The sequence below is a fragment of the Rhizobium sp. NZLR11 genome, from assembly GCF_019685115.1.
In the GTDB taxonomy this organism is placed as follows: Bacteria; Pseudomonadota; Alphaproteobacteria; order Rhizobiales; family Rhizobiaceae; genus Rhizobium.
Genome location: NZ_JABDWD010000001.1, coordinates 112519 through 170189, shown reverse-complemented (window position 1 = coordinate 170189; position 57671 = coordinate 112519). Strand labels below are relative to the sequence as shown.

Annotated in this window: 49 protein-coding genes and 4 pseudogenes (2 of these 53 only partly in view); 32 read left to right on the top strand and 21 right to left on the bottom strand. The window is 59.7% G+C overall.

Annotated elements, in window-relative coordinates:
• On the top strand, positions 1–969 hold the 3' portion of the coding sequence (glpK, locus tag HJB83_RS00805; RefSeq protein ID WP_221131141.1) for a glycerol kinase GlpK. The gene continues 534 nt to the left of window position 1, outside the view; only the last 969 of its 1503 coding nucleotides appear in the window; its start codon lies beyond the left edge, outside the window; the stop codon is at positions 967–969.
• A gap of 38 nt (positions 970–1007) precedes the next feature.
• Here the strand turns inward: glpK and HJB83_RS00800 are convergent, their stop codons facing one another.
• The 4 genes from HJB83_RS00800 to HJB83_RS00785 form a co-directional block, all read right to left on the bottom strand.
• Positions 1008–2009, bottom strand: a complete 1002-nt coding sequence (locus HJB83_RS00800; RefSeq protein ID WP_221131138.1) for an ABC transporter permease — start codon at positions 2007–2009, stop codon at positions 1008–1010.
• A gap of 2 nt (positions 2010–2011) precedes the next feature.
• Positions 2012–3031, bottom strand: coding sequence for an ABC transporter permease (locus tag HJB83_RS00795; RefSeq protein WP_164024508.1), 1020 nt, complete (start codon positions 3029–3031; stop codon positions 2012–2014).
• Positions 3021–4571: a sugar ABC transporter ATP-binding protein gene (locus tag HJB83_RS00790; protein ID WP_221131137.1), complete on the bottom strand. Its 1551-nt coding sequence runs from the start codon at positions 4569–4571 to the stop codon at positions 3021–3023. The genes HJB83_RS00795 and HJB83_RS00790 overlap by 11 nt, the downstream gene beginning before the upstream one ends.
• A gap of 65 nt (positions 4572–4636) precedes the next feature.
• The gene (locus HJB83_RS00785; protein ID WP_207585817.1) at positions 4637–5650 is read right to left on the bottom strand and encodes a sugar ABC transporter substrate-binding protein; all 1014 of its coding nucleotides are present in this window, start codon (positions 5648–5650) and stop codon (positions 4637–4639) included.
• 254 nt (positions 5651–5904) lie between these two features.
• Here HJB83_RS00785 and HJB83_RS00780 point away from each other — a divergent pair, with 254 nt between their 5' ends.
• The 5 genes from HJB83_RS00780 (at position 5905) to HJB83_RS00760 (ending at position 10945) form a co-directional block, all read left to right on the top strand.
• Positions 5905–6336 (top strand): antitoxin Xre-like helix-turn-helix domain-containing protein, encoded by a 432-nt coding sequence (locus tag HJB83_RS00780; protein WP_207585816.1) that lies wholly within the window; start codon positions 5905–5907, stop codon positions 6334–6336.
• A complete protein-coding gene (locus HJB83_RS00775) occupies positions 6333–6815 on the top strand; it encodes an RES family NAD+ phosphorylase (protein ID WP_221116240.1) in 483 nt (160 codons plus the stop codon). Before HJB83_RS00780 ends, HJB83_RS00775 begins: the two co-directional genes overlap by 4 nt.
• Before the next feature lie 317 nt (positions 6816–7132).
• Complete coding sequence (locus HJB83_RS00770) at positions 7133–8218, top strand: polysaccharide pyruvyl transferase family protein (RefSeq protein WP_207585919.1); 1086 nt, start codon at positions 7133–7135, stop codon at positions 8216–8218.
• A gap of 20 nt (positions 8219–8238) precedes the next feature.
• Positions 8239–9765, top strand: a complete 1527-nt coding sequence (locus HJB83_RS00765) for a lipopolysaccharide biosynthesis protein (protein WP_207585814.1) — start codon at positions 8239–8241, stop codon at positions 9763–9765.
• A gap of 88 nt (positions 9766–9853) precedes the next feature.
• Positions 9854–10945: an acyltransferase gene (locus tag HJB83_RS00760; protein ID WP_221131136.1), complete on the top strand. Its 1092-nt coding sequence runs from the start codon at positions 9854–9856 to the stop codon at positions 10943–10945.
• Here HJB83_RS00760 and pdxA read toward each other — a convergent pair.
• From pdxA to HJB83_RS00740, 4 genes are all read right to left on the bottom strand, one after another.
• A complete protein-coding gene (pdxA, locus tag HJB83_RS00755; protein WP_207585918.1) occupies positions 10914–11927 on the bottom strand; it encodes a 4-hydroxythreonine-4-phosphate dehydrogenase PdxA in 1014 nt (337 codons plus the stop codon). The two genes, HJB83_RS00760 and pdxA, sit on opposite strands and share 32 nt — an antisense overlap.
• Positions 11928–11941: 14 nt before the next feature.
• Positions 11942–13075 carry an iron-containing alcohol dehydrogenase gene (locus tag HJB83_RS00750; protein WP_207585812.1) on the bottom strand — a complete coding sequence of 378 codons (1134 nt, stop codon included), beginning with the start codon at positions 13073–13075 and terminating at the stop codon, positions 11942–11944.
• 356 nt (positions 13076–13431) lie between these two features.
• Positions 13432–14619, bottom strand: coding sequence for an exo-alpha-sialidase (locus HJB83_RS00745; RefSeq protein ID WP_221116241.1), 1188 nt, complete (start codon positions 14617–14619; stop codon positions 13432–13434).
• A gap of 11 nt (positions 14620–14630) precedes the next feature.
• Positions 14631–15536, bottom strand: a complete 906-nt coding sequence (locus HJB83_RS00740) for a dihydrodipicolinate synthase family protein (protein ID WP_221131135.1) — start codon at positions 15534–15536, stop codon at positions 14631–14633.
• Positions 15537–15862: 326 nt separating this feature from the next.
• Here HJB83_RS00740 and HJB83_RS00735 point away from each other — a divergent pair, with 326 nt between their 5' ends.
• The 7 genes from HJB83_RS00735 (at position 15863) to HJB83_RS00705 (ending at position 23393) form a co-directional block, all read left to right on the top strand.
• On the top strand, positions 15863–17500 hold the full coding sequence (locus HJB83_RS00735) for an ABC transporter substrate-binding protein (protein WP_207585809.1): 1638 nt from the start codon (positions 15863–15865) through the stop codon (positions 17498–17500).
• Positions 17501–17631: 131 nt separating this feature from the next.
• Positions 17632–18588, top strand: a complete 957-nt coding sequence (locus tag HJB83_RS00730) for an ABC transporter permease (RefSeq protein ID WP_207585808.1) — start codon at positions 17632–17634, stop codon at positions 18586–18588.
• Positions 18589–18590: 2 nt separating this feature from the next.
• Complete coding sequence (locus HJB83_RS00725; protein WP_207585807.1) at positions 18591–19550, top strand: ABC transporter permease; 960 nt, start codon at positions 18591–18593, stop codon at positions 19548–19550.
• Entirely contained in the window at positions 19547–20554 is a 1008-nt protein-coding gene (locus HJB83_RS00720) for an ABC transporter ATP-binding protein (protein ID WP_221131134.1), read from the top strand. The genes HJB83_RS00725 and HJB83_RS00720 overlap by 4 nt, the downstream gene beginning before the upstream one ends.
• Positions 20554–21546, top strand: coding sequence for an ABC transporter ATP-binding protein (locus tag HJB83_RS00715; RefSeq protein WP_221131133.1), 993 nt, complete (start codon positions 20554–20556; stop codon positions 21544–21546). The genes HJB83_RS00720 and HJB83_RS00715 overlap by 1 nt, the downstream gene beginning before the upstream one ends.
• A complete protein-coding gene (locus tag HJB83_RS00710; protein ID WP_221131132.1) occupies positions 21543–22607 on the top strand; it encodes a four-carbon acid sugar kinase family protein in 1065 nt (354 codons plus the stop codon). Before HJB83_RS00715 ends, HJB83_RS00710 begins: the two co-directional genes overlap by 4 nt.
• Positions 22608–22628: 21 nt before the next feature.
• Positions 22629–23393 carry a FadR/GntR family transcriptional regulator gene (locus HJB83_RS00705; protein ID WP_221116244.1) on the top strand — a complete coding sequence of 255 codons (765 nt, stop codon included), beginning with the start codon at positions 22629–22631 and terminating at the stop codon, positions 23391–23393.
• A gap of 189 nt (positions 23394–23582) precedes the next feature.
• Here the strand turns inward: HJB83_RS00705 and HJB83_RS34545 are convergent.
• A pseudogene (locus tag HJB83_RS34545) lies at positions 23583–23657 on the bottom strand (DUF305 domain-containing protein); the annotation flags it as partial.
• 3 nt (positions 23658–23660) lie between these two features.
• A pseudogene (locus HJB83_RS00700) lies at positions 23661–24547 on the bottom strand (protein-L-isoaspartate(D-aspartate) O-methyltransferase); the annotation flags it as partial.
• Between the two features lie 182 nt (positions 24548–24729).
• Here HJB83_RS00700 and HJB83_RS00695 point away from each other — a divergent pair.
• Positions 24730–24975, top strand: a complete 246-nt coding sequence (locus HJB83_RS00695) for a hypothetical protein (RefSeq protein ID WP_221116245.1) — start codon at positions 24730–24732, stop codon at positions 24973–24975.
• Positions 24976–25023: 48 nt separating this feature from the next.
• A complete protein-coding gene (locus HJB83_RS00690) occupies positions 25024–25287 on the top strand; it encodes a hypothetical protein (RefSeq protein ID WP_207585801.1) in 264 nt (87 codons plus the stop codon).
• A 115-nt stretch (positions 25288–25402) separates the two neighbouring features.
• Here HJB83_RS00690 and HJB83_RS00685 read toward each other — a convergent pair.
• A pseudogene (locus HJB83_RS00685) lies at positions 25403–25681 on the bottom strand (SDR family NAD(P)-dependent oxidoreductase); the annotation flags it as partial.
• A gap of 229 nt (positions 25682–25910) precedes the next feature.
• On the opposite strand from HJB83_RS00685, the gene HJB83_RS00680 reads away from it, so the two are divergent.
• From HJB83_RS00680 to HJB83_RS00660, 5 genes are all read left to right on the top strand, one after another.
• Positions 25911–27062 (top strand): helix-turn-helix domain-containing protein, encoded by a 1152-nt coding sequence (locus HJB83_RS00680; RefSeq protein WP_207585800.1) that lies wholly within the window; start codon positions 25911–25913, stop codon positions 27060–27062.
• Positions 27063–27253: 191 nt separating this feature from the next.
• Complete coding sequence (locus tag HJB83_RS00675) at positions 27254–27649, top strand: response regulator (protein ID WP_207585799.1); 396 nt, start codon at positions 27254–27256, stop codon at positions 27647–27649.
• A gap of 191 nt (positions 27650–27840) precedes the next feature.
• The gene (locus HJB83_RS00670) at positions 27841–28863 is read left to right on the top strand and encodes a chemotaxis protein CheB (protein WP_221131131.1); all 1023 of its coding nucleotides are present in this window, start codon (positions 27841–27843) and stop codon (positions 28861–28863) included.
• Between the two features lie 64 nt (positions 28864–28927).
• Complete coding sequence (locus HJB83_RS00665; RefSeq protein ID WP_221131130.1) at positions 28928–32902, top strand: CheR family methyltransferase; 3975 nt, start codon at positions 28928–28930, stop codon at positions 32900–32902.
• Positions 32895–33278: a response regulator gene (locus HJB83_RS00660; protein WP_207585796.1), complete on the top strand. Its 384-nt coding sequence runs from the start codon at positions 32895–32897 to the stop codon at positions 33276–33278. The genes HJB83_RS00665 and HJB83_RS00660 overlap by 8 nt, the downstream gene beginning before the upstream one ends.
• Before the next feature lie 91 nt (positions 33279–33369).
• Here HJB83_RS00660 and HJB83_RS00655 read toward each other — a convergent pair whose 3' ends face one another.
• The 4 genes and pseudogenes from HJB83_RS00655 to HJB83_RS00645 all read right to left on the bottom strand — a co-directional run bounded on the left by HJB83_RS00655 (position 33370) and on the right by HJB83_RS00645 (position 34764).
• Complete coding sequence (locus HJB83_RS00655; protein WP_221116248.1) at positions 33370–33591, bottom strand: hypothetical protein; 222 nt, start codon at positions 33589–33591, stop codon at positions 33370–33372.
• A 73-nt stretch (positions 33592–33664) separates the two neighbouring features.
• Positions 33665–33790: pseudogene (locus HJB83_RS34665) on the bottom strand (cytochrome C); the annotation flags it as partial.
• A 16-nt stretch (positions 33791–33806) separates the two neighbouring features.
• Positions 33807–34334, bottom strand: a complete 528-nt coding sequence (locus HJB83_RS00650) for a sigma-70 family RNA polymerase sigma factor (protein ID WP_207585794.1) — start codon at positions 34332–34334, stop codon at positions 33807–33809.
• Between the two features lie 190 nt (positions 34335–34524).
• Positions 34525–34764 (bottom strand): hypothetical protein, encoded by a 240-nt coding sequence (locus HJB83_RS00645; RefSeq protein WP_246762910.1) that lies wholly within the window; start codon positions 34762–34764, stop codon positions 34525–34527.
• A gap of 330 nt (positions 34765–35094) precedes the next feature.
• On the opposite strand from HJB83_RS00645, the gene HJB83_RS00640 reads away from it, so the two are divergent.
• Both HJB83_RS00640 and HJB83_RS00635 read left to right on the top strand, forming a co-directional pair.
• Positions 35095–36306, top strand: a complete 1212-nt coding sequence (locus HJB83_RS00640) for an alpha/beta hydrolase (RefSeq protein WP_207585793.1) — start codon at positions 35095–35097, stop codon at positions 36304–36306.
• Between the two features lie 11 nt (positions 36307–36317).
• Positions 36318–38243, top strand: coding sequence for a mechanosensitive ion channel family protein (locus HJB83_RS00635; RefSeq protein WP_221131128.1), 1926 nt, complete (start codon positions 36318–36320; stop codon positions 38241–38243).
• Between the two features lie 134 nt (positions 38244–38377).
• Here the strand turns inward: HJB83_RS00635 and HJB83_RS00630 are convergent, their stop codons facing one another.
• Together HJB83_RS00630 and HJB83_RS00625 are read right to left on the bottom strand one after the other, a co-directional pair.
• A complete protein-coding gene (locus tag HJB83_RS00630) occupies positions 38378–38728 on the bottom strand; it encodes a hypothetical protein (RefSeq protein ID WP_207585791.1) in 351 nt (116 codons plus the stop codon).
• A gap of 147 nt (positions 38729–38875) precedes the next feature.
• Positions 38876–39520 carry a helix-turn-helix domain-containing protein gene (locus HJB83_RS00625; RefSeq protein ID WP_207585790.1) on the bottom strand — a complete coding sequence of 215 codons (645 nt, stop codon included), beginning with the start codon at positions 39518–39520 and terminating at the stop codon, positions 38876–38878.
• Between the two features lie 150 nt (positions 39521–39670).
• On the opposite strand from HJB83_RS00625, the gene HJB83_RS00620 reads away from it, so the two are divergent.
• On the top strand, positions 39671–40636 hold the full coding sequence (locus HJB83_RS00620; protein WP_221131127.1) for a hypothetical protein: 966 nt from the start codon (positions 39671–39673) through the stop codon (positions 40634–40636).
• A gap of 66 nt (positions 40637–40702) precedes the next feature.
• On the opposite strand, the gene HJB83_RS00615 is transcribed toward HJB83_RS00620, so the two are convergent.
• From HJB83_RS00615 to HJB83_RS00605, 3 genes are all read right to left on the bottom strand, one after another.
• Positions 40703–42508, bottom strand: a complete 1806-nt coding sequence (locus tag HJB83_RS00615) for a hypothetical protein (protein ID WP_221131126.1) — start codon at positions 42506–42508, stop codon at positions 40703–40705.
• A gap of 62 nt (positions 42509–42570) precedes the next feature.
• Complete coding sequence (locus tag HJB83_RS00610; protein WP_207585787.1) at positions 42571–43233, bottom strand: response regulator transcription factor; 663 nt, start codon at positions 43231–43233, stop codon at positions 42571–42573.
• Positions 43199–44446 (bottom strand): sensor histidine kinase, encoded by a 1248-nt coding sequence (locus tag HJB83_RS00605; protein WP_207585786.1) that lies wholly within the window; start codon positions 44444–44446, stop codon positions 43199–43201. Before HJB83_RS00605 ends, HJB83_RS00610 begins: the two co-directional genes overlap by 35 nt.
• A gap of 498 nt (positions 44447–44944) precedes the next feature.
• Here HJB83_RS00605 and HJB83_RS00600 point away from each other — a divergent pair, with 498 nt between their 5' ends.
• The 4 genes from HJB83_RS00600 (at position 44945) to arcC (ending at position 48506) form a co-directional block, all read left to right on the top strand.
• Positions 44945–45151: a hypothetical protein gene (locus HJB83_RS00600; RefSeq protein WP_207585785.1), complete on the top strand. Its 207-nt coding sequence runs from the start codon at positions 44945–44947 to the stop codon at positions 45149–45151.
• 146 nt (positions 45152–45297) lie between these two features.
• Positions 45298–46527, top strand: coding sequence for an arginine deiminase (gene arcA, locus HJB83_RS00595; protein WP_207585784.1), 1230 nt, complete (start codon positions 45298–45300; stop codon positions 46525–46527).
• Positions 46528–46564: 37 nt separating this feature from the next.
• Positions 46565–47569 (top strand): ornithine carbamoyltransferase, encoded by a 1005-nt coding sequence (locus HJB83_RS00590; RefSeq protein ID WP_207585783.1) that lies wholly within the window; start codon positions 46565–46567, stop codon positions 47567–47569.
• Between the two features lies 1 nt (position 47570).
• A complete protein-coding gene (gene arcC / locus HJB83_RS00585; RefSeq protein WP_207585782.1) occupies positions 47571–48506 on the top strand; it encodes a carbamate kinase in 936 nt (311 codons plus the stop codon).
• 116 nt (positions 48507–48622) lie between these two features.
• Here the strand turns inward: arcC and HJB83_RS00580 are convergent, their stop codons facing one another.
• Complete coding sequence (locus HJB83_RS00580) at positions 48623–49978, bottom strand: amino acid permease (protein ID WP_207585781.1); 1356 nt, start codon at positions 49976–49978, stop codon at positions 48623–48625.
• 280 nt (positions 49979–50258) lie between these two features.
• On the opposite strand from HJB83_RS00580, the gene HJB83_RS00575 reads away from it, so the two are divergent.
• The 5 genes from HJB83_RS00575 to potE all read left to right on the top strand — a co-directional run.
• Complete coding sequence (locus HJB83_RS00575; RefSeq protein ID WP_207585780.1) at positions 50259–50618, top strand: hypothetical protein; 360 nt, start codon at positions 50259–50261, stop codon at positions 50616–50618.
• Between the two features lie 487 nt (positions 50619–51105).
• Positions 51106–52032, top strand: a complete 927-nt coding sequence (locus HJB83_RS00570) for a cation diffusion facilitator family transporter (RefSeq protein ID WP_221116262.1) — start codon at positions 51106–51108, stop codon at positions 52030–52032.
• A 163-nt stretch (positions 52033–52195) separates the two neighbouring features.
• Entirely contained in the window at positions 52196–54457 is a 2262-nt protein-coding gene (locus HJB83_RS00565; RefSeq protein ID WP_221131125.1) for an arginine/lysine/ornithine decarboxylase, read from the top strand.
• Complete coding sequence (speC, locus tag HJB83_RS00560; protein WP_207585778.1) at positions 54454–56841, top strand: ornithine decarboxylase; 2388 nt, start codon at positions 54454–54456, stop codon at positions 56839–56841. Before HJB83_RS00565 ends, speC begins: the two co-directional genes overlap by 4 nt.
• Positions 56838–57671, top strand: the 5' portion of a protein-coding gene (gene potE / locus HJB83_RS00555; protein WP_207585777.1) for a putrescine-ornithine antiporter. Its footprint extends 522 nt past the window's final position; the window shows 834 of its 1356 coding nt (coding positions 1–834); it begins with the start codon at positions 56838–56840; its stop codon lies off the right edge, out of view. The genes speC and potE overlap by 4 nt, the downstream gene beginning before the upstream one ends.

Below are 57671 nucleotides of genomic sequence, written 5' to 3'. Positions count from 1 at the left end.
GCCACCGACGCGACCAATGCGTCGAGAACGCTGCTCTATAATATCGATGACGGTGCCTGGGACGAGGAGCTTCTCGGCATTCTCCGCATTCCGGCCGCCATGCTTCCTGACGTGCGGGAATGTGCCGATGATTTCGGCCGCGTCGACAAGGCGCTGTTCGGCGCGGAACTTCCGATCCTCGGGGTCGCCGGCGACCAGCAGGCGGCGGGGATGGGCAATGCCTGCTTCGAGCCCGGCATGATGAAATCCACCTACGGTACCGGCTGCTTTGCCCTGTTGAACACCGGCCGGGATCGTGTTTCCTCCTCCAACCGGATGCTGACGACGATCGCCTATCGGCTCGATGGCGAGACGACCTATGCGCTCGAAGGCTCGATCTTCATCGCCGGTGCCGCCGTGCAATGGCTGCGCGACGGCCTCGGCATCATCGGCCAGGCATCCGAGGCGGGAGTGCTTGCCGCCAAGGCCGATCCCGGACAGCAGGTCTACATCGTTCCGGCCTTCACCGGCCTCGGCGCCCCCTACTGGGATCCGGCCGCGCGCGGCGCGATCTTCGGTCTGACGCGAAACAGCGGGCCGGCGGAATTCGCCCGCGCCGTGCTTGAATCCGTCGCCTACCAGACGCTCGATCTGCTGGTGGCGATGAAGAAGGACTGGGGCGTCAACCAGCTGGAAACGGTGTTGCGCGTCGATGGCGGCATGGCGGCTTCGGATTGGACGATGCAGTGCCTGGCCGACATGACCGGAAACCCTGTCGACCGCTCGGCGATCCGCGAGACGACGGCGCTGGGCGCAGCCTGGCTCGCCGGCTCGAAAGCCGGTATCTGGCCAGGCAAACGGGATTTTGCGCAGGCCTGGGCCTGCGACCGCCGTTTCAGCCCTTCGATGGATGAGACCGAGCGGCAGGGCAAGATCATCGGCTGGAAGAATGCCGTATCGCGAATGATTTCCGACACCTCAGTGGGGTAGAACAGCTTCCCCAAATACGACCGCAGTGGCGGCCTCTGTTAAGCGCCGCCGGCGGCCTTTCTGTTGATGAAGCTCAGGGCGAGCACGGCGAAGATCAGCGTTCCCGTGCCGACCTGTTGCCAATAGAAGTTCAGATCGGTCAGCAGCAGCCCATTAACGACGATACTGAGCAGCAGCGCGCCGAGAACGGTCCCGCCGACATTCGGCCGTCCGAGTGGGCTGAGCGTCGTGCCGATGAAGGTCGCGCCGATCGCATTCAGCAGGAAGGCATTGCCCGAGGAGGGGATGTAGGTGGTGACGGTTGCGGTCAGGATCAGCCCGGCGATTGCCGCGATCAACCCGACCAGGATGAAAGTCACCGCGACATGGGCCGGCGCGGCGATGCCGGAATAGCGCACGACGCCCGGCTGGATGCCGATCGACAGGATGACGCGACCGAAACGCGTGCGGGCAAAAACAACGGCAGCAGCGGCGATGACGACGATGGCAGCGGCAAGCGGCACCGGAAAGCCGGCAATCGTGCCGTGGCCGAGGAAACGGAAGGCTTCCGGCACGCCATTCGGCGGCAGATAGACCGGATTGCCGCCATTGGTCAGCAGCTGCTGCACGCTGCGGCCGATGAACAGCGTGCCGAGCGTGGCGAGGAACGGCGACACGCCGATCCCTGAAATCAGCAGCGCGTTGAACGCACCGACAAACGCTCCGGCGGCCAGTCCCGCGACTGCGGCGACTGCCACCGGCTGCCCGGCAAGGACGAGCGAGACGAAGGCAAAGCTGGCGAAATCCATCGCCGTTCCCACCGAAAGATCGATGCCGCCCGACGCGACGGCGAAGGTCATGGCGACGGAGACGATGGCAAGCAGCGTGAAATTATTGACCAGGATGCTCTGCAGATTGGCAGGCGTCAGGAATGTCGGCGTTGCCACGGAAAAGGCGGCGAACACCGCAACAAGGGCGAGGATCAGCCCATAGCGCACCAGGCCGCCGGCGATGAGACGCGGTAAGTCGATGGTGGCGAGGGGAGGGGTCTGGAGCGACATGGTCAGGCCTCCTGCCGGCGCAGCAACGTGGTCGCGGAAACGACGATGAGAATGAGCACGCCCTGGACGCCGCTGACCAGCGTGCTCGAAATGTTCAGCAGCTGGAAGCCGTTGACCAGGAAGCCGACCAAAAGGGCCGAAAGCAGCGTCCCGGTGATCGTCGGAACCAGCCGGCGCGAAAAGACCGAGCCGAGCAGGGCCGTCACGACGACGGGCAACAGCATCTCGCCGGCGCCGGTCGTGCTGCCGCTCAGATAGGAAGCCGACAGAATGCCAGCGATGCCGCCGGAGACGCCGCTGGCGACGAAGGCGCCGGCCAGCAGCCGGCGAAGCGGCAGACCGGCGGCACGCGCCGCATCCGGAAACTCACCGACGGCATAGAGACGCAGGCCGAGCGGCGTATATTGTACAATCGCCGTGGTGATGGCCGCAAAGCCGAGGAGCACATAGGCAAGAACCGGGATGCCGAAAGCATCCGAGGCCGAGAGCGCCGACAGGAAAGGCGTCGAGGCCGGCAGGACGGTATTGCCGGTCAGCACCAATTCCAGGCCGGCGACGACGTTCATGACGGCCAGCGTGGCCAGCAGCGGCACGATGCCGGCATAGACGACGGCAATGGCATTAACCGTGCCGATCAGCGCGCCGGTGAGGATTGCCGCGGCGATCGCTGTCGCATCGCCGTAGCCGAGCTGTGTCAGGCTCGCATAGACGGCAGCGCTGAGACCCATATTGGCAGCCAGCGAAAGGTCGATGCCGCCGGTGACGACATTGGAGCCGCCGGCAATCAGCACGATCGTCAACCCAATGGCAAGCACGCCGGAGATGGCCGATTGACCAAGCACATTGCCGATATTGCCGATGCTGAGGAAATAGGGTGCAGTCAGCGAGAAGATGATCAGGATGGCGGCGAAAGCGATCAGCGATCCGAAGCGCAACGCGGTCGCCGCAATATTGCCGGCCGGCCGGGGAGGCGGTTCAGCAGCGGAAAAACCGGAAGGCGCGAATTCCACTTCAGCCGACATGGCGATGTCCCTCGGATGATCCTGTCGATTGAGCGAGCACCGCATCCGCGCTGGTCTCCGACGAGATGAATTCCCGTGCCACGCGGCCGCGGAAGAGCACCAGGATGCGATCGGTGATGCCGATCAGTTCCGGCAGGTCCGAAGACAGCACGATGACGCCGGCGCCGCGCGACGCGAGTTCGCCGATCAGCGTATAGATCTCGACCTTGGAGCCGATATCGACTCCAACAGTCGGTTCGTCGAGGAGATAGACCTCGGAGCGGCGGCTCAGCCACTTGGCGATGGCGATCTTCTGCTGGTTGCCGCCCGAAAGCGTACGCAGCAGGGCATCGCGCCCATTGGTCTTCACCTGCAGACGCGCAATCAGAGCGTCCACTTCTTGCTGTTCGCGTCTGCGATCGAGAAAGCCGAAACGGGTGAAGCGGCCAAGGCTCGAAAGGCTGATATTTTCCGCGACGCTGAGGTCGAGCGCGACGCCGTGGCGACGCCGGTCTTCCGGCACCAGGGCGATCTCGCGACCGGCCGCCTGCGTCGGATTGGTGAAACGGGCAGCCTTGCCGCTGATCTCGATATGGCCGGAAGCCGGGGTCTCCAGACCGAAGAGAGCGCGGACCAGCTCCTTTGCGCCGGAGCCGAGCAGGCCGGTAAGGCCGAGCACCTCGCCGCGGCGAAGCGTGAAACTGATGTCGCTATATTTCCCCGGCGCCGACAGCTGCTCGACCTTGAGGATGTCTTCGCCGGGCGTCACCTGCGGCTTCGGAAACATCTCCTTGATGTCGCGTTCGACCATCAGCCGCGCGATCGCGCCAGCCGAAGTGTCCCCAATCGGCAGGGAGGCGACGTCCAGCCCGTTGCGCAACACGGTGACGTGGTCGCAGAGCTCTTCGATTTCGTTCAGGTAATGCGAGATATAGATGATGGTGACGCCTTCGTCGCGCAGACGGCGGATCAACCGGAAGAGGATATCGGCCTCCCGGCGCACCAAGGCTGCCGTCGGCTCGTCGAAGACGAGCACCTTCGGCTGATTGAGGAGCGCGCGGGTGATTTGCACGATCTGCTTTTCGGCCGTCGACAATTCGCCGATCAAGGCTGCGTTCGGCAACCGGATACCGAAATAGTCATTGAGAATGTCAGACGCACGGCGCTGCATCAGTCGCCGGTCGAGGAACGGTGTGCCCGCGATGCGTGGTTCCCGGCCGAGGAACAGTGCTTCGCCGACGGTGAAGGTCGGCACCAGCAGTCGATCCTGGTGAATGAAGTGGATGCCGAGCTCTTCGGCAAGATGCGGTGTCAGCCTGTCGAATGTTTGCCCTTCGATCTCGATCCGGCCGCCATCGGGCTGGTGAAGACCGGCCAGCAGCTTAATCAGCGTCGACTTGCCGGCGCCGTTCTGGCCGACGAGACCGTGGATGGTGCCGCGCCTGACGATCAGCGACGCACCGGCAAGCGCCTGCGCACCGCCGAAATGCTTGACGATGCCTTCAAAGCGGATGATGTCGTCGCGTGCCGTCACCGGCTGTTTCAACGAAATGGCCGTCATGTCGATCTCTCCGGGCGGGAAGATTGCGAGCGATCCGGCGATGACCGGACCGCTCGTGTTCAGTGTCAGCCGATGCCGAGCTTCTTGGTGATTTCGCCGACATTGGTCTTGTTGGCGAGTAGTGCCGGAACATAGGTCTCGCGCGGCAGGGTCTGGCCGGCGAGCAGCTTGGCGACGTTGTGGATGGCGGTGCGGCCAATTTCCGCCGGCTGCTGGGCGACATCGGCGCCGGCCGGCGAATTCGGATCGGCGATGAGCTGGAGCACTTCCGGGCTGCCATCGACGCCGTAGGTGCGGATCTCGGTCCGCCCGGCGGCCGCTAGGGCCTGGGTCGCGCCAAGCTGCGGAATGTCCCAGGCCGACCAGATCGCCTTGATCGAACCCTTTTCCGGATATTTGTTGAGGATCGCCGTGATCTGCGTGAAGGCGTCCTGCACGGTATTCGGGATGACGTCGCGCAGTTCCGGCTGGAGGATTTTGACCTTCGGGAAATATTTGACGACATTGACCAGCTGGTCGTAGCGGATCGCGCAGGGGGTTACGCCGTAGAAGCCGTTGAAAACGACGATATTGCCTTCGCCGCCGATATCGGAGACGAGCTGCAGCGCCAGGTCCTTGCCGATGCCCCAGTTGTCGGAGGTAGTGTTGTTGATCGAATTGGTCGAGCCGACGTCGACGGTCAGAACAGGAATCCCGGCGTCGCGCGCCTTCTTCAGCCACGGGTCGATGACGCTGAGCGTGCCGAGGATTTGAACGATCGCATCCGGCTTCTGGGCAATCAGCGTCTGCAATTGCGACACCAGTTTGCCGTCGTTGCGCCCGGCATCGACGGCGATCGGCTCGCCGCCGAGGCGTTTTACCTCTTCGATCTGGGCATTATAGGCCTGCAGGTCGAAGAAATGATCGGTGCCGGTCGCGCTGATGGCGATGCGCTTGCCTTTCAGCGACGGTTCTTCGTCGGCTGCCAAAACCGTCTTCTGCCCGACCAGCGAAGCGCCGGCGACGGCGACCCCGGCCGCTGCGGACAGTTTCAACAGGTCTCGTCTTCCGAAGCGGCTTCCGGACTTTTCGATGCTCATTACCACTCTCTCCAATTAATTATGTCTATAGATTAACTAGATTAATGCGAATGAGGAGGAACGAATTTCCAAAAGAACGATCTTCGGGGAAAAGAGTGGAGGGAGCGAGAGCGCATCCCTGGCTGCGGTTTCCCGCGACCGGTCCGTCGACGGAATGCGGCAATCCGCTGTTCTCGAAGATAAGCGGAATGGCGCTATTGAACATCGTCTCACATGAGACTAAATATAACCTCATGTGAAAAGGATCCACGATCATGATGGGATTTGCTGCCGTTGCCGATGTTCTCGGGCTACCCTCCAGGGAGCCGGCGTCGCGCTCGGCCTTCGGCTTGCTTTCCAGCATTGAGGCGGGACTGCCGGTCAAGGCGCTTGACCGCATGGCGCTGCTTCTGGCGCCTGATGATCTCCAGTTCAAATACCGGCTCGTTCCCAAAGCCACCTATGAGCGGCGCAAGTCCAAGCATCGGCTCTCCTCCGACGAGGGCATAAGGCTCGCCCGCCTCGCGCGGGTCTGGGGGCTGGCGCTCGATGTCTGGCAGACCGAGGCCGAGGCGCGTGATTTCCTGTTTCGCCCGCATGCGATGTTGGAGGACAGGCGGCCGATCGACGTCGTCATCCAGAGCGAGATCGGCGGCGAACTCGTGCTCGATATCCTTGGAAGCCTGAAATACGGCAGCGCTGCGTGAGCGCACAGCTTCTTGACCGCACGCTGACATCCGTCCGCATCGGCGATCCCAATGGAACCTACCCGATCTTCGATGCCACAGGCTCGACCATCGCGCCGGGGCGGTGGAACGCGTCGGGCAGCCCGATCATCTATACGAGCGAGCACTATTCGACCGCGCTGCTCGAAAAGCTCGTCCATGGCAGCGGCAGGCTGCCGCCCAACCAGCACTATGTCACGATCACCATGCCGCGCGGGCTCAGCTACGAGGTCTTCTCCGAACCGGCGCTGCCGGGCTGGGACAGCATGCCGGCTGTTGTCAGCAAGGCGTTCGGCGAAAACTGGTGCCAGGAAAAGCGCAGCGCCATCCTGCTGGTGCCGAGCGTCGTCGCCCGCGTCGACCGCAACGTGCTGATCAATCCGGCCCACCCGGAATTCTCATCGCTCACGGTCAGCCTCCACCAACCCGTCTTCTGGGATCGCCGTCTGTTCGGGATGTGATGGGGCGGTCGGTCGCAATCGCGTCCTTCCGCGCCGTTACCCTTTCCAATGTCGGGGTGACGCCGTCTGCCGCCGTCGAACGCGCCAATCGAAGGCGCCGTTATAGGCGTGAGCAAAAGCGGCGACCTGCTGCCTTCGCTGCCAAGCACAACGACCTTGTCATGCTTCCGGAGCGCGCAAGGTCCGAACCTCGTCATCATTATTTACGTTAAAAGTAAGGCAAGTTTGGTGCGTAGCTATGACGCACGATAGTCCAATTGACTTCTAAACTTGGGCATGTAATTGCTGGTCGAATTTTGAAAATGCAAGTAGAATATATGTATCATCTCGGCGAAGTTGCAATACGGCGACTGCAAGAAAAGTTGATTAAATCGGTAAGGAAATTTGTTAGTAGAGGACAACCTTACATTATAATGGATTTTCCATCCAATAAAGATCCCGGCCACCACGCAAGTTGGTTGGGATTGGCAAAAGTATTGCAGGATGTGACAGGGCGCCTGCCGGTGCTTACCGGCGGATCACTTCAAAGTATTAATGAAATAAAAGACACTCCCGGCGACGCGCCAATATTCATTTGCGGGTGGGCCGACTTCGGAGATGCTCGGACCGGCAGAGATGATATTCGCTATCGCCTGGCGTGCAAATATCCGGATCGAACCATCATTCAGATGCCTCAGACAATCGATTTCGCTAACGAGGCACTGATGGAGTACGCGAAGCGTACGATTGGGAGGCATCGCAATTTTTTCTTTATGACGCGCGATGAGCAAAGTTTCGATCTGGCAAAGGCGAACTTCGATTGCGATGTCGAAGCTGGGCCGGACACGGCATTCGGTATCGGGCTGCTTAAACCATTCGAAGCTGATCCTCTCAGGGTATTATACGTCATGCAGCCTTTTGGAGAGGACGACGTTGATCTAGCTGAAGCCCGAGCGATCGTTGACGGACCCCTTACCAATTGGATCAGCGGTCCGGATAGTTTGTCGCGCTTGCGCAAGTCGAGTGTCGTCAAGGCCGCAATGCGGCGTGGCTTCAGCCGTTCCGAGATGGTGGCCCAACATCATGAGGATGTCGCTGCTCGGTATGTCGATTATGGCGTGAAGATGCTGTCCGGCGCGCAACGGATAATCACCAACCGTTTACATGGTCATGCTCTCTGTCTTTTGATCAATAAGCCGCATGTCGCGGTTGCGAGAAACGGAAGCAAACTGCACGACTTCATCAGTAGCTGGACTGGCGACACTCTCCTGGTGGAAAAGGCGGCAAATGCCAGTGAGCTTTTGGCGGCAATGTCCCGCCTTCCGTATGAGATGAACGGTGCTTGGTACAAGTCAAGTCGACCGATAGATCTGCGTCCCGGTCTTCCCGCCCCGGATCTCGTCCCTCAACCCTCTATAGTTTGATTGCCCGTAGGAGCTCAGTTTTGTCGCTTGCACGAGACGATGATATTCTATTCAGCCATGTCAGTAAGAACCGATCCGCCGCAGCCGTAACGGGTGCCTTCTGGTCGGCGATGAGTACGCTTATTCCGACAGTCCTCACCTTCGCGGTTTTCGTGGTGACGTCTCGCGTTCTCCAACCGCAGGATTTCGGTCTTGTCGCCTTGGCATTCAGTATCGTGTCGTTTGCAGGCAGTTTTGGACCGACTGCGTTTGGTGAAGCAATCATACAGAGAGCCGAAATAAGGCGTAGCCATCTCGATACCATATTCCTACTTTCCCTCGTCTTTTCATTTTTGGTCTACGGAGTTTTGTGTTTAGCCGCGTCGCCAATCGCGGCATACGTGGGGCATAAGGAAGTCACGTACCTTATTTACATCATAGGGCTGAAGGTCTTCTTCGATTTCACGGCCATCGTTCCGAATGCGATTGTCAATAGAAAGATGTCATTCCATCTGGTGGCCGTCCGTACCGTCATCGCCACGATCACGTCTGCTTGCATTTGCCTTATATTGGTTCTCGCGGGCTTCGGCTTGTGGGCGCTGGCGATTGCACAGATCGCGGCCACGGCGGCATCATGCGGCGCTGCCTTCTGGGGTGCGGGGTGGTCGCCTGGACTGCACTTGAAGAGAGCAAGCCTGAACGACCTTCTTCACTATGGCTTTTTTGCTTCTGGCACTCGGTTCTTACAGACCATGAGCTTGGACAACTTGATCATCGGCGTGCTCTTGAGCCCATCGGCACTCGGTATCTATAACTTTTCGAAGCGTTTGTTTGATATGATCAACAACGTTATCGCCGGGGGCTTAACATCCGTCACGCACGTGTTGCTTTCCTCATTGCGAAGCGATCCGAAGAAAGTTCGAGAAGCATTCCTGATGGCAACCTTCGGCTGCTCTCTGGTGTCGTACCCGGTGTTCATTGGCCTTGCCGCAGTTGCCGGTGATGCGATCACCACTATTTTCGGCGCACATTGGATCGAGGCCGTTTGGCCAGTCCGGTTCTACTGCGTCATCGGGTTGATGGCTGGGATCGGCTACGTGCAGGCATCCTTGATAAAGAGCCAAGGGGAGATGGATTGGTGGTTTTACTACCAGCTGGCGCGAAATCTCCTCACGCTCCTGACCATCGCAATTCTTTATCCCTATGGCGTCACAACAATTGTTTTCGCCATTATGGTCGAAGTTCTGTTGTTTTGGCCGATCACCAGTTGGAAGGTTTCGCGGCATATAGAGCTGAGCGTCGGGGCCTATCTGATGCAATTCCTTCGGCCAAGCCTGGCTTGTGCGGGAATGGTTGCCGTCGTTTTGCTCCTGCACGAATCGCTGATTCATTGGTCGCCTTATCCACGGTTGGCCGTGGAAATCGTTGCAGGCGGGATTGCGTACTGCTGCCTGATATTTGCCCTTTGCAGGGCTCGTTTGAATGTCTTGATCGGCAGTATAAAGCAGGTACGGCAGCGCAAGACCAATAGGGACGCAATTGTCGACCCTATCGCCCATCAATCGTGATATCTCGGCTCCTCCGCAGCGACCGTACTGCGGAGGAGCCGACCGCTGTGCACGCCCCTCAGATAAAGTGTCATAGGATATCGATAAGATGACCAGTCTCGACCGCGGTTATGCGCCACCGGTGATTGACAACGGAGGAGTCTCGATTACCGACCGCAGCCGTTACTATTCTCTCGATGCAATGCGCGGGTTTGCCGCAATTTGCGTTGTGGCTACACATTTCCAAGAGAGATATGCCCCCTCCGCTTATCTGGCAGTCGACTTTTTCTTCGTTCTCAGCGGATTTATTATCGCGGACATTTACGGAAAAAGGCTTTCGCGCGGTCTGCCATTCCAGGCGTTTATGACGGCACGAATCAAACGTCTTTATCCGCTCTATCTGATCGGAATTTTAGTCGGTCTCGTACAGATCATTCTGCTGACAAGCTGGGGGCTGAGAGGCCAAAGTGTCGTTGACCTGCTGGTGTCGACAGTTGCTAACGGGGCTTTTCTGCCCAGCCCGATGTATTTCCTTCAAGCCAACTCAATGCAGGGGATGTTTCCAATCAATGGCCCGGCATGGTCGATGTTCTGGGAACTGTTGGTGAACATACTCTTTGCATGTTGGCTTTTTCGGCTCTCTATCCGCGCCCTTTGTCTCGTTGCCTTGGTCTCGGCTGCATTATTGGTTTGTGTCGGTCTTAAGTACGGTATGTTGAATATCGGCTGGGAGTGGCCTTCCGCGATAGGTGGACTCCCACGAGTAATGTTTTCATTTACTGCAGGGGTCGTGATCAGCCGTCTATTCGGTGGTATGCCCGCCTGGAGGAAGGGTTGGACCGCCTTAGTGCCATGCCTGCTTCTGATGATCTGCATCGCAGCGCCGGTTCCGTCCGTGCTGCGGCCTTATTACGATTTGATGTTCGCGATGGCTTTGGCGCCGCTCATCGTGATGCTTGGCCTCTTTTTGGAGATGCCTGCAAAATTAGAGGCGTTGGCGACGTGGATCGGGTATATCTCCTACCCCGTCTACATCTTGCACCGAGGTGTGATCGGTGTTTTCAAGCCAGTTGCCGGGTCGATCGGGGTGAATGGCCCTCTCGCCTTCTTCGTGCTTCTCAGCGCAGTCGTATGTTTTGCTTATGTAACCGCTCGTTTCCTAGACAAAACTATGGCTGTACGGACCCGCCGAGCTCAATAACATCCCGCCGCGGCGAGCGCGCCATCAGCCGGGCATAGGCGATGGCCGAGAGCATGTTGACGTGGTTGGCCTTGCCGGTGCCGGCAATGTCGAAGGCGGTGCCGTGGTCGACCGAGACGCGGTCGATCGGCAGGCCGAGCGAGACGTTGACCGCCGTCTCGAAGGCGACGAGCTTGATCGGGATGTGGCCCTGGTCGTGATATTGGGCGATGACCAGATCGAAGGCGCCGTTATAGGCGCGGGCGAACACCGTGTCGGCGGAGATCGGGCCGACGACGTCGATGCCCTTCGCCTGCGCCTGCTCGACGGCGGGCGCCAGGAATTCCGTGTCCTCAGTGCCGAACAGGCCATTTTCGCCGCAATGCGGATTGAGGCCGGCAACGGCGATGCGCGCCTTCTTGCCAAGCCTCAGGAAATGCTTATGGCCTGCTTCGATAGTGGCGAGCACCCGCTCGGTCTTGGCGCGTTCGATCGCGCCTTTCAGCGAGATGTGGGTGGAGACGTGGATGGTGTTCAGCCGCTCGGAGGCAAGCAGCATGAAGGAACTCTTCGAGCCCGTGAGGTGGGCGAGAAGCCCGGTATGGCCGTCATGGTGATGGCCGGCAAGGTTCATCGCTTCCTTGTTGATCGGCGCGGTGACGATGACATCGGCTTCACCAGACATCGCAAGATCGACCGCGCGGGTGATATAGCGCACCGAGGCATCGCCGGCGACCGGGCTGACCTTGCCGATCTCGGGCAGGGCCGCGCCGAGCGCAACCTCATCTACGGCGATCCTGTCGTCACCGGGGCGATCGGCGGGCCCGAACCGCAGACCGGTGCCGGTGACGCGGTCGGCGCGCTCCAGCGCTTCGACATTGCCGACGATGACGAAATCGCGGCGCTCTTCGCTCGGAAGGGCCGCCAAGGCCTTGACGATCACCTCAGGGCCGACACCGGCCGGATCGCCGAGCGTCACGGCGACTTTCGCATTCCTGTCCATCATAAAAGTCCCTTCTACAACGCGGCTGCGTAAATCGAGCGGATGTCGGCACGTGTGAGATCGCGCGGATTATTGTCGAGCAGACGGCGAATGGCAAAGGCATCGTCGGCCATGGCGTCGAGATCGCTTTCCGGCACGCCGAGGCCGGAGAGCTTCATCTCGATACCGAGTTCGGCGCAGAAAGCGTAAGCCGCATCGAAGACGGATGCGATGGTTTCCGAGGTTTGACGTCCGAGAGCCGCCATCACCGTCTTGGTCTTTTCCGGGGCGGCCAGCGTGTTGAAGGCAAGCACATGCGGAAAGATCAGCGCGTTCGCCGCGCCATGGGCAACATGCCAGCGCGTGCCGAGGGGATAGGCAAGCGCATGGCCGCCGGCAGTGTTGACCGGGCCAAGGCAGAAACCGCCGTACAGCGAGGCGAGCGACAGGCCGGCGCGCGCCTCGCCGTCGTTACCATCCTTGACGGCACGGGCGAGATATTTGCCGACCAGCCGCGTTCCCTCGATCGCATAGATATCGACCATCGGATGGGCCTTGCGATTGGTGAAAGCCTCGACGCAATGGGCCATCGCGTCGATGCCGGTAGCGGCTGTCGTGCGGGCCGGCACGCTGAAGGTCAGGGCCGGATCGATGACGGCGATGTCGGCCAGCATATGCAGGCTTTCGACGGCAAGCTTCGCCATAGTGGCCGGATCGGTGACCAGCGCGCGGATGCCGGCCTCGCTGCCGGTGCCCGAGGTGGTCGGTACCTGGGCGAGTGCTGCCTTACGCGGCCCATGCACCTTGTTGGGGCCGACGACGTCATGCAGCGTCTGCGCGGAGCCGGCAAGAACGGCGGCAAGTTTTGCCAGGTCCATGGCGCTGCCGCCACCGAAGCCGACGATCAGTTCGGCGTTGGCGCCGTTGGCCGCGGCCAGGACTTTTTCGAGATTGGCCGTGTCCGGCTCGGGCGTCACTTCAGCAAAGACCGTCACTTCGCCCTTCAGCTCCAGCACGTCGATGCGCGAGGCATTGAAGGCATCGGAGATGACAAGCATGCGCCGATAGCCCTTTTCGGCAGCCCATTTGCCGAGCTTTCCCGCCGTGCCGATGCCGAATTCGATCAGGTGCGGCCGAACGATCGTGATTGGCGAATCCAAGCTGGCCATGAACCAGTCCTCCCTGCAAAGACCTTGCGGCGATGTCGTCTGTCTTTAATGTAAAGTTGTAAGATTAATGTCAAGCCAGCATTCCCAGGTGAGTAAATTTATATCGCCGAACATGGCGTCAAATGCGGTTCAAACTGACGTCGGCGCGTCAATATCTTATTGAATATCAGATTGTTACGGTAAATTGTTCGATGAACTGGCATTCGAACATGAAGGATGGGCCGCCATTTGCGTCGGTGCCGAACAGCGCGGAGATGTTGTCACATTCTCTCGCGATGCCGATCAACGCCAGTTCCAGGCTGCATGCTTTCGCGCTCGACCGGACACAGATTTACAATTTTCGGCCGCCGGCTCGCTTACGGCAGGGATTGCGGGGCAAGCCGCACATATTTGATGGCGCGCCGGTAGTAGGTGTAGGCCACATGGAGCGTGCCGTCGCTGCCCTGGATGATCGAGGGGTAGGAGAATTCGCGGTTCAGCGAGTCCTTCGAATTGTTGCTGAGGCAGAAGCCGTCGCCGGTATCGAGATCGATGCGATGCGGAAAACTTCTGCCGCCATCCCTCGATATCGCGAAGCTGAGCGGCGCACGCGGAACACCCCAGACCGCCTTGCGGCCGATATCGGCGGCGACCATAGTGGCCTCTTTGGGCTCGTCGCCTTCGATTTCGTCATAGAGGGACTGACGCCGCGCGTCCGACATGCCGGCATTCGAATGGTTGTAAACCATTGCGATCGCTCCATCATTCAGCATGGTAGCCTGGATCGAGGAGTTGTTGTTCGGCAGTTCGGTGGGCTCGGGCACGCTCCAGGTTTCGCCGCCGTCGGTCGATCTGCTGGAAAGAACGCTCTCGGCGAAGCGGTTGCGGTAGAAGGCGACCATCTCGTCGCCGCCGAGCGGCAGGATGTTCATGTGCACGGCGCCGATACTGTCTGGAATATCGCGCATCTGCCAGCTGGCGCCGCCGTCTCGTGAGATCAGCACCGCCGCCGTATCGGCGTCGCCACTCCAGCGCTGGCCGTTGAGGCCGACGCAGCGGAAAACCGGAAGCAGCCAGTCGCCCCGGTCGTTGACGACGATCTGCTGGCGAACGAAGGTGCCGGGACTGTCGCAGAGGATGCGAACCGGGCCGAAGCTTTTACCGCCATCCCCCGATATCCGGCATTTGACAACAGAGCCATCCTGATTGCCGGAGGTCTGTGAGGTGTAGAGCAGCCATGTTTTCCCGTCCGGAGCGTTGAAAATCAACGGATTTTGCTCGGATTTCTCTGGGTCGTCGCTCATCTTCTCCGGCTTGGACCAGCGCTGGGAGCCCGGTGCCAGCCGCGACATGTAAATCGAAATATCACCCATGCCCTCCATCGTGCCGCCGAACCAGACGCAGGTCAGCGTGCCGTCCGGCAGAAAGGCGAGATTGGCCGCATGGTTCTGGATGCAAGGGGAGGGCAGATAGGCATCAGCCCGGCCCTGAATGGAGGGGTGCGGGGTGATAAGCCCAGTCATCAGGGCGGGCACGGCTTCCGAAGGCAGGCCGGTAAAACTCATAGCGGATCTCCTCAAGGCAGCTTGGCGTAGCTTTCGGCGAGCGCGGCATAATCCGCCTCGCTCAGCGGCATCAACGGCGCGCGTGTGCGCTTCCAAGCGGGATTGCCGGTCTTTAACCCCACCATTGCCTTGATGGTCGGGATCTGAACGTAGGAATTGGAAAGCGTGCGATAGGCGTTGATGCGCGCCTGCGCTGCCTCGACATCGGCGGCGCGTGCGGCGTCATGAACATGGTCGTAGACGGTGCGCAGCGAATCCGCCACGAGATTGGAGGTTGCGGTGATGCAGCCCGCACCGCCAGCCTTCAGCAGCGGCAGCAGCAGCGGATCGGCGCCGGCCAGCACCGAAAAGCCGGGATGGGCGGCAATTATCGCCTGCATGTTGTTGAAATCACCGGCAGATTCCTTGATGCCGACAATCGTTTCCGGGAAGGCCGCAATCAGCCGGCCGATCAGCGGAATGGAGAGCGGAACGCCAGAAACCTGCGGAATGTGATAGAGGATCACCCGCAGACGCGTATCGGCGACCTTTTCCAGCACCTGCGAATAGGCGGCGAAGAGGCCGTCGTCGGAGACGCCCTTGTAATAGAAGGGCGGCAGCATCACCACCTTGGTGACGCCGAGCGAAAGCGCGTGCCGGGTCAGTTCGACGGTCTCCGGAATGGCGACGACGCCGGTGCCCGGCAAAAGCCTGTCGGCCGGAATGCCGGCCTTTAGCGCCGCTTCCAGAATGGCGCGGCGCTCGGCTGCGGAGAAGGAATTGGCCTCGCCTGTCGTGCCGAGCAGGGCCACGCCATGACATCCCTCGGCCAGCAGCTGCCGGCAATGGTCGGTGAAAAGCGCGAGGTCCGGCGTATTGTCCGCAGTCAGCGGCGTTGCGGCGGCGCTGAAAACGCCTGTAATCCTGTGATGGCTCATTTCGCCCTCCTCGGTGCGTCCCGTCCTGCCGGTGCGTGTTCGAACCGGCCGGCTGCACATTCCATTGTCATTCGTCTGTCGCGATGGATTGCGGAAAACTTTTCCATTGCGGCCCTTTTGTCAAGCAGACAAAATGCATTCCTTCGAGACGTAAAATTTAACTAATTGTTATTGCATAGGTATTTGTCATTGGAAATTTTGTTGGAATGGAAAATGCGATTTTTTGTTGACATATTTACAATAACGAGAGAACGATACGGGACGGATTGTGCTGCGCCTGGCAAGGGGCAGGGAGAGCGCTGCCGAATTCACCTGGGAGGAATGCCATGTCTTTAGATCAATCGGATAAAACCAATATATCGCGTCGCAACGCGCTGAAGCTCGGTCTTGCGGCCGGCGTCGGCCTCACCGTGTTCGGGATGAATGCCCGCATCGTAACGGCCGACGAGGGCCAGGTCCTCAAGGTCGCACATCCGGCCTTCGATCAGGATTGGTCGCCGCTGCGCGGCGGCGGCAGGACGTTCCGCTGGAATTCGATCTGGTGGGCCTCGCCGATGTATTTCGACAGCCAAGGCAAAATCAAGCCTTACGTCTTCACCAGTTGGGAATCGGCCGACAACGCCGTCTGGACTTTCAAGATCGACCCCAAGGCCGTTTTCTCCGACGGCAGCAAGATCACCTCGGCCGACGTCAAGGGATCGTGGGAAGTCGCCTCGATGCCGAACACCAAGAGCCAGCGCGCCGACCAGGTGCTGAGCAAGGTCAAGGGTTACGCCGAGATCGCTGCCGGCTCCGGCAAAGAGCTGACGGGTGTCGCGACACCCGACGAGGGGACGGTCGTCGTGACGCTGACGGCAGCCGATCCGATCTTCTTCATGCGCCTGGCAAACCACATCGCGCCGATCACCAAGGCCTCGCAGTCGCGCGGCAGCGACGGCGAGGAGATCATCGACTGGTACAAGCCTGACAGCAAGCCGGCCTTCTCCGGCCCCTTCAAGCTGACGAGCATCGATATCGACGCCGGCAAGCTCACCTTCGAGCCGAACGAGAACTTCTTCGGCCCGAAGCCGAAGCTCGCGCGCATCGAGGTCACCTCGATCGAGGACAATGTGACGGCGACATCGCTGATCAAATCCGGCGAGTTCAACGCACATACGGAACTCGTCACTTCAACGATCATCCAGGATCTCGGCCCCGAATTCTCCGCCGGCCCGCTGATCCCGACCAGCCAGCACTTCTGGTTCAATATCTCCCGCGCGCCGATGGACGATCCGAAGGTCCGCCAGGCGCTGATCATGGCGATCGATCGCGACGGCCTGTTCAAGGCGTCCTATCCGGACGGGCCGCACAAGAAGGCCGACCAGATCCTCAACTCGGTTCCGGGCGCCGAAGATTCCGGCTTCGAGCCCTTTCCCTTTGATCCGGCAGCCGCAAAGAAGCTGCTCGCCGAATCGAGCTATGGCGGACCTGAGCGCCTGCCGAAGATCATGTTCGTCGGCATCTCGGCGCCGGCCATTCAGGCCGCCGCCCAGTTCATCGCCGAGCAATGGCGCCAGAACCTCGGCATCACCGCCGTCGACATGAAGCCGCAGCAGGATGCTTATGCCGGCCCGGACCAGAACTCGGTCCAAATCTTCCGCGACGATGTCGGCACCCGCGTTCCCGATGCCGTTTCCTATTTGGCAGGCTGCATCGCCTCGACCTCGTCGAATGCGCAGAACAAGCTCGGCGGATACAAGAACGACAAGGTCGACAGCGCCCTTACTGAGGCGACGACTAAGGCTGCGGACGATCCGCAGCGCATCGCTCTTGCCCAGGAAGCCCAGAAGGCGTTCCGCGACGATTGGGCCTTCATTCCGTGGTATTCTCAGGCGATGTCGCGCTGGGCCACCAAGGAGGTCAAGGGCCTGGACAAGAACCTCGACTGGCAGATCGTCGAACCCTGGAACATTTCCATCGGTTGATCCGGAACAATCGTTCCTGGCGATAAACGCGCGAAGGCCGCAAGGTCTTCGCGCAAATTTCAAGAAGAGATGCGATCTGTCGGGCTTCTGCGAAGGACAAGAACGCATCGAACAACTGACGGGAGGTGGCCATGCTGCGCTACGTGCTAACCCGGTTTGCCATCTGGATTCCCTCCGTTCTGGTGGTGATGCTGGCCGTCTACGCGCTGGCCTTCTACGGCGCCGGCGATCCGATCAAGCTGATCTTCCTGCGCGCACCGGGCGACGTCGCTTATAATCCGCAGCGCATCGAAGCCATCCGCGAAAGTGCTGGCCTTAACAGACCCTTCATCGAGCAGTTCGGCCTTTACATCTGGAACCTGCTGCACGGCCAATTCGGCAACTCGCTGACGTCGGGCCGCGCCGTCTGGGCAATGGTCTCAGCCGCCGCTCCCGTCTCCTTCCAGCTCGCCCTCTGTTCCGTCATCCTGACGACCGTCGTTGCGATCCCGCTCGGCATGATCGCGGCGCTGAACCAGAATTCGCGCCTCGACTATACCATTCTTGGCTCCGCGCTCTTCCTCTGGGCGATCCCGGCCTATGTCGCCGGGCCGCTGCTGATGGTCGGCCTCATCGTGCTGCTGCCGGGCGCGAGCGTGCCCTATGGCTGGGGCGGCATTTTCGATGTCCGTATCCTACTGCCGCTGCTCGTGCTTTCCTTCCAGCCGATCGCGCTCATCGTGCGCCAGACCCGGGCTGCCGTCATCGAGGTGCTGTCGGAGGATTTCGTCCGGACCGCGCGGGCCAAGGGCGTGCCCGAGATCATCGTGGCGCTGCGCCATATCCTGCGGCCGGTACTGACGCCTGTGGTGACGCAGCTCGGCCTGATCATGATCACCATCGTCAACGGCGCGATCTTCGTCGAACTGGTCTTCGGCCTGCCGGGGCTCGGACGCCTGACGGTGCAGGCGCTGATCAATTCCGACTATCCGGTGATCCTGGCGATCACGCTGATCGGATCGTTCCTGGTGATGGTGTCGAACCTCTTGGTGGATGTGCTCTATCCGCTGCTTGACCCGCGCGCCAATGATGCAAGAAGGAGCCGCTGACCATGTCCGCAATCCCTCTATCCACCACCGAAACCGTCGAGGAACAGCCGGTCAGCCTGTGGCGCGACGCCTGGTATCGGCTGAAGCGCAACAAGCTCGCCGTCTTCGGCCTGGTTATCGTCCTGATCCTCGCCTTCACAGCGATCTTCGGGCCTTACCTGACGCCCTATGACTATCTGAGCCAGGATCTCAACGCACGTAACGCGCTGCCGTCGATGAGCCATCTTTTTGGAACCGACGATCTCGGCCGCGATGTCTTCAGCCGGGTGGTCTTCGGCACGCGGACCGCTTTCCTCGTTGCCGTCATCGTCACCTTCTTTGCGGTGCTGATCGGCCTCACGCTCGGCGCGGTGGCCGGTTTCTTCGGCAATCCCTTCGACCGCGCCATCATGTGGCTGACCGACGTGACAATGTCGGTTCCCAACCTGCTGCTCGTCGTCGTCATCAACGCATCGCTGAAATCGCCGATCACCCGATGGATGGAGGCGCGTTACCTCGAGACCTTCAATCCCTTCTATCGCCAGACGATATGGGTGGATTTCATCCTCGTCTTCGGCTCGATGGCGTTGATCTCCTGGCCGCCCTATGCCCGTCTGGTGCGCGCCCAGGTTCTGTCGATTCGCAGCCGACCCTATATCACCGCAGCCCAGGCACTCGGCCTTTCGAACTGGGTCATCATCAAGCGTTACGTCGTGCCGAATGCGCTTGGACCGCTGATCGTCTCGGTCAGCGCCGGCCTCGGCACGGCGATGGTGCTGGAAAGCGCCTTCAGCTTCCTCGGTGTCGGCGTCAATCCGCCGACACCGAGCTGGGGCAACATGATCTCGGACGGCCTTCGCGTCTGGCAGCATTATCCGCATCTCCTTGCCGCTCCGGCGGCCGTGCTCGGCCTTGCCTCGGTTGCTTTCAGCTTCCTCGGCGACGGTCTCAACGACGCGCTCAATCCGCGGGGCAGCAAATGATCGACACCAAAAACACCGAACGCCTGCTCGATGTCAGGAACCTCACCGTCGAGATCGACGGCCGCAATGGCCCGGCCGTCGTTGTCGACGGCATCGATCTCCATGTCGACAAGGGCGAGACGCTCGGCGTTGTCGGCGAATCCGGTTGCGGCAAGAGCCTCACCATGCTGAGCCTGATGCGGCTCCTGCCGAACAAGATCAAGGTCACCAAGGGAACGGCCACCTTCGACGGCCGCGATCTGCAGACGATGTCGAATCGCGAGCTGCGCAAGGTGCGCGGCGGCGATATCGGCTTTGTCTTCCAGGATCCGATGACGTCGCTTAATCCCGTCATGCGCGTCGGCGACCAGATTTGCGAGCCGCTGATCTATCACCGCGGGATGAAAAAGGCTGCGGCCCGCGCCGGCGCCGTCGAGCTTCTGCGCCTCGTCGGCATTCCCGGCCCGGAAGAGCGCCTGCAGGCCTTTCCGCACGAGCTTTCCGGTGGCATGCGCCAGCGCGTGATGATCGCGATCGGCCTTGCCTGCAATCCCAAGCTTCTGATCGCCGATGAGCCGACGACGGCGCTCGACGTCACCATCCAGGCTCAGATCGTAGATCTGGTGAAGGACCTGCGCGCCAAGCTCGGCATGTCGGTCGTCTGGATCACCCATGATCTGGCGCTGATCGCCGGCTTGGTCGACCGCGTCGCCGTGCTCTATGCAGGCACGGTCGTCGAGGATGCGCCGGTCGACGAGCTCTATGCCCGCCCGAGCCATCCCTATACCCGCGGCCTGCTCTCCTCGATCCCGAAACTGTCCGACCCGCCGGCAAGCCGGCTGAGTTCGATCGGCGGCACGCCGCCGGAGCCCGGCCGCCGGCCGAAGGGCTGCCCGTTTGCGCCGCGCTGTCCGCTCGCCGAGACGATCTGCCACGAAAAGGTGCCGCAGCTTGAACGCTTAAGCGGCAGCAGCAATCATCGCGCCGCCTGTTTCGTCGTCCAGAGAATGCAGGAGGCCGCGTAATGGATGCTCAACCACTGCTCAAGGTCGAAAACCTGGTCAAGCATTTCCACGTCAAGCTCGGCGCCTTCGGCGAACGCTCGGCGACGGTCTATGCGCTCGACAACGTCAATCTCGATATCATGGAAGGCGAGACGCTGAGCCTCGTCGGCGAATCCGGCTGCGGCAAGTCGACGACCGGATTCACCATCCTCAACCTCTACAAGGCGACCAGCGGCAAGGTCGTTTACAAGGGCCAGGACCTCGCGACGCTCGATGAAAAGCAGATGCGGCCCTTCCGCCGCGACCTGCAGATCGTCTTCCAGGATCCCTATTCGACGCTCAATCCGCGTATGACGGTGGGCGAGGCGATCGGCGAGCCGATCCTCTTCCACAAACTCTGCACCAAGGCCGAGCTGAAAGAGAAAGTGGCGACGCTGCTCACCGATGTCGGCCTGCCCACGCGGTTTGCCCAGCGTTACCCGCATGAGCTTTCCGGCGGCCAGCGTCAGCGTGTCGTCATTGCCCGCGCGCTTGCCTGCCAGCCGAAATTCATCGTCTGCGACGAGGCGATCTCGGCGCTCGACGTGTCGATCCAGGCGCAGATCATCAACCTGCTGCTCGATCTGCAGGAGAAATACCGGCTGACCTATCTGTTCATTGCCCACGATCTGGCGGTGGTGCGCCATATCAGCACCCGCGTCGGCGTCATGTATCTGGGGCGGCTCGCCGAGCTTGCCAGCCGCGAGGAACTGTTCGACAATCCGCTGCATCCCTATACCAGGGCGCTGCTGTCGGCCGTTCCGGAGACCGATCCGGAGCATGAGCGCACCCGCCAGCGCCAGATCCTGCAGGGCGACGTGCCGAGCCCGCTGAACCCGCCTTCCGGCTGCCGTTTCCACACGCGCTGCCCGATCGCGATGGATGTCTGCAGCAAAGTTATTCCCGCCTGGAAGGAGGCCAAGCCCGGCCATCTCGTTGCCTGCCACGCCGTCAATACCGAGCAAATCGCATGACGCTGCAGGCTGCGATCATTGCCGACGATCTGACGGGTGCGCTCGATACCGGCACGCCCTTCGTCGCGGCCGGCCTTTCGGTTGCGGTCGCCATCGATGTCGAGGCGGCACAGGCTGCGATCGCCACCGGCTGCGATGTCCTGGTCATCAACACCGCCTCTCGCGCTCTTAGCGAGCGTGAAGCTGCCGAAAGGGTCCGATCGGCCGCCGAGGTCATTCGTGACATCAAACCTTCCGTTGTTATGAAGAAGATCGACTCCCGGCTGAAGGGCAATGTCGCGGCGGAAAGCCTGGCGCTGAAAAAGGCGCTCGGCCTGAAGACCATCCTCGTGGCGCCCGCCATCCCCGATCAGGAGCGCGTGACTTACCGCGGATGTGTCGTCGGCCGCGGCGTCAACACGCCGCTGCCGATCGCCATGCTGTTCGAGGCCAACCCGGACGATGTTGTCGTTGCCGATGCCGAGGATGAGAGCGATCTCGATCAGATCGTCGAGGGTCATGACTGGCTGACGACGCTCGGCGTCGGTGCGCGTGGTCTCGGTGCGGCATTTGCCCGCCGGCTCGGCGAAACGGGGCGGCGGCCGATGACGGAATTTACGGCAACCCCGCGCACGCTGTTTGCCTTTGGCTCGCGCGATCCGATCACCTCAGTCCAGATGAACCGGCTCGAAGCTTCGGGCGCCTTGCGCGTGCTGGCGGATGCGCCGATGGGCAAGATCGAATGCGGCGAGGGCCTGGCGCTGCCGGCGCTGCTGCGCTGCACCGGCGAGATGGAGGCCGATGCAGCACTCGTCGCCCGCCGCTTTGCGGCAGGCGTCAGATTGGCCATCGACGACACCAGGCCTGAGATGCTGATGGTCGGCGGCGGCGATACGGCGCTTGCCGTTTTCCAGGCACTTGGGGTGAGAGTCTTGGCGCCAAAGGGCGAGATCGAGGCTGGGATCCCTTGGTTTGATATCACGGCCGCTGACGGGCGGCAATTTCGGTGCGCCGTGAAGTCGGGGGGCTTCGGCAATCCGGATAGTTTGTTAAAACTGGTTCTTTGGAATCAGGCGGCATAAGATACCGCCGGGGAGAATGACGTGGCTGAAGTGAATGGCGAATCTTTGAACGCGGAAGCCGGCCCGCCGGGCAAGCCCGAACGCGGCAAGGCCGTCAAGCTGGTCGATCGCGTCTTCGACCAGCTGCTCGAGCGTATCCGCGGCGGAAACTATCCACCGGATTCACGCCTTCCCGGCGAACATGAGCTTGCCTCGATGCTCGGTGTTTCCAGGCCGATCGTCCGCGATGCGCTGGCCCGCCTGCGCGATCAGGGCATGGTCTATGCCCGGCAGGGCGCTGGCACCTTCGTCAGCGCCCATGGGTCGCCGACGACGCAGCTTGCCTATTCGCCGGTCAAGACGATCGCCGATATTCAGCGCTGCTACGAATTCCGCCTGACCATCGAGCCGGCCGCCGCCTATTTCGCCGCCAAGCGCCGCAATGAATCGGCGATCCAGAAAATCGCCGGCGCCCTTGCGGATCTGCGCGAGGCGACCAGCCATCAGTTGCACCGCACCGATGCCGATTTCATCTTCCATCGCGCGGTAACTGAGGCTGCCAACAATCATTATTATACCGCTTCGATCGACGCGCTGAAGGCGCATATCGCCGTCGGCATGCATCTCCACGGCCTCTCCCTGCTTGGCCCTCGCCAAGGGCTGGAACAGGTCTATGAAGAGCATAACGCCATCTACAAAGCGATCGCCGATGGCCGGGCTGACGATGCGCAAAGGCTGATGAAGGCGCATCTCGAAGGCTCCCGCGACCGTCTGTTCGAGGGCAGGGCGCTCGACCTGTCCTTCTGAGGATCTAGCAGATGGGCGATTTCCACCTTGGTCTTTGCCGTTGCCGGGATGATTTCCTCGAGCAATGCCCCAGGGTGGGAGGGGCAGTGCGTCGTCGGCCTCGTCGTTTCTACGGCATTTGATCATTCCCCATCCAGGTGTGCTTGCGGCCCATGCCTTCAGCTTGGGATTGTCCCCTTCGTCGCATTAGCGCTTGAAGAGATCGGCGGCGTCTTCGTGGGCGGCGGCTTCCTTGTCCGAGTGATATTGCTTGTTGAAATCGTCCCGAGGGCCGCCTGTTCCAAGTAAAGCAGCAAGCAGATCACCAGAAGAAGCGTGAACACGATCCACGAAATACGTTGAACTGCCCAGAATCGTTGCTGGAACTCGGTATGGTCGAGCATGCCTTCGGGTAGCGCCGGCGATTTGCTTATCTCTCCCATGCCCTCTCCCTGTGCGTTTCGCAGAGAACCGGGGCCGGACGCAAGAGTTCCCGGCGATACCGGGACCGTCGCCGTGTACCTCGGATGTGCAGCAGTCCAGGCGTCTTCGCCGATCAGGGGAACGAAGACCACCCCGCCGAGATCTTCCTCCTCGAACTGGGCGGCCCCGGTGCGCATGATGCGTCTCAAGCGCTGCTCTTCGCTGCGGCCGACCGGGATGATAAGCCGCCCTCCGAGGTCCAACTGCTCCTTCAAGGCGGACGGCACCTCGGGTGCTGCCGCAGAAACGATAATGGCATCGAATGGGGCGGCTTCCGGCCAGCCCTTGCTGCCATCACCGACGCGAACGTCAATATTGTGGTATCCGAGCTGTTCGAACCGTTCCCTGGCCAGAAGCGCCAGCCTTTCATGGCGCTCGATGGAATAGACCTGCCTTGCTATTCGGCTCATGAGGGCTGAAGCGTAGCCGGAGCCCGTTCCGACCTCGAGCACCTTGTCGCCGGCATCCAGACTGGCCTTTTCGAGCATCAGTGCCACGATGAAGGGCTGCGAAATCGTCTGGCCCTCGCCGATCGACAGCGGCGCATCCTCATAGGCGAATTCCTCGAAACCTGGAGCAACGAATTTTTCGCGCGGCACCGTGCGCATCGCCTCGGTGACGCTTCGATCGCGAATGCCGCGACGCGTCAGCTGGTGCTCCACCATGCGGTCTCGGATTTGCGTCATATCCATGGATCAGCTCCACTGTCGGCGTTGTGGCTAGGGGCAAGCTTCTCGGCCGGGCAGAAGAATGGAAACAACGGGAGAGCCTCGTCATTCCGATGCGCTGCTCGGTCCATGTGGGGAACTTAGTGTGAAGAGCGAAGTTCGACAGGCCTATGCAAACTAGGAAATTCCGTTCCGATGAGGCGTCAGTGTCCACGAACCCACTCATCAACGAACCGGTCGACGACCTTGCCTCCCGCCTTGAGGTGATGACCGACGACGAGGTGTTTATGACCATGAGCGAGCTGGAAAGCGCCAGCGAAGCTGCCGGGGACGATGCGGCGCAAGAGATCCTTCCCCGGATTGTTTTGACCGAAAGCGAGATCGAGCGGCGCTATCCCGGCGAACTGCTCGCGCCATATCGCGACTGGAAGCAAAGGCAACCGCTGCTGTGACGACCCGACGATCATATGCCGAATACAAAACAACAGATGGAGGCAGCAATGAGCAGTTCCGAGACGACGACGGACCACAAGGCGATCCAGAAATGGGCGGAGAAAAGGGACGGTAAGCCGGCGGTTATCCGCGCCGGCGGTAAAGGCGGCGTGCTGCGCATCGATTTCGGAGAAAAAGAAGAGGAATTCGACGGGATCGGTTGGGATGAATTCTTCAAGATCTTCGACCAGAACAAGCTGGCTTTTCTCTACCAGGACAAGACCAAGGACGGGATGATCAGCCGATTCAACAAATTCGTCGAGCGCGACTAAATTGCTGGACGGATGGCGACGCGGGACCGGATCGCAGCGCCGCCCCAGAAACTTGCTCTTATTTCGTGCCCGAACCGAATGCTGATGGGACAGAATGCTTGCCGCGCGACGTTGGCATCCGCGCATCGTCATCCGCGTCATCCTTCTTCGCCTGGCCGATCGCAGTACCCATGAGATCGGCCCGCTTGAAGAACTCGGTCTCCGTCGCGCCCGGCATGAGGCAGCTGACGGTCGCGCCGGATCCCTTCAGTTCTTCGCGCAAGGCAAAAGAGAAACTGTTGATGAAGGCCTTGGTGCCGTTATAGACGGCGGAGCCGGGCATGAGACCGGCGATCGAGCCCGTCGGCAAGATGCGGCCTTCGCCGCGGCTGCGCATCTGGTTGCCGATCGCATGGCCCTGCGACGAACGCAGCGTTGATCGACGAGGTGCCGGCGCGGCCCGACACCCATCCCTCGCGATAATGGTTATTGGAAACCGGAGTTCCAACCCGAACGATCTTCGCGTCCTGTGGCGCCACCGTCGATCGCGATGTTGGGAATGGCGCTTTGGGGTCGATTTGGAACAGGTCGATAACCCAAACGTTTTCGCGTGCAGCAGAACATGACGTTAGGAGGCAAGCGGCATGAATACGGCTTTCAACAAGCCCGCGCGGGTGGCCCTGGTCGTTGAGGACGACTACGTCCTTGCGAGCGACCTCGCGTCCAAGCTGTCAGAAGCCGGAATGAAGATCATCGGGCCTGCACCCAACGTCCAGCAAGCCCTGAATTATATTGACGACGGTTCCCAAATTGACGTTGCGGTCTTGGACATCAATCTTAGTGGAACGATGGTGTTCCCTGTCGCCGATGAGCTATCGAAGCGCAATATCCCCTTTTTCTTTGCAACCGGCTACAGCCGGGACGTCGTTCCTCCGCGATTTGCGGATCGGATCTTCGTGGAAAAGCCGCTGGACAAGAGCGCGATTTTCGAAGCCCTTTCCAACTGCCGAGGCCCGGCGGAGAAGGCATCGGGCGACCACAAAAATCTCATTCTTTCCGCGCTTTCGTCCCGTGAAAGTGATGTCATCCAGCCGCATCTGAAATCGATTCGGCTGGTTCAAGGCGAGATCCTTGAACGGCAGTTTGGAGAGATAACGGCAGTCTCCTTCGTCGAAGCCGGGATTGTATCGCTGATCGCCTTGTCCCTCGATGGCGCACAAGTAGAGGCCGGTCTGATCGGGCGTGAAGGCGTTACCGGTACCGGATTGTTGGAAGGCGATTGGCGCACGCCTTACGCTATGATGGTGCAGATCGAGGGAACTGCCCAGCGCATCGATGTCGACAGCTTTCTTCGTCTCACGCAGAAGGCGCCGCAGTTGCGATCTCTTTCATCGTCATTTTCGCGGTCGCTCGGAATCCAGATCAGCTATACGGCCTTGGCTAATGGCCGATATTCCATAGAGCAGAGGCTGGCGCGCTGGCTGCTCATGCTCAATGATCGCGCCGACAGCCAAGTGCTGAATCTGACCCATCAATATATGTCTTTCATGCTCGGCGTCCGGCGTTCCGGAGTGACGGGCGCGCTCCACGTTCTGGAAGGCGAAAAGCTCATCAGATCCGTACGAGGAAAGGTCATCGTCGTCGATCGGGACGGGCTTGTTCTGAAGGCCCATGGTTCTTACGGCATCCCCGAGGCGGAATACGAGCGCCTGATGGGTTTCTCATTGCGCGGCGCCGAGAACATTTCGATGAACTCGGCCAATCATATCCCCGCTTTTCAATCCCGAAAACTTTAAGGACGAAAATAAAGCCTATATTCCTATGAGCGGTGAGCACCTCGTCGCAGCGTTTAAACCTGCCGTGGGGCGCAACTTTTGCCTCAAGTTATAGTTTGACAGGCGAAGGAGCCAGATCATGAACCAATTCCTTGTGTTCGCAGGACGCATCTATCTGCTCTTCGAATCCCGCCTCGTTGGAAAGGTGCCCGGTGGAAAATAGCAATCAAACGAGACTCTTTTCGGGAAAGCGCATCCTGATCGTTGAAGACGAATATTTTCTGGCTGACGAGACTCGCCGGACGCTGGAGGATCTTGGGGCAATCGTGGTAGGTCCGACGTCAAACGTTGGCCGCGCCCTCGACCTTATCGACCGGGAACACATCGACGCAGCGATCCTCGACGTCTACCTTGGTGACGAGCTTGTATTTGCCGTCGCCGATGAATTGGAGGCGCGTGACATCAACTTCGTCTTTGCTACCGGCTACGACCCCTCCCACATCCCAGTAAAGTACAAGGGGTTTGCGCTCTGCGAAAAACCAACTGAACTCGAGCAGATCGCCGTCGCACTCTTTGGTCCACCCGGCGGGTTCGAAAAGCTTAACTGATCGTCTCGCCGTATGGAGCTGTCTTGAATCTGCTGAGACGCGCGGTCGACCCATCTACCGACAGCCCGGCCGCAGGTGCAGGGTTTCGCGATTGAGCTGCCATGTGGAAGAACAATTAGGCCTGTCTGCGTACGACGCGGAACCATGAGGCCTCGCCGACTGTTGAGCATGATCTTGAAAGGTCAAAGGTCATGTCATCAAGCGCGACCAAGGATATCATTGCTATCGGCGGTTCGACGGGGAGTGGAGCTGTGCTCAAGACCCTGGTCGCTGATCTACTTGCTGACCTTCCGGCAACCGTCTTCGTCAGTACCCACATTCCTTCAAACTCACCCGGTTTTTTGCCGGAGATGCTAGCGGCGAGATCCAAGCTTCCGGTGACGCAGGCGGTTGACGGCCAGCCGATCGAGCGCGGACACGTCTATCTCGCTGCACCCGACCGCCACCTTCTGCTCATGGGCGAAACGATCATGTTCGGGGCCGGCCCACGGGAAAACATGGCCCGGCCCTCGATTGATCCGATGTTTCGCTCTGCTGCCCTGTCATTCGGACCACGCGTGGTGGGGCTCGTCCTGACCGGGATGCTCAATGACGGCGCGGCAGGGCTTCATGCGATCAAATCCAATGGCGGCACGGCCGTGGTGCAGCACCCTCTCGATGCGGTGGCGGATCAGATGCCGCTGGCGGCGCTTGAAGCCGTAGAGGTCGATCATGTGGCCTCGGCAGCTGACCTCGGCAGGCTTCTTACCGACATCGCGGGAAGCGAAGCGGGGCCGAAACTTGATCTGCCGTCCGACGAGTTGCGGCTCGAAGTCGAAATCGCGGCGGGTGGACAAACTGGCAGCGCCGAACTTCGCAAAATCGCGTCACCAATCGCTATGACTTGCCCGGATTGCCATGGCGTGCTTTCGGAGGTTCGCGGTTCCCGGCCGTTGCGGTTTCGGTGTCAGATCGGCCACGCCTATACCGCTGACGCGCTGGCGGGGCACATCGATGAGCTGGACGAGGCGATCAGGATTGCGATGCGGGTCATGGAGGAGCGGGTGACCCTCGTTGAGCGCATGGCTCGGGACGCGCGTGATACCGGCCGGACCACCGTCGCTGAACTCTATGAGGCAAGAGCTGCAGAATATCGGCGCTATTCCGCGACCCTGCGCGACGCTGCCTTGACGTCTTCGCGCCTCGGCCGCGCGGCACGTTTTCAAGACTTCTGATAAAGGTGTATCTTTGTGCCGAGCCGAACGTTTTAAGTCGGTGGAACAGAGACATGGATCGATGATGGCGTACGACGAACAGGAAGATATGGTGCAACAGGCAAGCGCACCTGAACGGGTTCAGCACGAACAACCGCTCGTGATCGTCGGTATCGCGGTTTCAGCGCAGTCGCTTCGCTCGCTCGAGCAGATATTCTCCGAGATTGGCGTGGGCCTCGGCGCATCCTACCTTGTGGCAGTTTACCAGCAGGAGGGTCTTAGCGCCGCGACCGTGCTCGAAACGCTGGGGAGGCAGGAGCGACTGGCGGTGACGGTCGCAGCCGATGGAGAGCGGATCCTTCATGACCATATCTATATCGGTGGCTCCGACGACATGATGACCCTCGAAGACGGTCATATCCGCGTCCGGCCGGCCTCTGAACCCGTCGGACATCGTGGCACGGTCGATACCATGCTGATCTCGCTGGCGGAACATGCCCACGAGCGCGCGATTGCTGTGATCCTGAGCGGGCTTGACAATGACGGCACGGCTGGGGTCGCGGCAACCAAGAAGTTTGGCGGCCTCTCGATCGTGGAGATAAGCGATGGAGAAAGTGGATCTCTCGAGGAAGGCAGAGGAGCTGTGGCGATCGCCGACCTGCGTCTGCCGGCCCAGAGCATCGCAACGCAGATCGCGCTTTATGCGAGCAATGTTATCGAGGAAGAAGAGGCTGGTCTGGACGAGGAAGCGTCCGGCGCCATCGAGGCGCAGATTACCCAGATTGCCACCGTTCTTCGCAATGTCACCAGCCATGACTTCCACGGATACAAGCGCGGGACATTCACGCGGCGCGTCCAACGGCGCATGCAGGTGCTGCAGATCGTCAGCATCGACACCTACATCGAGCGATTGCGCGCTAGCCGTGAGGAGGTACAGAACCTCTTTCAGGACCTGCTGATCGGCGTCACGCAGTTTTTTAGGGATCCGAGCGAGTTCGATGCCCTTGAGCGCGAGATTCCGAGGCTGTTCGAGGGCAAGGAGCCGACCGACCAGGTGCGCGTCTGGGTGCTGGGTTGCGCCACCGGCGAAGAAGCCTACTCAATCGCAATGCTGCTGCGCGAACATGTGGCCACCATGGATTATCCCCCGGAAGTGCAGATATTCGCGACGGATCTCGACGCCCGCGCACTGGGAATTGCGCGCGCCGGGCGCTATTCCGCTGCGATAACATCCCAGGTCCAGCCAGAGCGGCTCGCTCGCTGGTTCGTGCGAGAAGGCGATACCTATTGTGTCGTCAAGGAATTGCGGGAGATGTGCATCTTCTCTCCTCACAACATCGTCAAGGATGCACCATTTTCCCGCATCGACATCCTGTCTTGTAGAAACCTGCTGATCTATCTCGACAACGAATTACAAAACAGGGTCATGCCGATATTCCACTTTGCGCTTAGGCCGAGCGGCATTCTGTTTTTGGGTTCCTCGGAGAATGTTACACGCCACGCCAAGCTTTTTGCACCCGTCGACCGCAAAAACCGCCTGTTTCGAAGGCTGGAAACGGCAACCCGGATCATTCCGGACTTCCCGCTCAGTCCACGTCCGCGCAGCCCCGACCATCCGTTCTCGGCACCAGCTCCCATGCTGCAGACCGGCCGGCTGTCGGTAACCATCAGCCGGCAAGCAGAGGTCGTAGCAGAGCGCTTCGCCCCAGCCTATGTGGTCGTCGATTCGCACTATGATGTTCTCCACTTCTCAGGACGCACAGGCCGCTATCTCGAACCGGCATCGGGAATGGCGACACTCAACCTCCTGAGCCTTGCTCATCGCGATCTTCGGCTCGATATGCGCTCCGCCTTGCAGCGTGCCACGACGGAAGCCGTCAAGGTCGAAGTTCCGAGGGTGCTGTTGCGCCAGGACGATCGCACCTACGCCGTCAATATAATCGTCGAACCTCTCGGCAGCGGCGACGTCACCTCGCTGATGGTGCTGTTTCAAGACGCAGGGCAGGTGGCTGAGGGGACGGCGCCCGACGGAGGACGGCTGACGAGCGAAGAGCACGTCCAGCGTCTCGAGACTGATTTGCGCCTTACGCGCGACCGGCTTCAGGCGACCATCGAGGAACTCGAATCCACAAACGAAGAGCTCAAATCGTCCAACGAAGAATATCAGTCGATCAACGAAGAGCTGCAGTCTGCCAACGAGGAGATGGAAACCTCGAAGGAAGAACTGCAATCTGTCAACGAGGAACTGCAGACCGTCAACGGCGAACTGGCCCATCGTGTCACCGAACTTGACCGCGCGAATTCGGACTTGAAGAACCTGCTCGAGGCGACCCAGATCGCTACTGTTTTCCTCGACAACGATCTGCGCGTCAGAAGCTTCACGCCGGCGGCAACCGAAATATTCCATCTGCTTGACACGGATGTCGGGCGACCGCTGGATCATGTCGTATCGCGCGTGGCTTATCCGGAACTGCTGGACGATGTTCGACTTGTCCTCAGAACGCTGATGCCCGTGGACCGGAAGGTCAGCGACCCCACGGACAACCGGCATTACGCCGCGCGCGCGCTGCCGTATCGCAGCGTCGATAATTATATCAGCGGAGCTGTCGTCACCTTCACAGATCTGACGGGGACCTACGAGGCGGAGATGGCGCTTCGACGCAGCGAGGAACGCCTGCAGCGCGTTCTGGAGACAGATGCGGTCGGCGTGGTTTTTCTAAATGAGGACGGTGTCATCTTCGACGCGAATGAAGTGTTCTTGAAGATGTCCGGGTACAGTCGGTCACAAATGGAGCGCGCAGAGCTGCACTGGCGCCGGCTGACCCCGGAGGAGCACATTGCCGAGACCGAAGCCCAGATGGCAGCTTTGAAAGAGACTGGCCGCATGGGGCCATATGAAAAGGAGTATTTCTTAGCCGATGGTGCGCGTCGCTGGATGTTGTTTGCCGGGCGCGATCTTGGCGACGGCACGATCGCTGAGTTCTGCATCGACATCTCGGCACGGAAACAAGCACAGGCAGCTTTGTGGCAGGAGGAGGAGCAGTTCCGCCTGTTTGGCGAAGCCTCTTCCGACGTGTTGTGGATCCGCGACGCGGAGACGCTGCAATGGAACTACCTCGCGCCGGCTTTCGAGACCATCTATGGTGTCGAGCGCCAGCAGGCCGTGACGGACAACAATTTCCGCAGCTGGGCGGAGTTGATCATCCCTGAAGACCGGGAACAGGCGCTCTCCGAGATTCGTCGCGTGCGAAACGGCGAGCGTGCGGAATACGAGTACCGCATCAGGCGCGCCTCTGACCACGAAATCCGATGGTTGCGTAACGCCGAGTTCCCGCTTTTCGGAGAGGAAGGAAATTTCACGCAGATCGGTGGTATCGGCCGCGATATCACCGATGAAAAGGCCTCTGCCGACCGTATGAAAGTCCTCGTCGCCGAGCTTCAGCACCGCACGCGCAACCTCATGGCCGTCGTCCGGTCGATAGCCGACAAGACCATGCGTACCAGCACCGATCTGGCGGATTTCCACAAGAAGTTCCGCGACCGGCTGGATGTGCTGGCGCGGGTGCAGGGCTTCTTGTCGCGGCTACAGGAGGGGGATCGTATCACCTTCGATCAGCTCATCCGCTCCGAACTGGCAGCCCACGGTGTGCCGGAAGGCGAGACGAGCCGGGTTACCTTGCAAGGTCCGGAAGGTGTCAGGCTTCGCTCGACGACTGTCCAGACGATGGCATTGGCGATGCACGAGCTTGGCACCAATGCCGCCAAATACGGAGCGCTTAGCCAACCGCAGGCGCATCTGGCGATCGTTTGGCGTGTCGAGCAACAAGGCGAAAGCGGCAAGCCATGGCTGCATGTCGATTGGCGGGAGAGCCGGGTGAAGATGTCGCCCGCCGATTCCGGACCGCAAGGGGGCGGCCAAGGTCGTGAACTGATCGAACGCGCGCTGCCCTACCAGCTCGATGCGAAGACGTCCTATGATCTTGGTAAGGATGGAGTCCATTGCACGATCGCAATCCCTGTTTCCCTCAGCAACCTGGTCGAGGATGATGGTCATGGCTGAACGGATGCTCGTCGGATACCGCGTGCTTGTGGTCGAGGACGAATTCATGCTGGCGGAAGACCTATCCCTGGAGCTGGCTGACGCAGGGGCCATCGTCATTGGCCCGGCGCAATCTCTGGAACATGCGATTGAGCTGCTGGCCGTATCGGATGTTCTTGACGCAGCGGTCTTGGACGTCAACCTGCATGGTGAGCCGGTATACCCGGTTGCCGACAGGCTTCTGGAACTCCATGTTCCCTTCGTGTTCACGACCGGCTACGACGCCTCTGTTTTGCCGGCGCGGTTCAAATTAATTGGCTGCTGTGCCAAACCCATCGATATGACGCGGCTGTTGGAAGCGTTGCAAATTGCTATCGATACCTCACGACAGGCGTAGCCGCGTGGTCCGCTATGGACCGAAATCCTCTGCTGATCCGTCGACAATTACCGCAACGGTTCGACCCAGCTTATACCGGGGCCCATGCTTTTCATCGCAGGGCAAGCAACTCGGCCTTAAGCCTATCAAGGTGAGCAACATGCATGACCTGCGACTCTTCAAAAATCACCAGGAGTCGTTGCGCTTCTTTCGCGTCGGAGCCGCGGTCGGTCATCTCAGCCACGATCTCGCGCTGCCGAGCGATGTGCTGTCCTCCTAGCGCCACATGCTCTCGTGCCTGCTGCAGATGTTTCTCCACCATACCTCTGTCCATCTCAATGTCCTTCTCTCCCAGCGATGATCATGCGCTTATTAACGAGCTTAGGAAACGGCCAATCACTGCTCGCGGCATCGAGATAGGCCGCGAGGTCACGCGCTTCCTTCTCGGATATTCCGGTGGCCGGCATCGCTGTCTTGGGAGAATAGATCTGGGGCGCGACGATCCAGCCGACGATGTTGTCGGCGGAATTGTTGCCGGCGCAAAGACGATCAGTCGATGAGGTTGTTTCCGAGCATCGAGAGCAAGGACCCGCGTGCCCGGCTTACACGGCTTTTCAACGTGCCGATCCGGCAACCGCACAGCCTTGCAGCGTCCTCGTAACTCGTTCCGGTCGCCACCAATATCAGTGCCCGGCGCCTGTCGTCTGGAAGTTGCACGAGTGCTCGTTGCAGCTCCCGCTCCCGCAGCGCCCATTCCTGGCTGGGCGCAATCGCGACTTGTTCCATGGCCGCGTCCATTGCGGTCGGCTCGCGTTTCTGTCGGCGGTAGTTGGTGCAAAATGTGTTTCGCAGGATTGTGAACAGCCAGGATTTGAGAGAGGTGTCGGGCTTATAGAGGTGTCGCGAGTTCAATGCCTTCAGCAGCGTTTCCTGCACGAGATCATCGATGTCGTCCTCGCTGCGCAGGAACCTCCGGGCAAATGCACGTAACGCCGGCGTCAACTGGACGATCTCCGACTCAATGGCGGACGTTGTTTTGCAATGCGACGCTGAGCTTGTTGGGAACGAGCGCTTCATTTTTTCCTCCCGTAATAAGAAGGAAAGCGGTGTGCGCGCTCTTCGTTGCTGTACGATACCGGACAAACCGCATCGTTGTGATCGATCGACCGATTTTCCACGAGATTGACGCTTTCAGCCGGCCGAAGGGCTGGAGACAGACGAATATCTTCGTTGCTCATGATCGGAGATGCCGAAGCACCTCGGGGCTTTATACTTCCACCTCGCCGTAAAGTTGGCCGCACATCGTCATCGATCGGCGCATCGCGGCCACGCGCTCTTCGGCATCTTGAGAGGAATAGGCCCATATTTCAGTCGCCCAGCTTTTGCCGTCCATATCGTATTGCAGAGCGAACCTGTAGAGCTTCCGATTATCACCGTCCGTGGTCACGAAAGGGGCATCGGGACCGTCGTGACTGTTTCTCACTCTGTTGAACATCAGGACATTCACAACATGCTCCTCGGCTACACCTCGCGCGGCTCCCGGGACGAGGCGCCGCTCCAGGGCTTAACCATGGCGTCTGGATTTCGTTCCCGCTGATAAGGCCATCCCAGCGATCGCGACCGGCAATTGCGCAGTTCTCATTGGTCGCCGTCCCCTTCGGTAGAGGCGCAAGCATCTGCGGTCGGGATCCGGCAATTCGGAAAGCTGAGACCATGGCTGATCATCGGAAAACCTACAGATATTACGTGATGCTACAGGTGTCGGCATGGTCAGCCTGCTAGTGTTTGGGCTCGGAAAGCTTCCTCCTGAGCGATCGCAGGATGCGTGGATGCGTGCATGGCAAAATGTGGTGTGGCTCTTTTTCTTCTTCTGACGAGTTGCGGGCATCCGGGCGGCGTGATGACACCGGTTTCAACGTCATCGTCGATGCCCCCGACAGCTAGGGTCGACATGCTGGTCGCGACCACGCGCGAGCCTTCGGGAAGCCCCGCCACGCTCTTCAACGGCGAGCGCAGTCCCAAACCGCATCTGACCCAGATCTCGATTTCTATCCCGGCAAAGCGCGAAGTCGGCACCGTGCAGTGGCCAAAGCGCCTTCCTCCGAATCCTGCCACCGACTTTGCCGTGACCAGTGTTCAGCAGATCGACACGGTGGCACAAGGCCGCGTCTGGTTCCGGCAGCATGTGAACGGCGGACATGCGCTCGTCTTCGTTCACGGCTTCAACAACACCTATGAGGATTCGGTTTTCCGGCTGGCGCAGATCGTCCACGATAGCAAGATGCAGGCGACGCCGGTCTTGTTCACCTGGCCGTCGCGAGCGGAGATCACCGCCTACGAATACGACAAGGAAAGTACGAACTATTCGCGTACGGCGCTGGAGCAGGCACTGCGCACGCTGGCAGCTGATCCCAACGTCAAGGACATCACCATCATGGCCCATTCGATGGGGACTTGGCTTGCCATGGAATCTCTGCGGCAGATGGGGATACGCGACGGCCACGTCAATTCGAAGATCCACAATGTCATACTGGCCTCGCCTGACATCGACATCCAGGTCTTCGCCAAACAATATGTGGAGATGGGCGAGCCACGTCCAAAATTCACGATCTTCGTCTCTCAGGATGACAAGGCGCTTGCGATCTCCAGCTTCATCACGGGACGCGTCTCCCGTCTCGGCGCGATCAATCCGGCCGAAGAGCCCTACCGCTCGAAGCTGGAAAAAGCCGGCATCACCGCCATCGACCTGACGAAGGTGAAGAGCAACGACAGTCTAAACCATGGCAAATTCGCCGAAAGTCCCGAGATTGTCCAACTCATCGGTCAGCGCCTCATGACCGGCCAGACCCTTACCGATTCCAAGGTCACATTGGGCCAAGGCATTACGGCCGTCGTCGGCGGAACGGTGACCAATATCGGCACCGTTGCCGCTACCGCGGTCGCGGCACCGATTGAGATCATCGAGCAGCCCGTCATACAGAAGAGACCCCCACGATCCGCTAAGGAGACACTCGACGGCGACCTGAAGCAACAAACGCTGACGCAGTGAGGAGTTCCAGGTTGAGATGGCTTCTTTCCTTCATCGCCGTTTTTCTCTTCGCGTTAAATGCATGGGCGCAGACTCCACTGGCGGAACCGCAGCAGAAAATCGACGAACTCGTTCGCCTGCTGCAGGATCCGGACGTAAAGGCCTGGCTCGATAGCCGCAAGCAGAGCGAGCTTGCGACACCCGTTTCACCGGCGGGCAATTCGGCCTTGGCCAAGTGGGAGGCTGGGGCGCGGCTGCGGGTGAACCAGATCCTTTCGGCGATACCTGCGATACCGGCGGAAGTGACGGCGGCGGCGACGAGAGCAAGGCGCGAAGCCGCCAGCAGGGGCTATGCGCCGGTCTTCGTGATATTCGGCGGCTTGGTCGCTTTCGGTCTCGCCGCCGAGGCGGTGTATCGCAGGTTTGCCGCGCGCCGCGAGGCATTGCTTGGCCGGCTTATCCCGATCGGCATCTTCGCCGGAGCGATGGGTATCGTATTTTTCGCGATCGACTGGCCGCCACTCGCACGTGTGACGCTTCTTGCTTATCTCTCGGCGTTTATCCTGTTTCGATTGGCTGCCGCGCTCCTGTCCGTGGCGGCAATGGGTTCCGCCCTGCGCAGGAGGCTGTTGGTCCTGTCCGGGCTCATTTGTTTTGCGCTCGCCACCGCGGCCGTCGGCGAGCCACTCGGCGTTTCCCCTGAGATCAGCTATGCTATCAGCTACTGCTTCTCGGTGGTTGGACTGCTGCTTGCGATCGAGGCAGCATGGTCGATCTGGGAGGGAAGCCGCGCCTGGAAAGTGGCGATAACGGCCTACCTCGTCGTCCTGTGGCTCGTCTGGTGTCTCAATATGAGGGGCCTCTTCTGGATCGGCATCTACGCGCTGGTGTTGCCGGGTATCCTGAACGCCGTCGGTCGCCTGGCGCTATCCTTCACCAGCGATCCCGGTAGCCTGCACGGTATCTTGGTCGCGCGAGGGGCACGCGCCGCGGTTCTCGTCCTCGCCGTGGGATGGCTGGCGCTTGTCTGGCATCTCAATCCGGACACGCTGGGTCAGCGCGATCCGATGATCGCCGCGTTTTTTTACGGCGGCCTGAAAAGCGTTCTCATCCTCGTGGTTGCCGACCTTCTCTGGCAGATGGCACGGGGCTGGATCGACCGAACGCTGCGCGTATCGACCGGCACGACATCGCTCGCGCCGGCGGACGCGGCCCGACGTGCCCGGTTCCGCACGCTTCTTCCGATTTTTCGCAACGCATTGGCCGTCGCTGTTGCGGTCATGGCGGGACTGATCGTGCTGGCGCAATTGGGTGTACAGATCGGTCCGTTGATCGCGGGAGCGGGCATCTTCGGTGTGGCCATCGGTTTTGGCTCACAGACTTTGGTGAAGGACATCATTAACGGTGTGTTCTATATGCTCGACGACGCTTTCCGTGTGGGCGAATACATCCAGGCCAAGGATTACAAGGGAACGGTGGAGAGCTTCAGTCTCCGCTCGGTTCGTCTGCGCCATCATCGCGGCCCAGTGTTCACGGTGCCGTTCAGCGAACTGGGTGCTGTCGAAAACATGAGCCGGGACTGGGTGATCGACAAGTTCAGGATCACCGTCGGGTTCGATACCGATATAGACAAGGCGCGCAAGCTGACCAAGAAGATCGGAGCAGAACTGGTGGAAGATCCGGAACTCGGGCCGAACTTCCTCGAGCCGCTGAAAATGAAGGGCGTCGAGCAGTTCGGCGACTACGGCATCGTGTTGAGCTTCGCCATGACTACGGTTCCGGGTATGCAGACGTATATCCGTCGCAAGGCCTATGCCAAAATTCGCGAGGTGTTCCTGGGCAACGGGATCGCATTCGCGCAGCCGACGGTGCAGGTCGGAGGAGACGAAAAGGGCGCCGCGGCAGCCGCTCAAGCAATCCGCGCGCAGCAGGCAAACGCGGCGACGCCGGCTAAGTGAGCCTGCCGGCAAAGCAGATGAGACGCGCTGGAGCAGGATGCCTTCAAGCCGGCCAGCCCATAGTCTGAATCCTGTTCTAAATTAATCGGTTAAAGCATGATTTCGTCCGAAAACCGCTCACACTTTCGGCATCTCTAAGGTTTCAAATCATAAGCTTGTTGCGATGCGCGAAGCTCCACCAATGTCTTGCCGACACAGCTGCCGCCTCCCGCCCCACCGATCGCCTTAGCCTTTCCATCAAGCGTGATCGTGCCGGCGATCCGATCAGATGCCACATAAGTCGCCACACCGTCATGGGAGACCCGCGATATGTAAAACGCATGGTACGTCTCATTGTACTTGCAATGGATGACCAACGGAAACTGGGAGAAGGGATCGTCCTCGGCGCGGGCGACGGTCACTTGAGAAACCGCCCCCAACGCTGCCGCGCCGATCAAGCCTGCAACAAATCCCTTGGTCGGTCTTTTGCGGGACGCATCTGTCATGGTTCAATCCCCTTTGTTGCGGTCCAAAGCGCGTCGCATCAAACTTTATTCATCCGACGCGCCTTAGGCCTTTGTTTTTGTGCATGTCGTTATCCCGGAACCGCTGCACACTTCCGGGCGACATGCTTTAGGCGATGGCCGCTTTCGCTAAATCGTTAAGGCGATGAGTGCATCGCGGTCGAGAAGCCGGACAATTCGTTGCGATTTGCCGTTGAGACGAAGGATGTGTTTTTCCCGCAGCTTCGTGAAAGAGCGGGCAACCGTTTCAACCGTCAGGCCAAGATAGTCGGCAATGTCGCTGCGACACATCATGATATCGAATTCCGGATCCTCGGGATGACGGTCAACCATCTCCTGAACAAAGGCCGCAAGGCGCTTCAGCGCGCTTTGCTCGCTGATGATGAGTTGTTTTTGCTGTGCCTTCGCAAGGCCCGTCAGGGCAATCTGCAAAAGATCGATGGGAACGACTGCGTCCTGATTGGTACGAAACGGTCTTATGCGAGTTTCGCAGATGGCTTCTGCAAAATCGGTTCGCACATTTCCGATCTCGAGCCCGAACCATTCGCCCTTGCCGCAGAACGATAAGATGTGCCGCTGGCCGTTCGATGTCAGGCGGTATATCCGGACTGCGCCTGCTTCGACCTGGTAGATCGCAATAACGTGTTCGCCTTCGCTATAGATCGTCTCGTCGGCGCTGAATTTTATTGACTGATCTTTTGCCGCCCCTGAACCCGCCCTGTGGCGGTGGTCGGGAACCGTCGTGTATTTTCCGATCGCCTGAGCCTGAAACATGTGAATCGCCCCCCATCCGACGCTGCAGCATAAGCAATCGTTGCATGTCCCGGTATTCGAGATACCCCTTACGTATTGCTACGGAAGCAGGCGATCACGGACTGGTGTATAAGCTATTGCCCCTGGAGAGCCGTATCGCGGGAGGTCTAAATGGCACCGGAAGAGGGAGGGGACAGCCAGGCACGACAAGAATCCGCAAGCATTCGTGCTCAGCTTGATCGTATGCTCGCAAGTTCGGAATTCCTCGCTCCCGAACGCGGGCGCCGCTTTCTCCAATATATCGTAGAAGAGACGCTCGATGGGCACGGCGAGCAGCTCAAGGCCTCTACGATTGCGCAGGCGGTATTCGGACGCGATGCCTCCTTCGACGCGCAGAACGATCCTGTTGTCCGTATCGAGGCGGGGCGTATCCGTCGCGCAATCGAACGATACTATCTCGTTTCCGGAGGCAGCGACCCGATTCGGATCACCATTCCCAAGGGGGGCTATGTTCCGCACTTTTCGAGCGGTGAAAACGACTCCAAGCCAGGCGACGTGTCTGCGCCAAGTTACGAGAAAAAGGAAAATCCCCCCGGACACGAGCGACCGCTGACCTATCGAGATCTCCTCCTGCCGATCGGCATTCCGGCCCTGTTGGGCGCTATGGCGGTTCTCGCCCTCATCCGTCCCCTCGCATCCTACCTCTTGCCGGCGGGGACGCTGCCAGCTCCTGCCCAGTCAATGCTGAACAGCAAGACTAGGATTGTCGTCGAACCCTTCGCAGCCCTCGGGGCTACCGCGCAAGGAGCAGACTTTGCGAAGGGAGTGGTCGATCAACTCATCGCCAAGCTCGTCAAGGTGGACGACTTTGTCGTGCTCGCTCCCGGGCAATCCGGCATGGAGCCTATCGGCCCGCTCTTCAATTTGCAGGGAAGTGCTCTTGTCGAGGGCGGCGCGGCTCTACGTCTGCATGTCCGCCTGATAAACGGCGCCGATGGCACGGTCGTCTGGGCAAATCAATATGATCGCGACCTCAGTGATCAAACCATTCTCGATGTCGAGGATGAGGTTGCCGCTCAAATCACGAAGGAGATTTCAACCAGCCGCAAGCTGGGCCGTTCGGGCTCCGAGCCATAGCCGTCGCATTTTGAGTCTTTACCGTCGTCTTCTCGGGTGATCGGATTTTGGGGCGACGCGCTATTTTTACGATGGGAGGTTGACGGCCACGCCAGCGGCGCGCAGCCCGTCAAAAAACCGCTCCTGATCTTCCGGGCGCTTAAGGCGTAGGGAAATCTCCTGGCGGATGTTCGTCATCAATGCGGGCGCATTGACATGGAGCCAATCCTGTTCCAGCTTGGCTTCATCCATCTTCCCAGCGGCTCCAAGAATGGATAGCAATACGAGGTGACGCATCGGGCTGCAGTCGAGATCGGATTTTCGAGACCACCGTTCCGCGGATTCCATATCGCCCCGCATAAATGCGCAGAGCGCCATGCCGCCTTGGTAATAGCCTTGGGGGCCGACATTTTTGTCGATTGCGACTGATATCAACTCGCAGCCTGATTGCCATTTTCCGGACATCGCCAGTCGCAGGCCGTATTCGCCCGCAACCTCCACATCGTTCGGATTTGCAGCATAGGCTGCAGTCCCGGCCGCCAGTGCCTTGTCGATATCCCCCCTGAAGAAGTTCACCAGCATACTTGCCCGCAGCACCTGGGGATCGTGCGGCGCGAGCGAAGCGGCCCGTTCGGCCGAAACGGTTGCAAGTTCGAGAGATTCGACAGAGGGCGATGTCCCGAGCTTGTAGCGAAATCTGATTTCGTCAAGGTAGACCATGGACAAGAGCGCCCAGGATGTAGCGCTATCAGGCGTTCGCCGGGTTGCCTGCCACAAGCATTCGCGTGCAGCGCTATGACTTTGAGCGGTCATCGTCTGGACATAACTCTGATAGGCCAAGGTACAGACATAGGCATCCCGGTTGCCCTTCTCCATTGGCGTGGCGAGCACACTTGTGTCGGCCTGAAAGATGGCGCCATGGGGCTGCGCTATGGCGCCGACGATTTGCCGGGCGACACTTGTTTGAATGCCGAGCTTGTTTTGAGCGCGAAGATCGGCATCGAAATTACTGGCCCAAATGACCGCCCCGTCTGCTTGGCGCACCAGCCTTGCAACCGAGCGCAGCTTGCGTCCGTCCATCTGGATGTTGCCTTGAAGCGCGTAGTCAGCAACAGCGGTATGATCATTTCTTGACGGATCGGCGACGACGACGATGTCATCGCGTTGGGCGAGCTGGCCAATAATGTCGTCCCTCAGGCCGCGGGCGATATCCAAACTGGAGTCAACGGAGCTGCTCGTTGCAAAAAACTCGACAGCGACCGTCGGCATGGAGGCAGCTGACGGCGGAGAACTGGTCTGGGCATGTCGCGCAACCAAAAGTCCCGAGGCAAGCGCGAGGAAAAGAAGCACGAATACGGCCAGAAGTCCGGTTGCGACGCCGCGAGCGGTCGGCAGCGCCGGAGGCTGCCCCTCCTGAAGCGGATGTCGTTGATCCGCCAGGTCTGCGGCAGGCGCGTTTTCCGGGTCGCTCCGAGGTGGCGCCGGTACCGACGCGTCCCGGGTATATTCGAAATGCGGCACGTATCCGCCCTTAGGCACCGTTATGACGACCGCGTCCGCGTGGCCTGCGACGAGATAATAGCGTTCCAGGGCTTTTCGTATCCGGCCAGCCTCTATGCGTACGACCGGGTCATTCTGCGGGTCAAATGAGGCTTCCCGACCAAAAACCACATTTGCAATAGTAAATGCCTTCAGGAAGCTTGCTCGTCCAGCGAGCGTTTCGTTGACAACAAACTCCAGGAAATTTCGCCCACGTTTCGGCGCGTGAAATTCTTCGCTTCCGAGAATTCGCTGAACTTGCTTGCAGATTTCCTCAGCGGTCGGTGTAAGCGTGCTGAATAGATTGACCTTTGCTGCGTTTCTCATGATCGCCCCCACGACTTGATCACGCATTTATAAGCGTCTTCTAAAGCACCATAGCTGAGTAGATTGCAGTTGCAAAGGTTAGTTTTGGCCTATCGAGCGTAGGCTGGCCAGACCGGTGAGGTCGGTCCGGTTTCAGTCGACTGCGCAACCGCGTCAACGGTCATGGCCATGCGCATGAGTTCCGCCAGATTGCGGGCGCCCATCTTGGCCATCACGTTGGCGCGATGGACTTCCACCGTACGCGAGCTGATACCCAGATGATAGGCGATCATCTTGTTCTGCAAGCCGTCGAGCACGCCGGTCAGAACCTGATGTTCGCGATCTGTGAGCTGACGAACACGCGCCGCGACGCTCTCGGAATCGACGATTGTGTGACTTTGCCGCCTTTGACCCATTGCCAGGTTGATGGCCGCGATCAGCGCTTCCTCCCTGAGAGGTTTTTCCAGGAAATCCGATGCCCCCGCCTTCATCGCGTTAACGGCTGCACCGACATCGCCCTGGCCGGTAATGACGATTGCCGGAACGTCCGCACTCAGCCGATGCAGGCGCTGAAGCAATTCGATGCCGTCGACATCGGGCATGCGCAGGTCCGTGATCAGGCAGCTTCTACCCGAAAGGGGCAGAAGCTCCAGAAACGCGTTTGCGCAGCTGTGCGCCCGCACGGCAAAACCTGCCGACACCAGCAAAAATGTCAACGATCGTCTCAACGACTCCTCGTCATCGACGAGATGGATCGTAAGGTCGTTCGCCATCTGTCTTGGTCTCCACCAGCGGAATTGAGAACGAGAAGATCGAACCGCTCTCTCTTCCTTTGTGTGCGCTTATGCGGCCCCCATGCGCTTCAACAATGCGCTTGCACAATGCCAGGCCCATACCGAGGCCATGTGGCTTGCCGCTCACGAAGGGGCGAAACAACGTCTCTTCCATCTCGGCTGCAATCCCACAGCCGTTGTCGGACACTTCAACGACGAGAGACGAGAAGTTCTCTACTGTCGTCCGGATCCCGATAGAGGGCTGCTCGGCACACTCCGTCGCCTCCAAAGCGTTGCGGAGGAGGTTTGTGAGCACTTGCACCACCTGAACGCTGTCTGCGAGAACGACGTCCCGCGCTGCCTTGAGTTGGAAGTTCGTATGAAGGTCTTTTCGCCGCGACCCCATAAGCGCGAGTCTTATCGCCCGATGGATCAGTTCGTGCATCTCTTGCGGTTTCCGCTCGGAGGTGCCGCGCACGGCGAATTCTCTTATGTTCTGGACAAGACTACCTGCCCAGAGCGCATTCTGTGTGATTTCCAACAGTGCTTCACGGAGTTCTTCGTCGCGCCGGGGGCCATCCGTGGCGAGGCGGCCGCAGCCTTGGGAATAAGCTGCGATGGACGACAGTGGCTGGGAAAGTTCATGCGCAAGGGTGGATGCCATCTCTCCCAATTCAATCACTCTTGCAAGGCGGGCAACCTCGTGCTGAAGCTCCTGAACTTGCAGCAAAGTCTCGCTCTCGGTTTGATAGTCCTCGAAAATCGCCGCGGTGAAGAAGCCTTTTTCGCCGTGCTTTCTGACGATGGTCAAGGCAGTCGGGAATTGGGCTCCGCTCTTGGTGATCGCCAAGCCGGCACGCACTGCGCCGCGGTCTCCCCATCGTCCCTTGAGTTGAACATTCGGTGTCGCACGCCAGACAAAATCGATCTTGCGGCCAATCAACTCGCGCTCTTCGTAGCCGAACAATGCGACCGCAGCCCTGTTGCAAGCTGAAATTTCGTGGAGATGGCTGATGAAAAACACCGCATCCGGCATGTCTTCGTGGAGTTGCCGGATCCAATCCATCCGCAGCCCGTCTTCTTCTTCGGTCAAAGCGCCCACCGGCTCGGGGTGTGGCAGTTGCGGCGTCAAGGACCATGCTTGACCCACCACAATCGCGGCGGCGGCACTGGTTTCGGCAACGACATGCGGTGCCTCCATCTTGATGGACATGATGGTCTCCTCCGCCCTTTGAGACGCATTGGCCCTTGGGACCGTCGTTCTTCTCGACCGATGGCGTAATACTACCATCTTTGGATGAGGAACCGGTGTAGGATCGCGTAGCCTCTATTGTTCTTCCTTGGGGCTTTTGACGCGATCCTGTCGTTAGCGCTCGCCATGACCCTATTGATTCGGCTCAATGCGTCCGCTTCATTGTTCTATTATTGTGAGAAGCAAAGGCTACGTGGCCATGTGAGGGAGTTGAATGATCAGAACGTTTGTCCTGATGGCAACCTGATCTTTTACTCGAATGAGCGATGCCAAAAGCCGGTCGGATCTATCTCCGCACACAAGGCGCGTGATTGCTGTCTTATCGCAATGCCAGCGCATAGCGGGTTCATTCGATGGCCATAGGCAGCTGATCGAGGCAAGGCATGCCGGTGGAATAGCGTGCCTGAATGACACCTCGCATCCGGTCAACCCGATGAATCGTTGGGGGAGGGCGCGGCGATGTGGCGGTTGCCTGTCGAAGCTCCGTTCGAACTTGATATAGAGCTCGCTGTCATCGACGATGACGGCGTTCATGCGCTGGTTTTTCCTTGCCAGCGTCTCCCCGGTGGCTGGATCAATGCCATGACGGGTGAAGTGCTCGACGTTCACCCCACCCATTGGCGGGTATGGCAAATCTATCGATGTGTCGTTTCGGGCCTCCAGTGAATGCGACCGCATTCCCTTGGCTTCACCCACCACATACTGCGTTACCGATTGTCTGCGATCAATGACATGACCGAGCCGGCCCAAATAGTGTGATGGCCAATAACCAGCGGCGGCGCCGCGATCCAAAAAGCTGCAGGGAGGGCCACATGCGTGGTTTCGGCGTTCACTCGGAGGTTGGAAAGCTCAGAACTGTCATGGTTTGCAAACCGTCTCTGGCGCATCAGCGCCTGACGCCTGCCAACTGCCATGACCTGCTTTTTGACGATGTCCTATGGGTGCATGAGGCTCAGAAAGATCACTTCGATTTCGTGCTGAAGATGCAGGAAAGAGGCGTAGAAGTTCTCGAACTCCACGACTTGCTTGGCCAGGCGCTGACCAACAAGCAGGCACGTGACTTCATATTGGACCGACGCATCACTCCGAATGTACTCGGCTCGCAGATTGCCGAGGCGATGCGGCCATGGCTTGACGAGATGCCGGCCACACAGCTCGCCGCGTTCATGATCGGCGGCATCGCGATCTCCGATCTGCCGGAAGTCAAGGCCAAGTCGCTGATGCTCAGTGCCTTGCCGGAAACGGATTTCGTCATTCCGCCGATCCCGAACACGCTGTTTCAGCGCGACCCCTCCTGCTGGATTTACGGCGGCGTGACCTGCAACCCGATGTTCTGGCCGGCGAGACGCGCAGAGACACTGATCCAGCGGGCGATCTATAAGTTTCATCCGATCTTTCTGGGCGGCGATTTCCGGATCTGGTGGGGCGATTCAGACAATCAGTTCGCCAATGCCTCGATGGAGGGCGGCGATGTCATGCCGATCGGCAACGGCACGGTCCTGATCGGCATGGGTGAGCGCACGACTTACCAGGCCGTTGGCCAGGTGGCGCAGGCCCTGTTCAGGAGCAAGGCGGCCAAGAGGGTGATCGGCTGTCTGATGCCGAAGAGCCGCGCGGCAATGCACCTCGACACCGTTTTCAGCTTTTGCGATCGCGATGTCGTCACGCTGTTTGCCGAGGTCGTCGACCAGATCCGCTGCTACAGCATGTACCCCAGGGATGACGACGGAACATTCGAGATTCACCCCGAAAGTCAGTCGATGCTCGATGTTGTCAGCGAGGCGCTCGAGTTGCCGAAACTGCGCATCGTGGAAACCGGCGGCAATTCCTACCAGGCGGAGCGCGAACAATGGGACGACGGCAACAATGTCGTCGCACTCGAGCCCGGCGTCGTCGTCGCCTACGACCGCAATACCTACACGAACACACTTCTGCGTAAGGCAGGGATCGAGGTCATTACCATCCGTGGCTCCGAACTCGGCCGTGGTCGTGGTGGAGGGCATTGCATGACATGCCCCATCTGGCGCGAGCCTGCATACTGACGTTTTCACCCATGAAACACACCGACGGAGCAAGACAATGAGCTTCAATCTGCGCAATCGCTCGCTTTTGACCGTGCAGGACTATACGCCACGCGAATTCCGCTACCTCCTCGATCTCGCCCGCGATCTCAAGCGTGCCAAATATGCCCGCACCGAACAGCAGCACCTCAAGGGCAAGGAGATCTGCCTAATCTTCGAGAAGACCTCGACGCGGACAAGATGCGCCTTCGAGGTCGCCTGCTCGGACCAGGGCGCCAACGTGACCTATCTCGATCCATCCGGCTCGCAGATCGGCCACAAGGAATCCTTCAAGGACACGGCGCGTGTCCTTGGCCGCATGTATGACGCGATCGAATATCGCGGATCCGCCCAGCACGGCGTGGAGACGCTTGCGCGCTACGCCGGCGTGCCGGTCTATAACGGCCTGACGGACGAATATCATCCGACGCAGATGATCGCCGACGTGATGACGATGCGCGAGCACAGCGACAAGCCGATCGCCGACATCAAATATGCCTATGTGGGCGACACGCGTTCGAACATGGGGCACTCGCTTCTTATCATCGGCTGCCTACTGGGCATGGATGTGCGCATTTGCGGCCCCAAGTCGCTCTGGCCCTCCGACGAGTACATGACGATCGCCAAGGACCTGCAGCAGAAGTCCGGTGCGCGCCTGCTGGTCACTGATGATCCCAATGAGGCGGTCCGGGGGGTCGACTTCGTTCACACCGACGTCTGGGTCTCGATGGGTGAGCCGAAGGATGTGTGGCGCGAACGCATCAAGCTGCTAACGCCCTATCAGGTCAACGAAGCCTTGATGAAGGCAACCGGAAATCGTCAGACCAAATTCATGCATTGCCTGCCGGCTTTCCACGACACCGAGACGGTATTGGGCAAGCAGATCGCGGAAGATTACGGCATGAGCAACGGCCTTGAGGTCACCGACGACGTCTTCGAGTCCGAGGCCAATGTCGCCTTCGAGCAGGCGGAAAATCGCCTGCACACGATCAAGGCCCTGCTTGTCGCTACCTTGGGAGATTAGGATGCGGATCGTTATAGCGCTAGGCGGCAATGCGCTTCTCCGGCGTGGGGAACCCATGACTGCCGATGCCCAGAGACGGAATGCGCGGACCGCGGCTCATGCGATTGCGCCGTTGGCGGGCGAGCATGAGATCGTCATAACGCACGGAAATGGCCCGCAGGTGGGGCTACTTGCGCTTCAGGGCGCGGCCTATAAACCGGAGGAAGCCTATCCGCTCGATGTTCTCGGCGCTGAAACCGAGGGCATGATCGGTTACATGCTGGAGCAGGAACTCGGCAACCTGCTGCCGTTCGAGCAGCCTCTGGCAACGCTGCTGACCATGGTAGAAGTCGATGCCGCCGATCCGGGCTTCCAGAACCCGACCAAATTCGTCGGTCCTGTTTATGAGAAGGCGGAAGCGGACCGGCTGCACGCCGAAAAGGCCTGGGTCTTCAAGCAGGATGGGGAAAAGTGGCGGCGTGTCGTTGCCTCGCCGGCGCCCATGCGCATCTTCGAAATTCGTCCAGTCCGCTGGCTGCTGGAACAGCGCACGATCGTTATCTGCGCCGGCGGCGGCGGCATCCCGACGATGTACGAAAAAGGGAGTGACCGGAAGCTGATCGGTGTCGAGGCGGTGATCGACAAGGATCTATGCTCGGAGCTTCTGGCGCGCGAGCTCTCCGCCGATCTTCTGATCATGGCGACCGATGCTCAGGCCGTCTGCACCGACTGGGGCAAACCGTCAGAGAAGGCGATCCATTGCGCCCGCCCCGATGATTTCAAGCAATTCTCCTTCCCGGCTGGATCGATGGGTCCCAAGGTCGAAGCCGCCTGCCATTTTGCGCGCACAGCGGGCGGGACGGCGGCAATTGGCTCGCTTGCCGATATTGCCGGAATGGTGCGCGGCGAGCGCGGGACGATCATCAATAGCGGCTTTGATTGCCTGAGCTGGCACTGAAGCGCGTCGCATCAAATCTGATTGATACGCGCTTTAGCTTTTTGTTCTTATGCATGGTCATTATCCCGAAACCGCTGCACACTTCCGGGCGACATGCATTGATCTTTCATGACAACTTATCGCGAGAGCGCCGGGTGCGTTGCTGCACTCGGAGCCGTCTCTTTGTCTCTCGCACCAGCTGCATTTCGCCTTTGCCAGACATAGACGGGGATGCCGAGCATCAGCAGGACCAGGCCATAAAGCACCGGCTCGGCGCCGGAGCCATAGAGAGTGAAGATCGCAAAGAGAAAGGCGATGAGCTCGATCGTGCTGACCTTTGGCATGTGCCCGTGCGTCACGCCTGCCACAAGGGTTCTGGCCAGCGAACAGAAGGCGTAGGGAACGACGGCGGTCATCGTGCTCAGCCCGACCATCAGCCGATAGACGGCGGCAAAGCCTTCGGAGCCGATCGCTTGAACCAGCACCAGAAGCGTTGCAAACGAGGCTGAAATGACCATGCCCCATGCCGGCACGCCGCGCGGCGAGAGCCGCGCGAAAAGCGGCGGAAACAGCCCGTCGCGGGCAGCCGCCATCGGAACCTGGCCCATCAGCAGGGTCCAGCCGTTGAGCGCTCCGATCGAGGAGATCAGGACCGCGATAGAGATCGCCAGTTCGCCGGTGCGCCCCCACATGATCCCGGCGGCCTGGGAGAAGGGTGCTACCGAATGAACAAGCTGCTCGCGCGGGACGAGGCCCATCACCACGATGGTGCCAAGCACGTAAAGAGTGGCGGCGATCGAGATCCCGATCACCGTCGACCGGGGAATGGTGCGCTCGGCGTTCTCGACATCACCGGCAGGAACGGTCGCCGATTCCAGCCCGAGATAGGCAAACATCGTCAGTGGCGCCAGCGTCGCGACCGATTGCAGCAGCGGCTGGCCGCTCGGATTGAATTCGGAGAAATGCGACGGATCGATATAGAGAAGACCGATAATGGCGACCGCACCGAACGGGAGCAGCTTGGCATAGGTGGTAACCTGCGCGAAGAGGCCGGCTGCATGAACGCCGCGAAGATTGACGAGCACGATCGCCCAGATCACACCGAGGGTCAGCACGGTCGCGGCGAAGCGATTGCCAAGGGCAGGGAAGAGATCGACCATCACTCCGGTAAAGGCAATGGCGATGACGGGCAGCGATGTCCAGATGGAGATCCAGTAACCCCAGGCGATCAAAAAGCCTGCGAAATCGCCGTAGGCGATTCTCGTATAGGCGTAGGGTCCTCCGACGGCGGGCACAAGGCTTGCAAGACGCGCGAAGGTGAGACCGAGGCAGATCGCACCGGCACCCATAAGGATCCACACGATGATCGCCAGATTGCCATAGGGCGCGACGGCAGCCGGGGAAAGATAAAACCCGGACCCGACCATATTTCCGACCACGATGGCGGTGCAGGCGGCAAGCCCCAGGCTCTTGCCGTTTGGCGACGTTGTCATGAAGACCTCCCGAGAATCTTCCTTTCCGTGCCGATGCGCTTTCGGACAGCGGTTCCTCGGCATGATCTTCCACCCAAACAATAGGCGCCGCAATCCGGTTCAATGCGTAGTCTGCAACCGTCCACTTTGCCGCTAGAACAGTGTGCGTGGCCATGCGGGAATGGCCTCTTTCCATTCATCATGCTCTCGCCTGGACACCATTGATCGAACTCAATGCCCGGCTCCTGCGCATGGGCTATCTTTCGCGCCGAGGAACATTTTGTTCTCAGGAGTTAAAGAGATGAAGATGGCCGTGATCATTGGAGTTGCCGCGTTGACTGCTTTCGCCGGTACCCTTCCGATACAAGCCCAGCAGGATCGACGCGAATTTCGAAGAATGAACTGGAGTGAGAGTTTGCCTGACGCGGTGCGGGCTTATCACGGCAAAAGATTCACGATCGTGAGCTACAGGGTCGCAGGTTTTTCGGAGACCGGTTCACACCCACAACCAGGGAGTGAAGAACACGTTTCAGCTATCAGAGCCGCAATTCGGTCGAACAAATGGCTCGTGGCGCAGCTCAAGACCAAAAAGCTCGGGCCGAACGATATCGAGTGGGTGTCACGGGCACGCAACGGCAACATGACTTTTTATACTAAATGACGATTATCGGCGCTGACGTGCCCCACGAATGTCAGGTCGAGGCGGGTCGCACCGCCTCCCATGATCTCCCAGACGATGATCGCGAGTTTGTATAGCGGCTCACCTCGACCGAGCGGAAGACGCAAGCCTGGCCCACCGTGCTCCCACCACGGTAGCGGAGTAGGCCGAGACTGCCAGGCTTCTGCCATTGGGCGATGAGGCTGTCTAACCGCTGCCCTGGCTTTCGCAAATAGCCATCACAAGCGAGATTTCCATCCAAACTAAAGCATGTCGCCCGGAAGGGTGCAGCGGTTCCGGGATAACGACATGCATAAAAACAGAGGACTAAAGCGCGTCGCATGAATCAAGTTTGATGCGACGCGCTTTAGGCGCTGCAATTCGGTCGATGCAAAGTCGCCGATCGTTCCGAATCTTCCATGCTGAATGCCTTCAAGATTAGCGCGGAGACGTTAGAATGGGCGGACCGGTGACCGCGCGGGAGGTGGCGATGTCGAACGAACAGGGATTTTTGCGGATCTCGATCGCTGCGACCATCGTGGTTGCCGTACTCGGTGTCGTTTTCGGCATCCTTTCGGGCTCGTTCTCGATCGCTTTCGATGGCGTCTATTCACTCGCCGATGCAGCCATGACCGGGCTTGCGCTCTGGGTTTCGAGCCTGATCATAAGATCGACTAAGAGCGACGCCCGGTCCGGCAGGATTCGAAACCGTTTTACCATGGGCTTCTGGCATCTGGAGCCGATAGTCCTCATGCTCAATGGCTGCCTGCTGATGACGGTCGGGGTCTATGCGCTGATCAGCGCCATCATCAGCATCTTGAGCGGCGGCCATGAACTGCGCTTCGGCATGGCGGTCGCCTATTCCGCGGCGACCCTGCTTGTCTGCGTGATCATGGCCGTCCTCGGCATCCGGCTGAACCGCCGGATCAACTCCGATTTCGTCTCGCTCGACATCAAGGCCTGGATCATGTCGGGCGGCATTGCGTTTGCCTTGCTTCTCGCGTTCCTCGTCGGCATTGCCGTGCAGGAGACGCAAGCCGCTTGGCTTGCCAGCTATATGGATCCGCTTGTCCTGACGTTGGTCTGCCTGGTCATGATCCCGCTTCCGATCGGCACCGTCTGGAAGGCGCTGAGCGAAATTCTGCTGATTGCCCCGGTCGAACTCCAGCAGCATGTCGACCGGGTCGCCGCCGAAATGGTTGGCCGCCTCGGCTTCCTTTCTCACCGCGCCTATGTGGCCCGGGTCGGCCGAGCAACGCAGATCGAACTCTACTTCATCGTGCCCGAAGGGCTTCCTCCGAAGACCGTGGAGGAATGGGACGCGCTGAGAGACGACATAGGGAAGGCGATCGGGGACGAGAGCGCCAACCGTTGGCTGACGATCGCCTTCACCGCCGACGCGGAATGGGCAGAGTAGCCGTTGTCAGGCATTGTCGCTCCCTGCTGATATCGAAATGCTTCGCTTCACGTTGATTGCAATCAACGACGCTGCTCCACGCGTCATGTACGATCCTCCAAACTGAGATGCACGCCGCTGCATGGCGGCCACAGTCTTTGACCCCCGGTTTCTGGAGGAATGCATGGAATTCCAGATGGCATTTCCGATAGCCGTTATCGACGAGGATTTTGATGGCAAGAACGCAGCCGGACGCGGCATGCGTGATCTGGCGGCCGCGATCGAAAAAGAAGGCTTCCGGATCGTCTCCGGCGTGTCTTATGAGGATGCGCGCCGGCTCGTTCAGATCTTCAACACCGAATCCTGCTGGTTGATTTCCGTCGACGGCTCCGAGGACAAGACTACGCGCTGGCGGGTGCTGGAAGAGGTTCTGACCGCAAAGCGGCAGAGGAACGACCGCCTGCCGATCTTCCTCTTCGGCGACAGCACGACTGCGGAAGACGTCCCGGCTACCGTGCTGCGCCACACCAATGCCTTCTTCCGGCTGTTCGAAGATTCAGCGGAATTCATGGCGCGCGCCATAGCGCAGGCTGCGCGGAACTACCTCGACCGGCTGCCGCCGCCGATGTTCAAGGCGTTGATGGCTTATACACTCGAGGGCGCTTATTCCTGGCACACACCTGGCCACGGGGGTGGCGTCGCTTTCCGCAAGAGCCCGGTTGGCCAGCTCTTTTACACCTTCTTCGGCGAAAACACGCTTCGTTCCGATATCTCCGTATCGGTCGGCAGTGTCGGATCGCTTCTCGATCATGTCGGACCGATCGCCGAGGGTGAGCGCAATGCGGCGCGTATTTTCGGCACGGACGAGACCATGTTTGTCGTCGGCGGTACCTCGACAGCCAACAAGATCATCTGGCACGGCATGGTGGGACGTGGCGATCTCGTGCTGTGCGATCGCAACTGCCACAAGTCTATTCTGCATTCTCTGATCATGACGGGCGCGACGCCAATCTATATGACGCCGTCGCGCAATGGGCTCGGTATCATCGGCCCGATCTCGAAGGACCAGTTTAAGCCGGAATCAATCGCCCAAAAGATTGCCGCAAGCCCCTTTGCCGGGCAGACCAGCGGCAAGGTCCGGCTGATGGTGATCACCAACTCGACCTATGACGGGCTCTGCTACAATGTCGACGCCATCAAAGAGGTATTGGGCGACGCCGTCGAGGTGCTGCACTTCGACGAGGCTTGGTATGCCTATGCCAACTTCCATGAATTCTACGATGGTTTTCACGGAATCTCGTCGACGAAGCCGGCGCGATCCAAAACCGCGATCACCTTTGCCACGCATTCGACGCACAAGCTTCTGGCTGCATTCTCGCAGGCATCCATGATCCACATCCAGCATGCGGCCACCAAGCGTCTGGACATTACGCGCTTCAACGAAGCCTTCATGATGCACACCTCGACCTCGCCGCAATACGGCATCATTGCCTCCTGCGACGTCGCGGCTGCGATGATGGAGCAGCCGGCAGGGCGTGCGCTCGTTCAGGAAATGATCGACGAAGCGATCAGCTTCCGTCGGGCGATGAACGCTGTCAGAAAACAGACGGAAGCAAGCTGGTGGTTCGATGTGTGGGAGCCGACGATTGCCGACGAGACGCCTAGCGACACTCATGCCGACTGGGTCCTCAAGCCGGGTGAGGCCTGGCACGGGTTCGCGGACCTTGCCGAAAATCATGTCATGGTCGACCCGATTAAAGTCACCATCCTTTCGCCGGGCTTGTCCGCAAACGGCATGATGCAAGAACACGGCATTCCCGCCGCGGTCATCACGAAATTCCTCTCCTCCCGTCGCATCGAGATCGAGAAGACCGGGCTCTATTCCTTCCTCATTCTCTTCTCGATGGGGATTACGCGCGGCAAATGGAGTACGCTTGTCACCGAGCTCATCAATTTCAAGGACCTCTACGACGCCAATGCGCCGCTGACGCGCGTGCTGCCGGCACTCGCCGCAGCCCATCCGGAGGCCTATGCGGGCATGGGGTTGCGAGATCTCTGCGAAAACATCCATGCGACCTATCGCAAGGACGACGTGCCGAAGGCCCAGCGCGACATGTACACGGTCCTGCCGGAAATGGCGCTACGTCCTGCCGATGCCTATGACCGGCTGGTCAAGGGGAAGATCGAGAGCATCGAGATCGACGATCTCATGGACCGCATCCTCGCCGTGATGATCGTTCCCTATCCGCCGGGAATTCCGCTGATCATGCCCGGCGAGCGGATCACCCCATCCACGAAGTCCATTCAAGATTATCTGCTGTATGCCCGGGATTTCGACAGCAAGTTCCCAGGTTTCGAGACGGATATCCATGGTCTTCGCTTCGCTCCAGGCGATGGCGGACGCCGCTACCTGATCGATTGCATTGCAGAAGGGGCGCAAGAATGATCCCGCGAGATGTGAAGTCTCCGACGGTCGCCATACCGTTTCACAAAATGCTGAAGATCGTGGCCGTCGTCGATCGCGATAATCCGCAGGCTGTGGAGCTGCTGGCGCAGATTGCCGCCGAGGGTTTCGAAGTGGAACTGCGCGACGGCTACTCTGCCGACGTGTCCGAAGATGCAGCCGTCGGCGCCTATATCGGCTCGGTCGAGGGCGGCTGGCTGCCGGCCGCGCGCAGCTTCCTCCGCTCCGTCAGGGATATCGGCTTCGCTACGCCGATCTGGGCCATGGCGGATACGCTGACCGTTGCGGATATGGATGTGGTCGAAATGGCTGGCGAGGTGGAAGGCTTCGTCTATCTCGGACAGCAGACGCCTGCCTTCTATGCCAAGCAGATCATTTCCAGCGCGGTCAACTACGGCAAGACGCTGTTGCCCCCGTTTTTTGGCGGCATGATGGCTTATGATGGTGAGGCAAATATCGCTTTCGACTGCCCGGGTCATCAAGGCGGCCAGTTCTATCGCAAGTCACCTGCCGGGCAACTGTTCTTCAAATATCTGGGCGAAAGCATTTTCCGCAACGATCTCTGCAATGCGGACGTCGATCTTGGCGACCTTTTGATCCACGAGGGGCCTGCCGTGGAAGCCCAGAAGCAGGCGGCGCGCATCTTCGGCGCCGACCGCACATATTTCATCTTGAATGGAACCAGCACCTCTAACAAGGTCGTCGCCAATGCGGTGCTGCGCAGCGGCGATCTCGTGCTCTTTGACCGCAACAATCACAAGTCCCTCCACCAGGGCGCTCTGGTGCAGGCGGGTGCGATCCCGATCTATCTGCCGACGGCCCGCAATGCTTTCGGCATGATCGGGGCGGTCGACTGGGCCGCCTGGGACGAGAAATGGCTCCGGCAAAAGATCGAGGAGCATCCTCTCGTCAGCGACAAAGGCCGGGCGAACGCTGAAAGGCCCTTCCGGCTGGCCTGCATCCAGCTCGCGACCTATGATGGCACGATCTACAACGTGCGGGAGGTGATGAAGAAGATCGGCCACCTCTGCGACTACGTGCTCTGGGACGAAGCCTGGATCGGCTACAATGCCTTTCATCCGCTCTTCGAGGGACACAGCCCGATGCGGCTCGAGGATCTTCATGCGGACATGCCGGGTCTGTTTTCCACCCAATCCGTGCACAAACAGGGGGCGGGCTTCTCACAGGCCTCGCAAATCCACAAGCGGGACGAACATATCAGCGGCCAGCGGCGGTTCGTCGAGCACAAGCGGTTCAACGAGTCGCTGCTGATGCACGTTTCGACCTCTCCATTCTATCCGCTCTTCGCCTCGCTGGATGTCAACGCCAAGGTTCATGAAGGCAAAGCCGGCGAGATGCTGTGGGACCGCTGCATCGAGCTGGGGATCGAGGTGCGCAAGAAGCTGCGCGGCTTCGTTCAGCACTACGAGTCCAACGCCGCCGGCACTGAGGAACAGTGGTTCTTCGATCCCTTCGTGCCGGACAAGGTCAGTGTTTCCGGTTCAAAACACACAAACGATCTCGAAGATGTACGGTGGGAGGATGTCCCAACAGACGTGCTCAAGCGCGAGCAGCAATGCTGGCGTTTCGATCCGCAGGCAAAGTGGCACGGTTATGCCGGATATGCGCCCGGCTATACCATGGTTGATCCCAACAAGCTTACGCTGCTGACGCCCGGCATCGATCGGAAGACCGGCGAGTATCGCGAGTTCGGCATTCCGGCGACGGTTGTCGCCAACTATCTGCGCGAGCAGCGGATCGTGCCTGAAAAATGCGACCTGAACAGTCTTCTCTTCCTGCTGACGCCGGCCGAGGATGAGAGCAAGCTGAACACCCTTGTCGCCAAGCTGGTCAAGTTCAAGAACCTGTGGGATCGTGATGCGCCGCTGCAGGAAGTGCTGCCCACGGTGTTTGCCGCCAATCGCCAGCGCTATGCCGGCTACACGGTCCGGCAGATTTGCCGCGAAATGCACAGCTTCTATCGTGAGGCCGGTGTCAAGGAGCTGCAACGCCTCTGCTTCCGCTCGGAAAGTTTCCCCGAACCGGCAATTGCTCCGAAGCAGGCCTACGAAGCGCTGGTGGCCAACAACGTCGATTACGTGCCGCTGACGGAGGCTGCCAATCGCATCTCCGCAACCCTGGCGCTGATCTATCCGCCAGGTATCGGCGTGATCGTCCCCGGCGAACGCTGGGACGACAGGGCGCGCCCAATGCGTGACTATTTCCTGGCTTTCGAAGAATCCTTCAACCGCTTCCCCGGCTTCAACTACGAAGTCCAGGGCGTGTTCCAGGAACGGATCGATGGCCGGATCAAGTTCTACACCTACGTCGTGCGCGAGCAGGGGGGCGAGAGGATCTCATCATGACCGAGAACACAATGCATCTTGCGACCGAGACGGCCGCTAAGAAGATGAACCTGGTTCAGCTCACCTTCATCGTCGCCGTCAACATGATGGGATCCGGCATCATCATGCTGCCTGCAAACATGGCGCAGGTCGGCGCCATCTCGCTGCTTTCCTGGCTCGTGACTGCCATCGGCTCAATGGCTATCGCCTGGGGGTTCGCCCAGGCCGGTATCTTCAACCAGCGCCCGGGGGGAATGTCGGCCTACGCCGAGGACGCCTACGGGAAGGATGGCTTTTTCCTGGTATTCTTTCTGTATTTTCTGTCGCTTGCCATCGGCAATGTCGCGATTGGCATCTCTGCGGTCGGTTATCTCGCGGGCTTCTTTCCCGTATTGACCTCGACGCCGATCATGACCTGTCTGGCATTGATCGTTCTGCTCTGGCTGACGACGGCGGCAAATTTCGGCGGACCGCGCATCACCGGGCGTATCGGCGCAATCACCGTTTGGGGCGTGATCATCCCGGTCGGGCTGCTTTCGATCATCGGATGGCTCTGGTTCAGTTCGAGCACCTTTGCCGAGGCCTGGAACCCGAAGGGATTGAGCCTCGGCCAGGGAATGGGCTCGAGCATCTCGCTGACGCTCTGGGCTTTCCTCGGCATGGAATCGGCAGCGCAGAATTCGGATGCCGTCGAAAACCCGAAGCGTGATGTGCCCCTTGCCTGCATGTTCGGCACGCTTGGCGCAGCCGTCATCTATATCCTGTCGACCACAGTCATCCAGGGCATCGTGCCGAACCCGGAACTCGCAGCCTCAACCGGTCCGTTCGCGCTGGCCTATGCCAAGATGTTC

Excerpts from the sequence above, each read along its gene's own strand:
- HJB83_RS00800 (WP_221131138.1), bottom strand. The coding sequence starts at position 2,009 with ATGTCGCTCCAGACCCCTCCCCTCGCCACCATCGACTTACCGCGTCTC.
- HJB83_RS00795 (WP_164024508.1), bottom strand. The coding sequence starts at position 3,031 with ATGTCGGCTGAAGTGGAATTCGCGCCTTCCGGTTTTTCCGCTGCTGAA.
- HJB83_RS00790 (WP_221131137.1), bottom strand. The coding sequence starts at position 4,571 with ATGACGGCCATTTCGTTGAAACAGCCGGTGACGGCACGCGACGACATC.
- HJB83_RS00785 (WP_207585817.1), bottom strand. The coding sequence starts at position 5,650 with ATGAGCATCGAAAAGTCCGGAAGCCGCTTCGGAAGACGAGACCTGTTG.
- HJB83_RS00780 (WP_207585816.1), top strand. The coding sequence starts at position 5,905 with ATGATGGGATTTGCTGCCGTTGCCGATGTTCTCGGGCTACCCTCCAGG.
- HJB83_RS00770 (WP_207585919.1), top strand. The coding sequence starts at position 7,133 with ATGTATCATCTCGGCGAAGTTGCAATACGGCGACTGCAAGAAAAGTTG.
- HJB83_RS00760 (WP_221131136.1), top strand. The coding sequence starts at position 9,854 with ATGACCAGTCTCGACCGCGGTTATGCGCCACCGGTGATTGACAACGGA.
- pdxA (WP_207585918.1), bottom strand. The coding sequence starts at position 11,927 with ATGGACAGGAATGCGAAAGTCGCCGTGACGCTCGGCGATCCGGCCGGT.
- HJB83_RS00750 (WP_207585812.1), bottom strand. The coding sequence starts at position 13,075 with ATGGCCAGCTTGGATTCGCCAATCACGATCGTTCGGCCGCACCTGATC.
- HJB83_RS00745 (WP_221116241.1), bottom strand. The coding sequence starts at position 14,619 with ATGAGTTTTACCGGCCTGCCTTCGGAAGCCGTGCCCGCCCTGATGACT.
- HJB83_RS00740 (WP_221131135.1), bottom strand. The coding sequence starts at position 15,536 with ATGAGCCATCACAGGATTACAGGCGTTTTCAGCGCCGCCGCAACGCCG.
- HJB83_RS00735 (WP_207585809.1), top strand. The coding sequence starts at position 15,863 with ATGTCTTTAGATCAATCGGATAAAACCAATATATCGCGTCGCAACGCG.
- HJB83_RS00730 (WP_207585808.1), top strand. The coding sequence starts at position 17,632 with ATGCTGCGCTACGTGCTAACCCGGTTTGCCATCTGGATTCCCTCCGTT.
- HJB83_RS00725 (WP_207585807.1), top strand. The coding sequence starts at position 18,591 with ATGTCCGCAATCCCTCTATCCACCACCGAAACCGTCGAGGAACAGCCG.
- HJB83_RS00720 (WP_221131134.1), top strand. The coding sequence starts at position 19,547 with ATGATCGACACCAAAAACACCGAACGCCTGCTCGATGTCAGGAACCTC.
- HJB83_RS00715 (WP_221131133.1), top strand. The coding sequence starts at position 20,554 with ATGGATGCTCAACCACTGCTCAAGGTCGAAAACCTGGTCAAGCATTTC.
- HJB83_RS00710 (WP_221131132.1), top strand. The coding sequence starts at position 21,543 with ATGACGCTGCAGGCTGCGATCATTGCCGACGATCTGACGGGTGCGCTC.
- HJB83_RS00690 (WP_207585801.1), top strand. The coding sequence starts at position 25,024 with ATGAGCAGTTCCGAGACGACGACGGACCACAAGGCGATCCAGAAATGG.
- HJB83_RS00680 (WP_207585800.1), top strand. The coding sequence starts at position 25,911 with ATGAATACGGCTTTCAACAAGCCCGCGCGGGTGGCCCTGGTCGTTGAG.
- HJB83_RS00670 (WP_221131131.1), top strand. The coding sequence starts at position 27,841 with ATGTCATCAAGCGCGACCAAGGATATCATTGCTATCGGCGGTTCGACG.
- HJB83_RS00665 (WP_221131130.1), top strand. The coding sequence starts at position 28,928 with ATGGCGTACGACGAACAGGAAGATATGGTGCAACAGGCAAGCGCACCT.
- HJB83_RS00660 (WP_207585796.1), top strand. The coding sequence starts at position 32,895 with ATGGCTGAACGGATGCTCGTCGGATACCGCGTGCTTGTGGTCGAGGAC.
- HJB83_RS00655 (WP_221116248.1), bottom strand. The coding sequence starts at position 33,591 with ATGGACAGAGGTATGGTGGAGAAACATCTGCAGCAGGCACGAGAGCAT.
- HJB83_RS00650 (WP_207585794.1), bottom strand. The coding sequence starts at position 34,334 with ATGAAGCGCTCGTTCCCAACAAGCTCAGCGTCGCATTGCAAAACAACG.
- HJB83_RS00640 (WP_207585793.1), top strand. The coding sequence starts at position 35,095 with ATGGCAAAATGTGGTGTGGCTCTTTTTCTTCTTCTGACGAGTTGCGGG.
- HJB83_RS00630 (WP_207585791.1), bottom strand. The coding sequence starts at position 38,728 with ATGACAGATGCGTCCCGCAAAAGACCGACCAAGGGATTTGTTGCAGGC.
- HJB83_RS00625 (WP_207585790.1), bottom strand. The coding sequence starts at position 39,520 with ATGTTTCAGGCTCAGGCGATCGGAAAATACACGACGGTTCCCGACCAC.
- HJB83_RS00620 (WP_221131127.1), top strand. The coding sequence starts at position 39,671 with ATGGCACCGGAAGAGGGAGGGGACAGCCAGGCACGACAAGAATCCGCA.
- HJB83_RS00615 (WP_221131126.1), bottom strand. The coding sequence starts at position 42,508 with ATGCGTGATCAAGTCGTGGGGGCGATCATGAGAAACGCAGCAAAGGTC.
- HJB83_RS00610 (WP_207585787.1), bottom strand. The coding sequence starts at position 43,233 with ATGGCGAACGACCTTACGATCCATCTCGTCGATGACGAGGAGTCGTTG.
- HJB83_RS00605 (WP_207585786.1), bottom strand. The coding sequence starts at position 44,446 with ATGTCCATCAAGATGGAGGCACCGCATGTCGTTGCCGAAACCAGTGCC.
- HJB83_RS00600 (WP_207585785.1), top strand. The coding sequence starts at position 44,945 with ATGTGGCGGTTGCCTGTCGAAGCTCCGTTCGAACTTGATATAGAGCTC.
- arcA (WP_207585784.1), top strand. The coding sequence starts at position 45,298 with ATGCGTGGTTTCGGCGTTCACTCGGAGGTTGGAAAGCTCAGAACTGTC.
- HJB83_RS00590 (WP_207585783.1), top strand. The coding sequence starts at position 46,565 with ATGAGCTTCAATCTGCGCAATCGCTCGCTTTTGACCGTGCAGGACTAT.
- arcC (WP_207585782.1), top strand. The coding sequence starts at position 47,571 with ATGCGGATCGTTATAGCGCTAGGCGGCAATGCGCTTCTCCGGCGTGGG.
- HJB83_RS00580 (WP_207585781.1), bottom strand. The coding sequence starts at position 49,978 with ATGACAACGTCGCCAAACGGCAAGAGCCTGGGGCTTGCCGCCTGCACC.
- HJB83_RS00575 (WP_207585780.1), top strand. The coding sequence starts at position 50,259 with ATGAAGATGGCCGTGATCATTGGAGTTGCCGCGTTGACTGCTTTCGCC.
- HJB83_RS00570 (WP_221116262.1), top strand. The coding sequence starts at position 51,106 with ATGTCGAACGAACAGGGATTTTTGCGGATCTCGATCGCTGCGACCATC.
- HJB83_RS00565 (WP_221131125.1), top strand. The coding sequence starts at position 52,196 with ATGGAATTCCAGATGGCATTTCCGATAGCCGTTATCGACGAGGATTTT.
- speC (WP_207585778.1), top strand. The coding sequence starts at position 54,454 with ATGATCCCGCGAGATGTGAAGTCTCCGACGGTCGCCATACCGTTTCAC.